We start from the raw sequence: 57,671 nt of genomic DNA on the forward strand, positions 1-57,671 counted from the left end.
AGGTCCTTCCACGTACCCGACACGCCCGGTACGCGTGCCTGGCCGCCGAGGATGCCGTCCGTACCCACCTCGCGAGCCACCTTCGTGACCTGGTCGGCGAACGAACTCAGCGTCTTCACCATGGTGTTGAAGGTGTCGGCGAGCTGCGCGACCTCGCCGCGCGCCTCGATCGTCACCGTCCGCGTCAGGTCGCCGTTGGCGACGGCCGCCGCGACCTGGGAGATGTTCCGCACCTGCACGGTCAGGTTGTTGGCCATCAGGTTGACGTTGTCGGTCAGGTCCTTCCAGATGCCCGTGACACCCGACGCGTGCGCCTGCCCGCCCAGGATGCCCTCGGTGCCCACCTCACGGGCCACCCGCGTGACCTGCTCGGCGAAGGACGACAGCTGGTCGACCATCGTGTTGACGGTGGTGACGAGTTCGAGGATCTCGCCCTTCGCGTCGACGGTGATCTTCTTCGACAGGTCGCCCTTGGCGACGGCGGTCGTGACCTCGGCGATGTTGCGCACCTGGATCGTCAGGTTGTTCGCCATGAAGTTCACGGACTGCGTGAGGTCCTTCCAGGTGCCGGAGACACCCTGCACCTCGGCCTGTCCGCCGAGGATGCCCTCCGTACCCACCTCACGGGCCACCCGCGTGACCTGCTCGGCGAAGTTCGACAGCTGGTCCACCATCGTGTTGAGGGTGTTCTTCAGCTCCAGGATCTCGCCGCGCGCGTCCACGTCGATCTTCTGCGACAGGTCACCGCGCGCCACCGCCGTCGCGACCTGCGCGATGTTGCGCACCTGCGCGGTGAGGTTGCCCGCCATGCCGTTCACCGAGTCGGTGAGGTCCCGCCACACCCCGGCCACGCCCGGCACCTGCGCCTGACCGCCCAGCCGGCCGTCGGTGCCCACCTCGCGGGCCACCCGGGTCACCTGCTCGGCGAAGGCGCTGAGCTGGTCGACCATGGTGTTGATGGTGTTCTTCAGTTCGAGGATCTCGCCGCGAGCGTCGACCTCGATCTTCTGCGAGAGGTCACCGCGCGCCACCGCCGTCGTCACCTGGGCGATCTGCCGCACCTGGGACGTGAGGTTGCCCGCCATGAAGTTGACGGAGTCGGTGAGGTCCTTCCACGTACCGGACACGCCGTCCACCCGCGCCTGGCCGCCGAGGCGGCCCTCCGTGCCCACGTCACGCGCCATCCGCGTCACCTGGTCGGCGAAGGACGACAGCTGGTCGACCATCGTGTTGACGGTGTTCTTCAGCGCGAGCATCTCGCCGGAGACGTCCACGGTGACCTTCTGCGACAGATCACCGTTGGCCACCGCCGTCGTCACCTGGGCGATGTTCCTCACCTGTCCGGTGAGATTCCGGAACGCCGTGTTGACGGAGTCCGTGAGGTCCTTCCACGTACCGGCCGCGCCGGGCACCTGGGCCTGACCGCCCAGCTCACCCTCGACGCCGACCTCCCGCGCCACGCGGGTGACCTCCGCGCCGAAGCTCGACAGCTGGTCGACCATCGTGTTGACGGTGTTCTTGAGCTCCAGCATCTCGCCGGCGACCTCGACGCTGACCTTCTGCGACAGATCACCGTTGGCCACCGCAGTAGTCACCGCGGCGATGTCCCGCACCTGGGTGGTGAGATTCCGGAAGACCGTGTTCACCGAATCGGTGAGGTCCTTCCACGTCCCCGCCGCGCCCGGCACATTCGCCTGCCCGCCGAGCCGCCCCTCGCCACCGACCTCGTTGGCGACGCGCGTGACCTCGTCCGCGAACGTCCGCAGCGTCTCGGTCATCTGGTTGATCGTCTCGGCGAGCTGCGCGACCTCGCCGCGCGCGGACACGGTCACCTTCTGCGACAGATCACCGTTGGCGACCGCCGTCGTGACCTGGGCGATACCGCGCACCTGCGCGGTCAGGTTGCCGGCCATGAGGTTCACCGAATCGGTGAGGTCCTTCCACACCCCGGCCACACCGGGCACCTGCGCCTGCCCGCCCAGCTCCCCCTCGGTGCCCACCTCACGCGCTACCCGCGTCACCTCGGAGGAGAACGAGGACAGCTGATCCACCATCGTGTTGACGGTGTTCTTCAGTTCGAGCATCTCGCCGGCCACGTGAACCGTGACCTTCCGGGACAGATCACCCTTGGCGACCGCCGTCGTCACCAGCGCGATGTCCCGCACCTGGGCCGTCAGCCGGTACGCCATCGTGTTGACCGAGTCCGTGAGGTCCTTCCACGAACCGGACATACCGCGCACCCGGGCCTGCCCGCCCAACTTGCCCTCGGTACCGACCTCGCTGGCCACCCGCGTCACCTCGTCGGTGAACGTGGACAGCTGATCGACCAGGTTGTTGACCGTGCGCCCGACCTTCAGGAACTCGCCACGCAGCGGATGCCCGTTGCCGTCCGCCGCCTGCGCCCGCAACTCCATACGCGGCGACAGATCGCCCTCCGCCACCGCGGACAGCACCCGGCCGACCTCGGAGACGGGCCGTACGAGATCGTCGACGAGCGCGTTGGACGCGTCGATCGCCGCGGCCCAGGAGCCCTCACAGGCACCCGTCTCCAGCCGTTCCGTGAGTTTTCCCTCACGTCCGACCATCCGCCGCACCCGCGACAATTCACCGGTCAGCTGCAGATTCCGGTCGCCCACCTCATTGAAGACAGCGGCGATCTCGGACATCACGCCATCGCCCGAGACCGTGAGCCTCTTGCGGAAATTGCCGTCCCGCATGGACACCAGAGCCGTCAGCAGCCTGTTCAGGGCCGCCGTGTCCACCTCGGTGGTGCCATTGCGCGGTTTACGCTGATTACTCAGGGACTGTCCGCCTTTCGCGCGCGTTTTTGTGCCCCGCGTCGCTGCGCCAGACTCCACTGTGTCCCTCCCGCAAGGGTCGACCGTTACTGCTCGGCGTACTCGGGTACCACTGCTCCGCGTACCGGAAGGCACTCAGCCTGCCCGGACCATCCCTTGAAGCCTGCCCAGTGTTTCACCATGGCTGAACCAGGCCATAACAGTTCGGCAGCTTCGCACACGGTCCGCACACCCTCTGGACGTAAACACTGACGACCGGCATCCGCATGGACGGCGAAGGTAAGTAACCTTGCATGCGGCTGTCCAGCCGCGCCGGTCCTTCCGGCCTGGGCGGTGGCACGAGCACGAGCGGGCAGGCATCGGAGGGCACCGCACCATGACCACCGGACTGCATCCTGGGGGAGCTCCCCAGGATCCCCGGCCGACCGAGAACCAGCTCCTGCCCCGGCAGGGGCGGGTCGGCCACGGAGCCCTGCCCGCCGACGACCGGACAAGGAGTTACGTGATCACCGCGCGCGCGGCTGCCAGCTTCGACCCTGTCGGGCGGTCCGTCGCGACCGCTCGCTCCTTCGTCCGTGACACCCTCCAGGGCTGGGGCTTCGCCGACATCGTCGACGACGCCGTGGTTCTCACCAGCGAGCTGGTCACCAACGCGGTGGTGCACGCCGGCACGTCCGCGGACGTCCTGTGCCTGCGCAGCGACGACGGCGTACGGATCGAGGTGGCGGACCACTACCCGGAACGCGAGATTCCACTCCAGGGGAACGCCCTGAACATGGGCAACCCCGACCGCGAGGGCGGACGCGGCCTCCAGCTCTGTGCCGCCCTGGCCGGCCGCTGGGGTGTCGAGTACACACCCACCCGCAAGCAGGTCTGGTTCCAGCTGAACCTGCCCGACCGCGCGGTGGGCACCCGCACGGCGGGCCCCGCGCTCCCCTCCCACCTGCTCCCCCTCGCCGACGGCCGCGTCCGCGTGGCGGTCGTCCAGATCGACCGCACCGGCGCGATCAACGCCTGGAACGAGGACGCGGAGGAACTCTTCGGCTACCCGGCGGAGCAGGTCATCGGCAAGCCGCTGACCGATCTCGCGGCCTGGCCGCAGACCCCCGGTACCAGCACCGGCATCGTCGAGGCCCTCAAGCTCTCCCGCTGGGAGGGCAGTTACGGCCTGAGAGGCGCCAACGGCCGCGTCACACCCGTATACGCCTCGCACCTGCGCGTGCGGGACACCGGCGGTGAGCCCTCGACCGTCTGTCTCCTGGTACGCGACCACGAACGAGCGGTCCTGCAGACCCCGTTGCGCGTCTCGGCCACGGACACGACCACCAGCTCCGAGGGCCACGCCTCGGACCCCTTCGAGGTCTTCATCGGCTCACCGGCCCCGGACGACCTGGACGGCCTCCTCCAGCGCACGGTGGAGCGCGCCCGCGACATGCTCGACGGCGACTCCGCCTTCCTGCTCCTGGCGACCGACGACGAGACGGAATTGGAGGTACGCGCCTCCACCGGTCTCCCCTCCGCCCGCCAGCGCTTCGCCCGCGTCCCTGTGGAGGCGGGCACCGGCCGCTACGGCTCGGCCCGCATGCCTGCCGTCCACGAGGACCTCACGGCCGTCCCAGGGGCCGTACCGCTCCTCAGTGGCACCGGCATGCGTTCGGTCGTCACCGTCCCTCTCAAGGTCGAGGGAAGACTCACCGGCTCGCTCGGTGTCGCGGCCGAATCACCTGGCCGCTACTCGAACGAGGAGGCCCTGCGTCTCCAGTTCGCCGCCGACCGCATCGCGCTCGCCGTGGAGTCGGCCCGCCTGGGCGAGCTGGAGCGGCTGCGCCGCGGCTCGCTGTCCTTCCTCGTCGAGGCCTCGGACCTCCTCGCGGGCACCCTGGACCGCGACCAGACGCTGGCCCTGATGGCCCAGATGACGGTCCCGACCCTGGCCACCTGGTGCGCCGTGTACACGATCGCGGACCAGTCCTCGGACCCCTACCTCTCGTACGTCCTGCACGAGGACGAGGAACGCATCGACGGCCTCAAGGCCCTCCTCTCCAAGATCGCCCCTCCGGACCCGGTCCCCACCCCGGGCGCCCGCGTCTGGGCCGCCCCCGCGGAGGCCGCACACCAGGCCGCCCTGCGCACCTCCATGCGCAGCCTCGGCCTCGGCGAACCGGCCACGGTCAGCTCCGGCATCGGTACGACGCTGGCGACGGCCGGAGCGGTCGGCGGCGAGACGGTCGTACTCCCCCTGGTGGCCCGCAACCGCGTCATCGGCATGCTGACGCTCGGCAAGCCGACGGACGAGCACTTCCGCCAGGAAATCCTGGAACTGGCCGAGGACCTGAGCCGCCGGGCCGCCCTGGCCCTGGACAACGCGCGCCTGTACTCGGAGCGCACGGCCATCAGCCAGTCGCTCCAGCGCAGCCTCCTGCCCCCGGAACTCCCCCACATCGAGGGCGTGGAGGTCGAGGTCATCTACCGCGCGGCAGGCGAGGGCAACGAAGTCGGCGGCGACTTCTACGACCTCTTCCCCATCCGCGACGGCGCCTACGGCTTCGCCATCGGAGACGTCTGCGGTACGGGACCGGAGGCGGCCGCGGTCACCGGCCTCGCCCGGCACGCGCTGCGCCTGCTGGCCCGCGAGGGGTACGGCGGCCCGGCGGTCCTGGAGCGCCTGAACTCCGCGATCCTCGACGAGGGCGCCCGCAGCCGCTTCCTGACCCTCCTGTACGGCGAGTTGTGGCCCCAGGAGGACGGCTCGGCGCTCCTGAAGGTGGTCTGCGCCGGCCACCCGCTCCCGCTGCGCCTGCGCCCCGACGGCACGGTGGAACCGGCCGCCGAACCGCAGCCGCTCCTCGGCGTGATGGACGACCTGGAGCTGTACGAGCAGGAGGTGACGCTCGATCCGGGAGACGTCCTGCTGTGCGTGACGGACGGCGTCACCGAGCGCCGCGAGGGCACCCGCATGCTGGGCGACGACGGCCTCGCCGATGTCCTCACCACCTGCACGGGTCTGACGGCCGGTGCGGTGGCCGCCCGCATCATGCGCGCGGTCGAGCGTTTCGCGAGCGACGCCCCGTCCGACGACATGGCCATTCTGGCGATGCGCGTCCCGGGTCTGCAGAAGGACTGACGGACCTGTCCCGGGGCCCGACCGGCCCCGGGATACACGAAAGGCCCCCGCCCACAAGGGCGGAGGCCTTTTCTGCTTGAGCCCCCAAACGGAATCGAACCGTTGACCTTCTCCTTACCATGGAGACGCTCTACCGACTGAGCTATAGGGGCCTGTTGCTTTAGAGGTCTCCCTCCTGGCAACGAAATAAAGCATACCCCGAACGCCGGTGTGCTCCCAACTGCGTTCGATACCGCCTCCGATAACCCTAGAAGGCAGGCTGGAGCAGTCCGCCGAGGGCATTGCACGCGGACACGATCCGCTGCATCTCCCGCTTCGTCAGCTTCGCGTCGACCGGCAGCGCCAGCGTCTCGTCGGCGGCCCGTTCGGTCTCCGGCAGACACACGTCCCGCCTGAACGCGGGCATCCGGTGCACCGGCGTCTTCACCGGCACCCTGCACTCGACGCCCTTGGCCCGCACGGCCCGCGCGAAGGCGTCCCGGTCCGGCCGCCCGTTCCCCAACACCCGCACGACGTACTGCTGGTAGGTGTGCCCGGTGCCGCGCTCCGGAGTCCGTACACCCCTCAACCGCCCGTCGAGGTAGGTCGCGTGCGCCCTGCGCTCCTCGATCTCGGCGTACGGCGCCTCGGACTCGCCTTGTTCGAGCACCAGCAGCCCGTGCCGCTGGCCGAGGTCCCACAGGCGCGGCATGTCTGCGAGCCGCCCGAAGCGGTGAACGGCGACCATGGCGGCCGTCCGCGGCCCGACAGCCGCCTCCACTTCGGCGGCGTCGAGGCAGTACGTACTCGGATCGATGTCCACGAAGACCGGCAGTGCGCCGGCCAGGATCACGGCCTCGGCGACCTCGACGTTTCCGAACGCCGGCACGATGACCTCGTCACCGGCTCCGACACCCGCGGCCCTGAGCATTGCAGCAGTACCCATGCCCGTGATGTTGGTCGCGCAACGTGAACTCCAAGTGACGCACAACAAAAAAGAGCTGGTCCCTGAACCTAAGTTCAGGGACCAGCTCTCTTAATAATAGTTCGGCGGCGTCCTACTCTCCCACAGGGTCCCCCCTGCAGTACCATCGGCGCTGTAAGGCTTAGCTTCCGGGTTCGGAATGTAACCGGGCGTTTCCCTCACGCTATGACCACCGAAACACTTTGAAAATCTGATTCAAATCAACCGCACCACACCCCCCGTGACCAAACAAGGGAGTGCGGGGTTGTTCGTGGTTTCAGAACCAACACAGTGGACGCGAGCAACTGAGGACAAGCCCTCGGCCTATTAGTACCGGTCAGCTCCACCCCTTACAGGGCTTCCACATCCGGCCTATCAACCCAGTCGTCTACTGGGAGCCTTAACCAATCTAGTTGGTGGGAATACTCATCTCGAAGCAGGCTTCCCGCTTAGATGCTTTCAGCGGTTATCCCTCCCGAACGTAGCCAACCAGCCATGCCCTTGGCAGGACAACTGGCACACCAGAGGTTCGTCCGTCCCGGTCCTCTCGTACTAGGGACAGCCCTTCTCAATATTCCTACGCGCACAGCGGATAGGGACCGAACTGTCTCACGACGTTCTAAACCCAGCTCGCGTACCGCTTTAATGGGCGAACAGCCCAACCCTTGGGACCGACTCCAGCCCCAGGATGCGACGAGCCGACATCGAGGTGCCAAACCATCCCGTCGATATGGACTCTTGGGGAAGATCAGCCTGTTATCCCCGGGGTACCTTTTATCCGTTGAGCGACGGCGCTTCCACAAGCCACCGCCGGATCACTAGTCCCGACTTTCGTCCCTGCTCGACCCGTCGGTCTCACAGTCAAGCTCCCTTGTGCACTTACACTCAACACCTGATTGCCAACCAGGCTGAGGGAACCTTTGGGCGCCTCCGTTACTCTTTAGGAGGCAACCGCCCCAGTTAAACTACCCATCAGACACTGTCCCTGATCCGGATCACGGACCCAGGTTAGACATCCAGCACGACCAGACTGGTATTTCAACGACGACTCCACACTGGCTGGCGCCAATGCTTCACAGTCTCCCAGCTATCCTACACAAGCCGAACCGAACACCAATATCAAACTATAGTAAAGGTCCCGGGGTCTTTCCGTCCTGCTGCGCGAAACGAGCATCTTTACTCGTAGTGCAATTTCACCGGGCCTATGGTTGAGACAGTCGAGAAGTCGTTACGCCATTCGTGCAGGTCGGAACTTACCCGACAAGGAATTTCGCTACCTTAGGATGGTTATAGTTACCACCGCCGTTTACTGGCGCTTAAGTTCTCAGCCTCGCACACCCGAAGGTGCACTAACCGGTCCCCTTAACGTTCCAGCACCGGGCAGGCGTCAGTCCGTATACATCGCCTTACGGCTTCGCACGGACCTGTGTTTTTAGTAAACAGTCGCTTCTCGCTGGTCTCTGCGGCCACCCCCAGCTCACCGAGTAAATCGGATCACCAAGAATGGCCCCCCTTCTCCCGAAGTTACGGGGGCATTTTGCCGAGTTCCTTAACCATAGTTCACCCGAACGCCTCGGTATTCTCTACCTGACCACCTGAGTCGGTTTAGGGTACGGGCCGCCATGAAACTCGCTAGAGGCTTTTCTCGACAGCATAGGATCATCCACTTCACCACAATCGGCTCGGCATCAGGTCTCACCCTTAACGTCATCCGGATTTACCTAGATAACGGGCTACACCCTTACCCCGGGACAACCACCGCCCGGGCTGGACTACCTTCCTGCGTCACCCCATCACTCACCTACTACAGGTCTGGTCCGTCGGCTCCACCACTTTCCATTCCCCGAAGGGTCCGGAACGGCTTCACGGACTTAGCATCGCCTGGTTCGATGTTTGACGCTTCACAGCGGGTACCGGAATATCAACCGGTTATCCATCGACTACGCCTGTCGGCCTCGCCTTAGGTCCCGACTTACCCTGGGCAGATCAGCTTGACCCAGGAACCCTTAGTCAATCGGCGCACACGTTTCTCACGTGTGTATCGCTACTCATGCCTGCATTCTCACTCGTGAACCGTCCACCACTGCCTTCCGGCGCGGCTTCACCCGGCACACGACGCTCCCCTACCCATCCATACAGGCGTTGGCCCTATTGCATGAATGACACGACTTCGGCGGTACGCTTGAGCCCCGCTACATTGTCGGCGCGGAATCACTAGACCAGTGAGCTATTACGCACTCTTTCAAGGGTGGCTGCTTCTAAGCCAACCTCCTGGTTGTCTGTGCGACTCCACATCCTTTCCCACTTAGCGTACGCTTAGGGGCCTTAGTCGATGCTCTGGGCTGTTTCCCTCTCGACCATGGAGCTTATCCCCCACAGTCTCACTGCCGCGCTCTCACTTACCGGCATTCGGAGTTTGGCTAAGGTCAGTAACCCGGTAGGGCCCATCGCCTATCCAGTGCTCTACCTCCGGCAAGAAACACACGACGCTGCACCTAAATGCATTTCGGGGAGAACCAGCTATCACGGAGTTTGATTGGCCTTTCACCCCTAACCACAGGTCATCCCCCAGGTTTTCAACCCTGGTGGGTTCGGTCCTCCACGACCTCTTACAGCCGCTTCAACCTGCCCATGGCTAGATCACTCCGCTTCGGGTCTTGAGCGCGCTACTATATCGCCCTATTCGGACTCGCTTTCGCTACGGCTTCCCCACACGGGTTAACCTCGCAACACACCGCAAACTCGCAGGCTCATTCTTCAAAAGGCACGCAGTCACGACCCACCAAGTAAACTTGATGAGCGACGCTCCCACGGCTTGTAGGCACACGGTTTCAGGTACTATTTCACTCCGCTCCCGCGGTACTTTTCACCATTCCCTCACGGTACTATCCGCTATCGGTCACCAGGGAATATTTAGGCTTAGCGGGTGGTCCCGCCAGATTCACACGGGATTTCTCGGGCCCCGTGCTACTTGGGTGTCTCTCAAACGAGCCGTTGATGTTTCGACTACGGGGGTCTTACCCTCTACGCCGGACCTTTCGCATGTCCTTCGCCTACACCAACGGTTTCTGACTCGTCTCACAGCCGGCAGACTGTGAAAGAGAGATCCCACAACCCCGCATGCGCAACCCCTGCCGGGTCTCACACACATACGGTTTGGCCTCATCCGGTTTCGCTCGCCACTACTCCCGGAATCACGGTTGTTTTCTCTTCCTGCGGGTACTGAGATGTTTCACTTCCCCGCGTTCCCTCCACACACCCTATGTGTTCAGATGTGGGTGACAGCCCATGACGACTGCCGGGTTTCCCCATTCGGAAACCCCCGGATCAAAGCCTGGTTGACGGCTCCCCGGGGACTATCGTGGCCTCCCACGTCCTTCATCGGTTCCTGGTACCAAGGCATCCACCGTGCGCCCTTAAAAACTTGGCCACAGATGCTCGCGTCCACTGTGCAGTTCTCAAACAACGACCAACCACCCATCACCCCACCCTTACCAGGTGAGTGCACTGGGGCCGGCACCGAAGGACGACCATGACGGCCGCACCTTCAGACACCCAACAGCGTGCCCGACCCTCTCGACCCCCCGGGTCTGCTTTCCACGCCCCGAAGGACAGTACTTGCAGCCCGAAGAAGACTGAGAGTGCCGAATAATCAACGTTCCACCCTTGAGCAACCAGCATCGAACATTCGCCGATGTACTGGCCTCTGACCAGGTTCCCGAAGGTTCCTGGTAAGAAATGCTCCTTAGAAAGGAGGTGATCCAGCCGCACCTTCCGGTACGGCTACCTTGTTACGACTTCGTCCCAATCGCCAGTCCCACCTTCGACAGCTCCCTCCCCACAAGGGGGTTGGGCCACCGGCTTCGGGTGTTACCGACTTTCGTGACGTGACGGGCGGTGTGTACAAGGCCCGGGAACGTATTCACCGCAGCAATGCTGATCTGCGATTACTAGCAACTCCGACTTCATGGGGTCGAGTTGCAGACCCCAATCCGAACTGAGACAGGCTTTTTGAGATTCGCTCCACCTTGCGGTATCGCAGCTCATTGTACCTGCCATTGTAGCACGTGTGCAGCCCAAGACATAAGGGGCATGATGACTTGACGTCGTCCCCACCTTCCTCCGAGTTGACCCCGGCAGTCTCCTGTGAGTCCCCATCACCCCGAAGGGCATGCTGGCAACACAGAACAAGGGTTGCGCTCGTTGCGGGACTTAACCCAACATCTCACGACACGAGCTGACGACAGCCATGCACCACCTGTCACCCGACCACAAGGGGGGCCGTATCTCTACGGCTTTCCGGGCGATGTCAAGCCTTGGTAAGGTTCTTCGCGTTGCGTCGAATTAAGCCACATGCTCCGCTGCTTGTGCGGGCCCCCGTCAATTCCTTTGAGTTTTAGCCTTGCGGCCGTACTCCCCAGGCGGGGAACTTAATGCGTTAGCTGCGGCACCGACGACGTGGAATGTCGCCAACACCTAGTTCCCACCGTTTACGGCGTGGACTACCAGGGTATCTAATCCTGTTCGCTCCCCACGCTTTCGCTCCTCAGCGTCAGTAATGGCCCAGAGATCCGCCTTCGCCACCGGTGTTCCTCCTGATATCTGCGCATTTCACCGCTACACCAGGAATTCCGATCTCCCCTACCACACTCTAGTCTGCCCGTATCGAATGCAGACCCGGGGTTAAGCCCCGGGCTTTCACATCCGACGCGACAGACCGCCTACGAGCTCTTTACGCCCAATAATTCCGGACAACGCTTGCGCCCTACGTATTACCGCGGCTGCTGGCACGTAGTTAGCCGGCGCTTCTTCTGCAGGTACCGTCACTTTCGCTTCTTCCCTGCTGAAAGAGGTTTACAACCCGAAGGCCGTCATCCCTCACGCGGCGTCGCTGCATCAGGCTTTCGCCCATTGTGCAATATTCCCCACTGCTGCCTCCCGTAGGAGTCTGGGCCGTGTCTCAGTCCCAGTGTGGCCGGTCGCCCTCTCAGGCCGGCTACCCGTCGTCGCCTTGGTGAGCTTCTACCTCACCAACAAGCTGATAGGCCGCGGGCTCATCCTTCACCGCCGGAGCTTTCAACCCCCACCCATGCGAGTAGAAGTATCATCCGGTATTAGACCCCGTTTCCAGGGCTTGTCCCAGAGTGAAGGGCAGATTGCCCACGTGTTACTCACCCGTTCGCCACTAATCCACCCCGAAGGGCTTCATCGTTCGACTTGCATGTGTTAAGCACGCCGCCAGCGTTCGTCCTGAGCCAGGATCAAACTCTCCGTGAATGTCTGCTCGGCCAGAGAATAAACTCAGCCGGCGAAACATCATGAGAGCGGAACGACCAACCGGAATAAGGAAGGCCGTTCACAGCGTCCTCGCTGATGCGCCTACCGTGCTTGCGCCCGGCAGGACTTTTTCAAAGGAACCTCGTCCCGACCGAACGGCCGGAGACGGGGTATCAACATATCTGGCGTTGATTTTTGGCACGCTGTTGAGTTCTCAAGGAACGGACGCTTCCTTTGTACTCACCCTCTCGGGCTTTCCTCCGGGCGCTTCCCTTCGGTCTTGCTCTTTTACTGTTGTGCTTGTCTCGCCTGTCTTGCGTTTCCGACTCTATCAGACCGTTTCCGGTTCCGATTTCCTCGGTGCTTTCCAGGTTTTCGCTTTCGCGTTTCCCTTTCCGGCGATCCCGACTTTATCAGAAGTTCTGAGTCGGAATTTCCAGCCCCTCCGGGATGGTCCTGACACCAAGTTGTGTCGGGTTCCCCCTCAGGCGGAGCCGTAAACGTACTGGAGCGGAGCGCCCCGATGCAAATCGAGGTGCCCCGCTCCGGGTGTACGTGCTACGAGGTGGCTCAGACCTCGACCACGACCGGCAGGATCATCGGCCGGCGGCGGTAGGTGTCCGAGACCCACTTGCCCAGCGTGCGGCGGATGAGCTGCTGCATCTGGTGGGCTTCGACGACGCCGTCCTGGGCCGACCTCTCCAGGACTTCGACGACCTTCGGCAGGACAGCGCTGAAGGCGGAGTCCTCGATGCCCGAGCCGCGGGCCTGGATGTGCGGCCCCCCGGTGATCTTGCCCGTGCTGGTGTCCAGCACCACGAAGACCGAGATGATGCCCTCGTCACCGAGGATCTTGCGGTCCTTGAGCGTGGGCTCGCCGACGTCACCGACCGAGAGACCGTCGACGTACACGTAACCCGCCTGGACCTTGCCGGAGATTCTGGCCTTGCCCTCGATGAGGTCGACGACCACGCCGTCCTCGGCGATCACGATGCGGTCGTGCGGGACGCCGGTGAGGGCGCCCAGCTCGGCGTTGGCGCGCAGGTGGCGCCATTCGCCGTGGACCGGCATCAGGTTGCGTGGCTTGCAGATGTTGTAGAAGTACAGGAGCTCGCCGGCCGAGGCGTGGCCCGAGACGTGCACCTTGGCGTTGCCCTTGTGGATGACGTTGGCACCCCAGCGGGTCAGGCCGTTGATGACGCGGTAGACCGCGTTCTCGTTGCCGGGGATGAGGGACGACGCCAGGATCACCGTGTCGCCCTGGACGATACGGATCTGGTGGTCCCTGTTGGCCATCCGCGACAGGGCCGCCATCGGCTCGCCCTGGGAGCCGGTGCAGACGAGGACGATCTCGTGGTCCGGGAGGTCGTCCAGTGTCTTGACGTCCACCACCAGGCCCGGCGGGACCTTCAGATAGCCGAGGTCGCGCGCGATACCCATGTTGCGGACCATCGAGCGTCCGACGAAGGCGACCCGGCGGCCGTACTCGTGGGCGGCGTCGAGGATCTGCTGGATGCGGTGCACATGGCTGGCGAAGCTGGCCACGATGATGCGCTTGCTGGCGCCTGCGAAGACCTGTCGGAGCACGTTCGAGATGTCACGCTCGGGCGGGACGAAGCCCGGGACCTCGGCGTTCGTGGAGTCCGAGAGGAGGAGGTCGATGCCTTCCTCGCTCAGCCGCGCGAAGGCGTGCAGGTCCGTGAGGCGGCCGTCCAGCGGGAGCTGGTCCATCTTGAAGTCGCCGGTGTGGACCACCATGCCCGCAGGGGTGCGGATGGCGACCGCGAGGGCGTCCGGGATGGAGTGGTTGACCGCCACGAACTCGCACTCGAAGGGGCCGATGCGCTCCGTGTGGCCCTCGGCGACCTCAAGCGTGTACGGCCGGATGCGGTGCTCCTGGAGCTTCGCCTCGATGAGGGCGAGGGTCAGCTTGGAGCCGATGAGCGGGATGTCCGGCTTCTCGCGGAGGAGAAAGGGGACGCCGCCGATGTGGTCCTCGTGGCCGTGCGTGAGGACGATGCCCTCGATGTCGTCGAGGCGATCCCTGATCGAACTGAAGTCCGGAAGGATCAGGTCGATCCCGGGCTGCTCCTCCTCCGGGAAGAGCACGCCACAGTCGACGATCAGCAGGCGGCCGTCGTACTCGAAGACCGTCATGTTTCGGCCGATCTCCCCGAGGCCACCGAGCGGGGTGACTCTGAGGGCCCCTTGGGGCAGCTTCGGCGGCAGACGGAGTTCCGGATGCGGATGACTCAAAAGACTCTCCTCACCACACGCGCCACGTACCTGGCAGGGCACGTGGCGCGCATGACGTTCGTGCATTAGCAGTTGTCTGGTGGAGCAGGCGCTCGGCCTGCGTGGTCGTACGTATTCAGTTGTGAAGTCTGTGGTTAGAGCTGTACCCCGCCGGCGGCAAGATCGATCTTGAGCTGTGCGGTCTCCTCGGGCGACAGGCCGACCATGGGCAGGCGCAGCGGTCCGGCGGGCAGGCCCTGCAGGGCGAGTGCGGCCTTGCTCGTCATGACGCCCTGGGTCCGGAACATGCCGGTGAAGACGGGGAGCAGCTTCTGGTGGATCTCGGTGGCCTTCTGGACGTCACCGCTCGTGTACGCGTCGATCATGGCTCGCAGCTCGGGGGTGACCACGTGACCGACCACGGAGACGAAGCCGATCGCGCCCACGGAGAGCAGCGGCAGGTTCAGCATGTCGTCGCCCGAGTACCAGGCCAGGTCGCAGCTGGCGATGGCCCAGCTGGCGCGGCCGAGGTCACCCTTGGCGTCCTTGTTGGCGACGATACGCGGGTGCTCGGCGAGGCGCACCAGGGTCTCTGTGTTGATCGGGACACCGCTGCGGCCGGGGATGTCGTAGAGCATGACCGGCAGGCCGGTGGCATCCGCGATCGCGGTGAAGTTCTGGTACAGGCCCTCTTGCGGGGGCTTGTTGTAGTACGGCGTCACGGTGAGCAGGCCGTGTGCGCCGGCCTTCTCGGCGTCGCGGGCCAGCTCGATGCTGTGGCGCGTGTCGTTCGTGCCGACGCCTGCGACGACGTGGGCGCGGTCGCCGACGGCCTCCAGTACGGCTCGTACGAGATCCGCTTTCTCCGCGTTGCTGGTGGTCGGAGACTCGCCCGTGGTGCCGTTGACGATCAGGCCGTCGTTGCCTGCGTCCACCAGGTGGGTGGCGAGCCGCTGCGCGCCGTCGAGGTCGAGTGCGCCGTCCGCCGCGAAGGGCGTGACCATGGCAGTGAGGACCCGCCCGAAGGGGGTCTGCGGAGTGGAGGTCGGAGCCATGGGTAACACGCTACTCGCTGCTCAACGTGCGGTCTGCCCTCGGGGCAGGCGACAAGTCAGGACAAAGATGGAACCCGGCACTGCCTGCTCGGGGGTTCAAGCAGTGCCGGGTCCGTTTGATCAGGCTAGATGAACTTCTCGAAATGCCGCAATACGGACACTTCACTCGGACGACCCGTACAGATGTGCCCGACGGGCCACCTGAAGGGGCGGCCGGGGCGCGCTACGGCGCGACGCGCCCGTTCGTGTTGAAGGCCGCGTACGTGAGGGGCATGAGCCGGGCCCACTCCGCTTCCATCTTCTCGCCGACCATCTCGATCTCCCGCTGCGGGAAGGACGGGACCCTGGCCAGCTCGTGCTGGGTGCGCAGACCGAGGAAGTGCATCAACGAGCGGGCGTTGCACGTCGCGTACATCGAGGAGAACAGGCCCACCGGGAGGACGGCCCGGGCGACCTCCCGGGCCACACCGGCTGCGAGCATCTCCTGGTACGCCTCGTACGCCCGGCGGTACGAGTCCTCCATGACGCGGCCCGTGAGCTCCTGCTGGGCCTGGGTGCCGTCCACGAAGACGTACTTGCCGGGGTGGCCCTCCTGGACCAGCTTGCGGGACTCGCCGGGGACGTAGAAGACCGGCTCCAGCTCCCTGTACCGGCCCGATTCCTCGTTGTACGACCAGCCCACGCGGTGCCGCATGAACTCGCGGAAGACGAAGATCGGGGCGCTGATGAAGAACGTCATCGAGTTGTGCTCGAAGGGGCTGCCGTGCCGGTCCCGCATCAGGTAGTTGATCAGGCCCTTCGAACGCTCCGGGTCCTTCTGCAGCTCTTCCAGCGACTGCTCGCCGAGAGTGGAGACACGGGCGGCGAACAGCACGTCGGAGTCGGAAGCGGTGTGCTTGACCAGCTCGACGGTGACATCGCTGCGGAAGCCGGGCTTGAGGTCGTCGGCGGGGGTGTCGGTCACGGTGTGGAGGGTCCTTCCCATCACTGGCTCGGGCGGCGACCACTCTACGGCCCGGCACTGACAACGGGGCGTTCGGTGCCGTGCCGCGACATTCGTCCACGAACTTCTGCGAAGTCGGTGAAACAGGGCACCATTTGGGGCATTCGCTCGTCTGTATTGGTGACAGTGATTCGTTCGAGTCCCAAGAGGATTCGAGTCCCAAGAGGAGAAGCGTTCCCCATGTTCCGTCGGCGCGAGCCCGTACCGTTCGCCTTCGTCGCGGAAGCCGACAAGTTCCGCAGCAATGTCGCTCCCCCGCCGCGTCTGCGCGCCTCCGCCGGTGAGCTGGCCGGCCGATGGCTCATAGGCCTCACCGTGGTCGCGGGCCTCGTGGGCTCCCTGCTCATCGGGCTGCCCGCCCTGTCGGCCGACACCTCACCCGCGCGTACGCAGCAGTCCGACGCGTCGCAGGGCCGCTGACCCTCCCCCACGGGCCTCCGCTCCACGGGCTCTCACGCGCCGATTGGCCTGGGGAGCACCCCCATGGACCCCCGCGAGTGGTGGGCGGAGATCGGGCTAGGTAGCCTCACCGGGCATAGTCCATGCGTGGATTGAGTGAGGATCAGTCGTGCCCCTGCCCTTTCTGACCGCCGATCGCGCTTTCGACGACACCGGCGAGGACCTCGCGCTGCCGTTCGACGACCGCGACCAGTGGCGGCGTCCCTACCGGCCCGGCCCGTGGCGGGTCGGCGCGGCCGCGCTTCTGCTGCTGCTCGCGTCGTACGTGCTGTTCGCGGCGGTCATCATCGCCGCGGCCGGTAACGGGTCCGGGGGCGCGGTGTGCCTGGGCCTCGCCGTGGTGGTCATCGCGTGTGCCCTGCGTCTGCTGCGGATGGGCGCGTGGGTGAGCGCCGCCGGGCTGCGCCGGGTGCGCTTCTTCCACACGAGTACGACGCCGTGGGCGCATGTCATGGTCGTGCGGACCGTGCAGCAGCCGGTGCGCTGGCTCGGTCTGCCGCGGACGGTTCAGGGGCAGGCCCTCGTCCTCGTCCGGGGCGGCCACTCCGGCAATGAGACGACTCCCCTGCTGACCACGCACAACGCGGACTTCCTGGGGCGCCCCGACGCCTTCGACCGGGCCGCGGACGGCGTCGAGGTGTGGGCGGACGAGTACCGACAGCACGCCTGAGCCGATACGGCCGACGCCACCGGCACGAAGGTTGCGACCGTCACGACGAAGGGGCCGGCCCGCTGATGCGGGTCGGCCCCTTCGTCGTGACACGAGCCGTTCAGGCCCGTACGGGCTTTCCCTCGTGCAGGGCGATCGCGTTCTGCATCGCCTTGCGGGCTCTCGGGGTGTCACGGGCGTCGTGGTAGGCGATCGCCAGGCGGAACCAGCTGCGCCAGTCGTCGGGAGCATCCTCCGTCTCGGCCTTGCGCCGGGCGAAGACCTCGTCGGCGGAGTCACGGTCGATACGCCCGCCCGGGGTGCGCGTCAGCTCGTCGACGGGCAGGCCGCCCTCCGCGTCGAGCTCGGCGGCGAGCCGGTTGGCCCGCTTCACGAACTGGGTGTTCTTCCAGAGGAACCAGACGCCGATCACCGGAAGGACGAGGACGGCGACACCGAAGGCGACCGTGAGCAGGGTGCCGTGCTGGATGAGCATCACACCGCGGCTGCCGACCAGGACGAAGTAGACGACGAGGACGGCGGCCGTGACGGCGTACGTGATCTTCGCTGCCATGGCGGTTACTTCAGATCCAGGAAGTGTTCCAGGCCGAAGGTGAGGCCCGGGGTGTCCACGACGCGGCGTACGCCGAGCAGGATGCCCGGCATGAAGCTGCTGTGATGGAGGGAGTCGTGGCGGATCGTGAGGGTCTCGCCCTCGCCGCCGAGCAGCACCTCCTGGTGGGCCAGGAGGCCGCGCAGCCGGACCGCGTGCACCGGGACGCCGTCGACGTCCGCGCCACGGGCGCCGTCCAGGCCCGTCGCCGTGGCGTCGGGCTGCGGGGCGCTGCCCGCCTTCTGCCGGGCGGCGGCGATGAGCTGGGCGGTGCGGGTGGCGGTGCCGCTGGGGGCGTCCACCTTGTTCGGGTGGTGCAGTTCGATGACCTCGACGGACTCGAAGTACGGCGCCGCCACCTCCGCGAACTTCATGGTGAGGACCGCGCCGATGGAGAAGTTCGGGGCGATGAGCACGCCCGTCCCCGGCGTGGCGGCCAGTGCGGTGTTCAGCTGTGCGAGGCGCTCGTCGGTCCAGCCCGTCGTACCGACCACCGCGTGGATGCCGTGGCGGACGCAGAAGTCGAGGTTGTCCATGACCGAGGCGGGTGTGGTCAGTTCGACGACGACCTGGGCGCCGGTGTCGGTCAGCGTCCGGAGTTCGTCGCCCCGGCCGAGGGCGGCCACCAGCTCCAGGTCGTCGGCGGCCTCGACGGCCCGTACCGCCTCTGATCCGATACGCCCCTTGGCACCCAGGACCGCCACGCGCAGCTTGCTCATGTTCTTGATTCCTTAGTCGGGGACCTGCCCCGGTCGAGGATGTGTGCGGTCTACGCGACGGCGTCGTTCAGGCGGGATGCCTGCTTGTCCTTCAGCGGGCCGATGACCGACAGCGACGGCCGCTGTCCCAGGATGTCGCGGGCGACCTCCCGGACGTCGTCCGGGGTGACCGACGCGATCCGGGACAGCATGTCGTCGACGGACATCTGCTCGCCCCAGCACAGCTCGCTCTTGCCGATACGGTTCATCAGCGCGCCCGTGTCCTCCAGGCCGAGGACCGTGGAGCCGCGGAGCTGGCCGATGGCGCGGTCGATCTCGTCGTCGGACAGGCCCTGCGCGGCGACCTGGTCGAGTTCGTCGCGGCAGATCTTCAGCACGTCGTGGACCTGGCTCGGACGGCAGCCCGCGTACACGCCGAAGAGACCGCAGTCGGCGAAGCCCGAGGTGTACGAGTACACGCTGTAGGCCAGGCCGCGCTTCTCCCGGACCTCCTGGAAGAGGCGGGAGGACATGCCGCCGCCCAGAGCGGTGTTCAGGACGCCAAGGGCCCAGCGGCGCTCGTCGGTTCGGGCCAGGCCCGGCATGCCGAGGACGACATGGGCCTGCTCGGTCTTGCGGCCGATGAGCTCGACGCGTCCGGCGGTGCGGATGGTGCGGGAGCCGTCGCGCGGGGCGATCGGGTCGACGGTCTGCTGCTTGAGCGCGCCGGACTTCTCGAACGCGGCGCGGACCTGGCGTACGACCTTGTTGTGGTCGACGTTGCCGGCGGCCGCGACCACGAGGTGGGTCGGGTCGTAGTGCTTCTTGTAGAAGCGCCGGATGCGGTCCGCGGTGAGGGCGTTGACCGTGTCGACCGTGCCCAGGACCGGACGGCCGAGCGGGGTGTCGCCGAGCATCGTGTGCGCGAACAGGTCGTGCACGCAGTCGCCCGGGTCGTCCTCGGTCATCGCGATCTCTTCGAGGATCGCGCCGCGCTCGACGTTCACGTCCTCCTCGCGGATCAGCGAGCCGGTGAGCATGTCGCAGACCACGTCGATGGCGAGCGGCAGGTCGGTGTCGAGCACGCGTGCGTAGTAGCACGTGTACTCCTTCGCCGTGAACGCGTTCATCTCGCCGCCGACCGCGTCGATCGCGGAGGAGATGTCCAGGGCGCTGCGTTGCCGCGTGCCCTTGAAGAGGAGGTGTTCCAGGTAGTGCGTGGCGCCGTTCAGAGTCGGCGTCTCGTCGCGCGAGCCGACGTGCGCCCAGATGCCGAAGGTGGCGGAGCGCACGGAGGGCAGGGTCTCGGTGACGACGCGCAGGCCCCCGGGAAGGGTGGTCTTGCGGACCGTACCGATGCCGTTCTCGCCCTTGATCAGGGTTTGGGTACGGGCGACGGCCCGCGCCTCCGAGGAGGTGCGGGCCGTCGCCGTAGAGCTACTCGACGTCACTTGTCGGTGTCGTCCTTCTTCTCATCGTCGTCGCCTTCGCCCTCGATCACGGGGATGAGGGAGAGCTTGCCGCGGGAGTCGATCTCGGCGATCTCGACCTGGACCTTGGAGCCCACGGCCACGACGTCCTCGACGTTCTCCACGCGCTTGCCGCCGGCGAGCTTGCGGATCTGCGAGATGTGCAGCAGTCCGTCCTTGCCCGGGAGCAGCGACACGAACGCACCGAAGGTCGTCGTCTTCACGACGGTGCCCAGGTAGCGCTCGCCGACCTCCGGCATGGTCGGGTTGGCGATCGAGTTGATCGTGGCGCGCGCGGCCTCGGCCTGCGAGCCCTGCTGGGCACCGATGTAGATGGTGCCGTCGTCCTCGATCGTGATGTCGGCGCCGGTGTCCTCCTGGATCTGGTTGATCATCTTGCCCTTCGGGCCGATGACCTCACCGATCTTGTCCACGGGGATCTTGACCGTGATGATCCGCGGGGCGTTCGGGGACATCTCGTCCGGCGTGTCGATCGCTTCCATCATCACGTCGAGGATGTGGAGGCGGGCGTCACGGGCCTGCTTGAGGGCCGCGGCCAGGACGGAGGCCGGGATGCCGTCCAGCTTGGTGTCCAGCTGGAGGGCGGTCACGAACTCCTTGGTGCCGGCGACCTTGAAGTCCATGTCGCCGAAGGCGTCCTCCGCACCGAGGATGTCGGTGAGGGCGACGTAGTGCGTCTCGCCGTTGATCTCCTGGGAGATCAGACCCATGGCGATACCGGCGACGGGGGCCTTGAGGGGCACACCGGCGTTCAGGAGCGACATGGTGGAGGCGCAGACCGAGCCCATGGACGTCGAGCCGTTGGAGCCGAGGGCCTCGGACACCTGACGGATCGCGTAGGGGAACTCCTCGCGCGTCGGCAGGACCGGCACGATGGCGCGCTCGGCGAGCGCTCCGTGGCCGATCTCGCGGCGCTTCGGGGAGCCGACGCGGCCGGTCTCGCCGACCGAGTACGGCGGGAAGTTGTAGTTGTGCATGTACCGCTTGCGAGTCACCGGGGAAAGGGTGTCCAGCTGCTGCTCCATCCGGAGCATGTTGAGGGTGGTGACGCCCAGGATCTGGGTCTCGCCACGCTCGAACAGCGCGGAACCGTGCACGCGCGGGATGGCCTCGACCTCGGCGGCGAGCGTACGGATGTCCGTGACGCCGCGGCCGTCGATGCGGACCTTGTCCTTGATGACGCGCTCACGCATCAGGGACTTGGTCAGCGAGCGGTACGCGCCGGAGATCTCCTTCTCGCGACCCTCGAACTGCGGGAGCAGCTTCTCGGCGGCGATCTCCTTGACGCGGTCCAGCTCGGCCTCGCGCTCCTGCTTGCCCGCGATGGTGAGCGCCTGGGAGAGCTCGCTCCTGACCGCGGCGGTCAGGGCCTCGAGCACGTCGTCCTGGTAGTCCAGGAAGACCGGGAACTCGCCGGTCGGCTTGGCGGCCTTCGCGGCGAGGTCGGCCTGGGCCTTGCAGAGGACCTTGATGAAGGGCTTCGCGGCGTCCAGACCGGCGGCCACGATCTCCTCGGTGGGCGCCTCGGCGCCGCCCGCGATCAGCGTGATCGTCTTGTCGGTGGCCTCGGCCTCGACCATCATGATCGCGACGTCGCCGTCCTCCAGGACGCGACCGGCGACGACCATGTCGAAGACGGCGTCCTCAAGCTCGGTGTGCGTCGGGAACGCGACCCACTGGCCGTTGATCAGCGCGACGCGGACGCCGCCGATCGGGCCGGAGAAGGGCAGACCGGCCAGCTGCGTGGACGCGGAGGCGGCGTTGATCGCCACGACGTCGTACAGGTGGTCGGGGTTGAGCGCCATGATGGTGGCGACGACCTGGATCTCGTTGCGCAGGCCCTTCTTGAAGGACGGGCGCAGCGGGCGGTCGATGAGGCGGCAGGTGAGGATCGCGTCCTCGGAGGGCCGGCCCTCACGGCGGAAGAAGCTGCCGGGGATCTTGCCGGCCGAGTACATCCGCTCCTCGACGTCCACCGTGAGGGGGAAGAAGTCGAGGTTCTCCTTGGGCTTCTTGGAGGCGGTGGTGGCCGACAGCACCATGGTGTCGTCGTCCAGGTACGCCACGGCGGAGCCGGCGGCCTGCTTGGCCAGGCGGCCCGTCTCGAAGCGGATGGTGCGGGTGCCGAAGGATCCGTTGTCGATAACGGCCTCGGCGTAGTGGGTCTCGTTCTCCACTAGCGTTTTCTCCGATACTTTTCGTCTTTCGTCCTCACCTGCCCGTGTGGCAGGGGGACGCTTCTGCGGAGAAGCGCGCCTTCTGGTGCGGGCCGGTCTTCGATCGAAGCTCCCGGGGTTCGCATTCTCCCGGGGGCCACTACCGAGGACCGGCGGCGGCGAGGTGCGCTTTTCCTCGTGTCGTGCGGTGTGGCGGCCGTACTTCGCTGTGCGCTGTCACGGTGCCACGCTGTGTCCTACGTATTGCGTTGTGCTACCACACTACAAAGGGGTGGTGACACTCCGCACGTACAGCAAAGGGAGCGGCCCCCTGTTCGTGGGAACCGCTCCCTTCACGATGTCCTACTTGGTGCCGCCGGCCGCACCGCGGCGGATGCCCAGGCGGTCGACCAGCGCACGGAAGCGCTGGATGTCCTTCTTCGCCAGGTACTGCAGCAGGCGACGACGCTGACCGACCAGGATCAGCAGACCACGACGGGAGTGGTGGTCGTGCTTGTGGGTCTTCAGGTGCTCGGTCAGGTCCGAGATACGGCGCGAAAGCATGGCGACCTGGACCTCGGGGGACCCGGTGTCGCCTTCCTTCTGACCGAACTCCGTGATGAGCTGCTTCTTCGTAGCGGCATCGAGCGGCACGCGTACTCCTCGTAGTCTTCTGATGGCCACCGAGTGCCCCTGGTCCACTTCTCAGGGGAGCTTCCGTAACTCGGGAGGCGGGGATCCGCTGGGCGCGTCCTCCGGAGCCCGCGAGGGCGGTCCGGGGGTGCGTACACATACGGCCGTAACACAGCGTACCAGGGGGTGGGAGCCGTTCCGACCGGGGTTCCCGGAGTCCGGGGAGGCCAGGGCCGGTCCCAGTAGGGTGACGCGACAGTCACTCGCATGCCGGGTTCGCTGTCGGATCGTATGTCGGGTTCGTATGTCGGGTTCGTTTGTCGGAAGGGGTCGCTTCGCCATGGCCGAGGCAGAGGACAAGGACGTCAAGGCGCGCAAGGAGCGGGAGAAGGACGAGCTCTACGCCCTCGACATCTCGGGGGTCGAATGGCAGAGCGCGCCGGGTACCGAGGAGCACGAGGAGCGGGTCGAGATCGCGTATCTCCCCGAGGGCGCGGTGGCCATGCGCTCGTCCCTCGATCCGGACACGGTCCTGCGGTACACGGAGGCCGAGTGGCGGGCCTTCGTGCTCGGCGCGCGTGACGGGGAGTTCGACCTGGAGCCGGCGCCGCGGGACGGCGGGGCTTCAGGTCCTTCCGCGGAGTAGTCGCGCCGGCGTACGGCAGGGCACGTACGCGCAGCGGAACGGAGCAGAGCGGAAGCACATCGGAGCGGAGCGAGAAGGGCCGACGGCACGGATGCCGCCGGCCCTTCTCGCTTTAGCGCTCTTTGTCCACTTTGCCTTCCGTACAAGGCCGTTCGTACGCCACTTCTGGGCAGGCTGTGACGTAGTGGGCGGGACCGGAGGGGTGGACGGGCCTGCCGTGGGGGTGGTTGTGGTGATTAGGCTGGGGTGGGCGCGGCAGTAGTACCCGTGGACGGGACCGCCGCGTCACAGGGGGATCCGGGGCGCGTCGAAAGGTCTCGGACGACGAGAACGGTCGCCCCAGCTCGTCATGAGGGTGCTCGACCACACCAGGAGGAATTGTGAACAGCGATCGGGACGGGAACCGCGGGGGCTGGGCCACACCCGGCGATGACCAGTCCGACGCCGAGTCCGCCGTCGAGACGACGGGCGAGTTCACCATCGACTACGCCCCTCCTGCCTGGTACACGCAGAACGCGTCAGGCAGTTCCGACGGAGCTCCGTCGGCCGTGACGGAGACGGACGAGACGGAGACGGACGAGACGGAGACGGACGAGACGGAAGAAGAAGGGGCGGACGCGGAGGCGGAGCGGGGCGCGGCCGGTACAACCGGTACGCCTGGTACGCCCGGTACGGCGCCGGGGGCCCAGCAGGCTCCGGCAGCGCCTTCGTTCGGCCCTCGGCTTCCGGGCATGCCTTCGTTCGCCTCCGGAGCTCCCTACGCTCCTCCGCCGCCTGCGGCTCCTGTTGTTCCTGTCGCTCCTCCCAGGGGGCCGGTCGGCGTTCCGAGGCTGCCCGTGGGCAGTGGGTACGAGCCGCAGGGCGGCGCTCCCGAGGCGCCGGGCGGTGGTACGGGAGGGCCCGCCGCCGTCCCGAACCTGCCGGACTTCCAGGGGTCGGGGCCGGGGCAAGGACAGGTAGAGGGACAGCAGGCGTGGTCTCCGCCGGTTCCGCCGGTTGCCGCTCCTCAGCCCGCGCAGCCTTCCGACGACACCGAGGACACCGAGGGCGACAGCGGGGACATCGAGAGCGGCGCCACCCTGCGGATCTCCCCCGGCGCCGTGCAGCGGGAAGTCGCGGAGCGGGCCGCCGCCGAGCCCCGGGGAGAGGCCGGGCGCGCACCCGATCCCGAGTCCGAGTCCAAGTCCGAGTCCGCCGGTCCGGACGAGGTCGCCGATGCCCCGACGAGCGCCGACGGGGAGGTCGTCCAGGTCGCGTTCGGGAGTCAGTCCGAGGACGACGACCAGGTGGACGAAGGGGCCGAGGACGAGGGCGGGGCCGAAGAGGCGTCCGAAGAGGCGTCTCCGGCCAACGCACCCGTCGTGTCCGTCACCACCGACGAGAACGAGGGTGAGGACGGGGACGGGGACGAGGTGCGGGACGACGAGACCGCCGCCGCCCCAGCCCCAGCCCCAGCGCCACCCGCGGCCCCGGCCGCACGGGCGTTCGCGGATGACGACGGGCCGCAACCGGTTGACGCCACCGCGCAGAAGTCCGACGGCCTCGGTGATTCCTCGCCCGCGGCCGGCTCCGAGCAGGAGGAGGACGTGCTGCCGACGGGCGAGGCCGAGCCTCTCGGCGCGAAGCCCGAGGACGTCGTCGCGGAGCCCGCCCCGAACCCGGCCGACCTCGTGCAGGACACGCCTCCCGCGTGGACTCCGCCGCCGCTGCCGCAGGGTGGACTGCCTCCCCTGCCGCCGTCGTACCAGCCTGCCGCGCCCGCTTCGGCGGGACAGTGGCCCGCGTCGACGGAGGGAGCGGGCGGGCAGCCGCAGGCGGAGGCCCCGGCTCAGCCGTCCGTGCCGCCGCAGGGGCAGCCGTTCCAGCCGCAGGCGCCGCAGCCCTCCCCGCCGGCCTGGCCCGCCACTCCCGGCACTCCCGGCACGCCTGCCGCGCCCAGCGGTCCGGCATCTCCGGGGCAGCCCGGCGGTTACGGATTCCCGCAGTTCAGCGCCCCGGGTACGACTCCGGGGGCGCAGGACAGCGTTCCCGGCACGCCCCCCGCCGCGCAGGCGGCCCCCGGCTTCCCCCAACCGCAGCAGCCACAGCAGCCACAGCCCGGGGTCCCGGCCGGACCTCCGGCCCAGGCTCCCGTGCCGGGCCCCGCACCGGTCGCGGGCACGGGACCGCAGAGTGGTTACGGCTTCCCGCAGTCCGGCCCGGTCGCCGCGCAGCCTCCCGCGGCCCCCGCGCCTCAGGACGGCTACGGCCTCCAGCAGCCGGCGCAGCCGGTGCCTTCGGCGGAGGACCTGATCAGCGCCTTGGAGGAGGCACGGAACACGCGTCGGCTGGCTGCTCAGGCCTCGCCCGCTCAGCCCGCTCCGGCGGCTGCGGACGCTCCTGCGCTGGCCCCCGGTTATGGGTTCCCGCAGCCGGGCGCTCAGGCTCAGCCGGGCGCCCCCGTCCAGCAGGGCACCCCCGCACCGAACACCCCCGGCGCTCCCGCCCCCCAGCCCGGCTACGGCTTTCCGCAGCCAGGCGTCCCCAACCAGCCCGCCCAGCCCGGGGGTTACGGGTTCCCGCAGGCTCCGGCCCACCAGGCGCCCGCACCCCAGCCCGCCGCTCCGCAGGCACACGCCCCGCAGCCGCACGCCTCGCAGGGCCAGGCACCGCAGGCTCCGGCTCCCCAGCCGGCCGCCGGGCAGCCGTTCCCCCAGCAGGGGCAGCCCTACCAGCAGCCTCAGCCCCAGCAGCCCGTACCGCCGCAGCCGAACGCCGAGGGCCGGAGCGCGCCCCTGCCCCCGGCACAGCCGCAGCCGCCTCATGGCCAGCAGGCACAGCCACAGCCGGAGCAGCAGGCCCCCGTCGACCCCCGCACCGGTACCGCCTGGCCGCAGCCCGTGCAGCACGATCAGCGGCAGCGCACCAACCCGGGGGCGCCGCTCGGTTACACGGCGGCCGTGGAACTGTCGTCCGACCGGCTGCTCAACAACAAGAAGCAGAAGGCGAAGAGCGGCCGGCCCACCGCCGGGGCCTCCCGGTTCAAGCTGGGCGGGAAGAAGGAGGAGGCCGAGCGGCAGCGCAAGCTCGACCTGATCCGTACCCCGGTGCTGTCGTGCTACCGGATCGCCGTCATCAGCCTCAAGGGCGGCGTGGGCAAGACGACCACGACCACCGCCCTCGGCGCCACGCTGGCCACCGAGCGGCAGGACAAGATCCTCGCCATCGACGCCAACCCGGACGCCGGCACGCTCGGCCGCCGCGTGCGCCGGGAGACCGGGGCCACCATTCGTGACCTCGTCCAGGCGATCCCGTACCTCAACTCGTACATGGACATCCGGCGGTTCACCTCGCAGGCGCCGTCGGGTCTGGAGATCATCGCCAACGACGTCGACCCGGCCGTGTCCACGACGTTCAACGACGAGGACTACCGGCGCGCGATCGACGTGCTCGGCAAGCAGTACCCGATCATCCTCACGGACTCCGGTACGGGTCTGCTGTACAGCGCCATGCGCGGCGTGCTCGACCTCGCCGACCAGCTCATCATCATCTCGACGCCGTCCGTCGACGGTGCCAGCAGCGCCAGTACGACCCTGGACTGGCTGTCGGCGCACGGGTACGCGGATCTGGTGTCGAGGTCCCTCACCGTCATCTCCGGGGTGCGCGAGACCGGCAAGATGATCAAGGTGGACGACATCGTCAGCCATTTCGAGACGCGCTGCCGTGGCGTCATCGTCGTGCCGTTCGACGAGCATCTGGCGGCGGGTGCCGAGGTCAATCTCGACATGATGCGGCCGAAGGTGCGCGAGGCGTACTTCAATCTGTCGGCGCTGGTCGCGGAGGACATCGCGCGGCACCAGCAGTCGCAGGGCCTGTGGACGTCGGACGGCAACCCGCCGCCGGTCGCCGCACCGCCGCTGCCCGGCCAGCCCGTACCTGGTCAGGTACCTGGTCAGCATGCGCCCGGCCAACCGGCGCCTGGCCTGCCGTACCCGGGGCAGCAGCCGTATCCGGGGCAGCAGTTCCCCCAGCAGGGGCAGCCTGCGCAGCCGTACCAGCAGCCCCCGTCCCAGCCGCAGGCTCAGCCCCAGCAGCCGCAGCCGCACCCCGGTCAGCCGTACCCGCCGCACGGGGCGTCGCCGCAGCAGCCCGGCGGTTACGCGCAGCCGCCTCAGCAGCAGCAACAGCCCGCGCCGCAGGACTATCCCGCGCCCCAGGGCTGGCCCTCCCAGCCCGCGCCCGCACCGGGGCAGCCCTTCAACCCCAACGCCCCCGCACCCGCTCCCTCACCCGCGCCGACACCCGCCCCGGGTCAGCCGTTCCAGCCGGGCGCGCCCTATCAGCCCCCGCAGGCCGACCAGGGCGGTCAAGGCGGTCAAGGCGGTCAGGACTCCCAGGGGCAGAATCCCCAGACCCCTCCGCCCCCGCCGCCCCACCAGTAACCGCTCGCACAGCTAATCCGTACGGTCTAATCCCCGGCCGTTGATCCAGCCTCAGGGCCCGCCCCGTCCACCCACGGCGCGGGCCCTCGGCGTACGCCGGTACGCGGCTCGCGCGAGTGGTGCCAAAACAGCGCCGTACCAGCCCCGTTCTGCGCCGCCAGCCTCCGAACAGGCACTCTTCACCGGTCTGGACCAATGACCGTGAAATCCGGGTCAACTCGTTATTTCCGCAGGCCACACGGGGTTCACGGGCCGTTGACGCATGCCGACCAGCGCTGATAGACACTCACATCGACCCGGCCGCGGTCACCGGATCGGCAGGGCAACAGCCCATCTCCGTGCGAGTGATGACGTGAGGTCAGCGAGCCATGGACACACACGACCAGTACGGCACGAAGCGCTCCGCTGTCGGGCCGGTGCGTAGTCCGCGGGTGCGTCGTGGCTGGTCGCGCCCACGCGGCGGAGCCGCACATGTCACAGCCCCGCGCCCCCTGAGGGGCGCTGTCCTCAGGCTGTTCGCTGTCGCCGGGGCCGGTGCGCTCACCCTCACCGCCGGTCAGGTGACTCCGCTCGGGCCGGCGACCCAGCGGGCCGAGGCCAAGGACGACAAGCAGGTCCTCACGGTCGCGGTGGCGCAGAGCGTCGACTCGCTGAGCCCGTTCCTGGCGGCGCGACTGGTCAGTACGAGCATCCACCGGCTCATGTACGAGTACCTGACCAACTACGACCCGAAGGACAACCACGCGGTCCCGGGCCTGGCCACCAAGTGGGAGCCCTCCGCCGACAAGCTCACCTGGACCTACACGATCCGCGACAACTCCACGTGGTCGGACGGGAAGCAGGCCACCGCCGAGGACGCGGCGTGGACGTTCAACACGATGATGACCGACGAGGGCGCGGCCACCGCGAACGGCAGTTTCGTCGCGAACTTCAAGAAGGTGACCGCGCCGAGCCCCACCGAGCTGGTCATCGAGCTGAAGAAGCCGCAGGCCACGATGGCCGCGCTGGACGTGCCGATCGTGCCGAAGCACGTCTGGGAGAAGGTCGACGACTTCTCCGAGTTCAACAACGACAAGAAGTTTCCGATCGTCGGCAACGGCCCCTTCGTCCTGACCGCGTACAAGGCCGACAGCTACGTACGGCTGAAGCCCAACAAGTCGTTCTGGCGGGGGGCTCCGAAGTTCGACGAGCTGGTCTTCAAGTACTACAAGGACGGTGACGCGGCGGTCGCGGCGCTGCAGAAGGGCGAGGTGTCGTTCGTCTCCGGGCTGACGCCCGCGCAGGCCGCGGCGCTGAAGAGCCAGCAGGACGTCACCGTCAACGACGCGCCGGGCCGCCGCTTCTACGCCCTCGCCACCAACCCGGGCGCGCGGGCGAAGGACGGCAAGAAGTTCGGCGACGGCCATGAGTCGCTGAAGAACCAGCGGGTCCGCCGGGCGCTGTTCGCGGCCGTGGACCGGAAGACCGTCATCGACAAGGTGTTCCAGGGCCACGCGGTGGAGGGCGAGGGCTACATCCCGCCGCGCTTCTCCCCGTACTTCTGGAAACCGGCGGACGGCCGGCGGATCCCGTACGACCCCGCCGAGGCGGCCCGGCTCCTCGACGAGGCGGGCTACAAGAAGAACGGCGACGGCAAGCGCGTCGGCAAGAACGGCAGGCCGATCACCTACCGCGTCCTCTGCCACGCGACGGACCCGCAAGACAAGGCGGTCGGAAAGTACCTGCAGGAGTGGTGGGGCAAGCTCGGCATCGGTGTCTCGCTCGACTGCCGGGACAACGTGAGCGACCCGTGGCTCGCGGGCGAGTACGACCTCGCCTTCGACGGCTGGTCGGTCAACCCCGACCCGGACTTCGTCCTGTCCATCCACACCTGTGCGGCGCTCCCGGCGACGCCCAAGGACATCGGCGCGACCGACAACTTCATCTGCGACAAGAAGTACGACGAGCTGTACGACCAGCAGCTCGCGGAATACGACGCCACCAAGAGGGCGGAAATCGTCAAGCGGATGGAGTCGCGCCTGTACGACACCGGGTACATGAACGTCATGGCGTACCCGAACGCGGTCGAGGCCTACCGCACCGACCAGATCGCGTCGATCACGAAGATGCCCGAGGCCGCGGGCAACATCTACGGCCAGGACGGCTACTGGAGCTGGTGGTCGGCCACTCCGGCCGCCGCCAGCGAGTCCTCCGACGAGTCGAGCCAGACAGGCGTCATCATCGGCATCGTCGCGGGCGTCGTGATCCTCGCGGGCCTCGGGGTGTTCTTCGCGATGCGCCGCCGCGCCACCGCGGAGGACCGCGAATAGCCCCTGGCAAGCCCTGGCAGGGCCGGACAACCGAGAGTGGCCTGGTAGTGAAAGCTAGTGAGAGCCGTTCATGACCGCTGAAGCGACACCTTCGCTGGTCGGCAGGACCGGCGGTCCGGCCGAGGCCGGCCCGCCGGCGGCGCGCGGACCACGGGTACGCGGCACCGCGTATCCGCGGTACGTGGCCGGGAAGCTGGGCGGCGCGGCCGTCTCGCTGCTCGCCGTCCTCGTCACCAGCTTCTTCCTCTTCCGGCTGATCCCCGGCGACCCGGTGAAGTTCATGACGGGCGGACGCCAGGTGTCGGCCGAGCAACTGACCTCGTACAGACGGGAGTTCGGGCTCGATCTGCCGTTGTGGCAACAGTTCACGGACTACTGCGGCAAGGCGCTCACCGGTGACCTCGGCACCTCGTACCAGTTCCGGGCGCCGGTCATGGACAAGATCGGCGAGGCTCTGCCGAACACCCTGCTGCTCACGGGCACGTCGTTCGTGCTCTACACGGCGATCGGCGTTTTCCTCGGCACCCGGGCCGCCTGGCGCAACGGCGGCCTCGGTGACCGCCTCAACACCGGTCTCGCACTGGTCCTCTACTCGATCCCGTCGTTCTGGCTCGGACTGCTGCTGATCATCGTCTTCTCGGTCGGGATCGGGCCGATCCCCGGACTCTTCCCGACGGGAGGCATGGAATCGGGCGGCGAGGAGGGCTTCGCGTACGTCCTCGACGTCGCCCACCATCTGATCCTCCCCGTCGTGACGCTGGTGGCGGTCGAGTACGGGCAGACGCTGCTGGTCACCCGCTCGGCGCTGCTCGACGAGATGGGCAGCGACTATTTGACGACCGCGCGGGCCAAGGGCCTGCGGGACGATCTCGTCCGCCGCCACCACGCGGTGCCCAACGCGCTGCTGCCGACGATGACGCTGGTCTTCATCAACCTCGGCCGGACCGTCGCGGGCGTGATCCTCGTCGAGACGGTCTTCTCCTGGCCCGGCCTCGGCGGGCTCTTCTACCAGGCGCTGAGCGTGCCCGATCTGCCGTTGGTGCAGGGACTGTTCTTCGTCTTCGCCGCCGCGGTGATCGTGATGAACACCCTGGCCGATCTGATCTATCCGCTGCTCGATCCCAGGGTGGGCCGATGACGACGACGGACCCGGACGAGCCGATGCCCGTCCCGGACGAGCCGATGACGTCCCGGCCGTCGCCGGCGAAGGCCGGGCCCCGCGCTCTCGCCCGGCAGCGGCGCCGCGCTTCCGCCGCCCGCTTCTGGGCGCGGTACCGCACCCACCGCTCCGGTCTCTTCGGGCTGACCGCGCTCACCCTCTTCGCCCTGATCGCGCTCACCGCGCCGCTGACCGTCGGCTCCGACGTGCAGAGCGTGACGGGCGCGCCGGGGCAGCCGATGGAGAGCCCGAGCCTCGAATTCCCCCTCGGAACCGACCAGTTCGGTCGCAGTCTGCTCGGCCTCGTGGTGTGGGGGTCACGGGTCTCGCTGCTCGTGGGCCTGCTCGCGGCCGTCCTGTCGGTCGCGATCGGCGCGCTCATCGGCATCACCGCCGGGCATTTCCGCGGCTGGTTCGCGACGGTGATGATGCGGATCACGGACTGGTTCCTGGTCATGCCGACGCTGGTGCTCGCGATCGCGCTGGCGACCGTGATGTCCCGCTCGCTCGGCACGATCATCCTGGCGATCGGTGTCACCACGTGGCCGACGACGGCCCGGCTGGTGCGCGCGCAGACCCTCGCCGTGGAGTCCAGGCCGTACATCGAACGCGCGAAGGCGCTGGGCGGCGGCCACTGGCACGTCATGTCCCGGCACGTGCTGCCCAATGTCATGCCGCTGGTACTGGCGCAGACGACCCTGATCATCTCCTCCGCGATCCTCGCCGAGGCGACGCTCGCCTTCCTCGGCCTCGGCGACCCCACGGTCGTCTCCTGGGGCGGCCTGCTCCAGGACGCGCGCGAGGCGGGTGCCGTGAGCGCCGGGAAGTGGTGGTATCTGGTGCCGCCGGGCATCGCGATCGCCGTCGTGGCCCTCGCCTTCACCCTGTGCGGGCGTGCCGTCGAGTCCGTCCTCAATCCCAGGCTGGGGGCGACCCGTTGAACACACCGACCGCCGAGAATCCGCGCTCCTCGGAGCACCTGCTGGAGGTACGGAACCTCGAAGTGACGTACGCCGGCGGGGTGGCCGCCGTACGCGGCGTGAACCTCACCGTCGACGCGGGGCAGAAGGTCGGCATCGCGGGCGAGTCCGGCTGCGGCAAGTCCACACTGGCGCTCGCGCTGCTGCGGCTGCTGCCGGCCGGCGCCCGGGTGAGCGGGGAGATCCTCCTCGACGGCGAGGACGTACTGACCATGAAGTGGGGCCGGGTACGGGCGGTCCGCTGGGCCGGGGCCTCGATCGTCTTCCAGGGCGCGATGCACTCGCTCAACGCCGTGCACCGCGTCGGGGACCAGATCGCCGAGCCGATCCTGCTGCACCGCAAGGCCACCGCGGCGGCGGCCCGGAAGCGGACCGGCGAGCTGCTGGAGCAGGTGGGTCTTCCGGCGGCGCGCGCGTCCGCGTACCCGCACGAGCTGTCCGGCGGGCAGCGGCAGCGCGTGATGATCGCCATGGCCCTGGCCTGCGATCCCCGGCTGGTCATCGCCGACGAGCCGACCACCGCGCTCGACGTGATGATCCAGGCGCAGATCCTGCGGCTCATCCAACAGCTCGTCTCGGAGAAGGAGTTGGGCCTCGTCATGATCAGCCACGATCTGGCGGTGCTGTCCGACACCTGCGACCGGCTCGCGGTGATGTACGCGGGACGGGTGGTCGAGGAGGGCCCCGCCCGGCAGGTGTACGAGGACGCCCGGCACCCGTACGGGCTGGCGCTGTCGGCTGCCTTCCCGCGGATCGGGGACGCGGGATCGCGGTTCGCGCCGCGCGGACTGCCCGGAGATCCGCCCGATCCGTCGGCGCTGCCGTCCGGCTGTGCGTTCCATCCGCGGTGCGCGGTGGCGCTGGACTCGTGCGCCGTGGAGGACCAGGTGCTGCGCCCGGCCGCCCCGGACCGGCGGGCGGCCTGCGTGCACGTGGGTCCCCCGGGCTGGACCGACCCGGCGGGCCCCGCGGCCGTCGCGGAACGAGCGAGGAGCACTCCATGACGACGGCCGAGCAGGTCCCGCCGGTACCGGCGGCCCCCTCCGCTCCCCTGCTGAGCGCCGAGGGTCTCCAGGTCACCTTCCCGGCCCGGCGGGGCGACACCGCCCGGGCCCGTGCCGTCGACGGGGTGGACCTCGACATCCGGCCCGGCGAGATCGTCGCGCTGGTCGGCGAGTCCGGGTGCGGCAAGACGACCCTGGCGCGCTCGCTGCTCGGTCTGGTCCGGCCGACGGCGGGCCGGGTCACCTTCGCGGGCCGGCCGCTCGACTACTCCTCGCGCGCCCTCAAGGCGTACCGCAAGCGGGTCCAGCTGGTCCTCCAGGACCCGAGCGGCTCGCTCAACCCCCGGCACACGGTGTACGACGCGGTGGCGGAGGGCCTGCGCATCCACGCGTACGGGGGCGACGAGCACGAGGCGGTCTCGACGGCCCTGTCGCGGGCCGGACTCCGACCGCCCGAGCGGTTCTTCCTGCGTTATCCGCACGAGCTGTCGGGCGGCCAGCGCCAGCGTGTGGTCATCGCGGGCGCGCTCGTCCTGGAGCCCGAACTCATCGTCGCGGACGAGCCGGTGGCCTCCCTGGACGCGTCGGTACGCGGCGAGATCCTGGCCCTGCTGCTGCGCCTGCGCGCCGAACTCGGCCTGTCCGCGCTGGTGGTGACCCATGACCTCGGCCTCGCGTGGAACATCGCGGACCGGGTCGCGGTGATGTACCTGGGCCGCATCATCGAGACGGGCGCGGTGGAGGACGTCCTGAGGGCGCCGCAACACCCGTACACGCAGGCCCTGTTGTCGGTCCTGCCCGAGGCGCCCGGCGATCCGGTCGTGCTGACCGGCGAGCCCCCGGACCCGTCCCGCATCCCCTCGGGCTGCCGCTTCCACGCCCGCTGCCACATCCTGGCGACCGGCGAGGCGGAGCGCGCGGGGGTGGCGGACGCGTGCCGCACGACGGACCTGCCGCTCCTGAACGGCACGGGCGAGGCCCAGGTGGCCTGCCACTGGGCGGCGCCCCGCCAGGGCGCCCCGTAAGGGGCACGGGGAACCGCGCGCCCGGCCACGACGCACCGTCACCCGAAGATTCACCGGCCGGCCCCGGCCGGGGTCAGGCCCCCGCGTCGTACTCGGCAACAAGCTCCCGAGACCGCTTCACATCATCCGAGATCGCTTCGAGCAACCCCTCGATGGAGTCGAACTTCGCCATCCCCCGCACGAAGGCCAGAAAATCAACGGCGACATGCAACCCGTACAGATCGAGCCCCACCCGGTCGATGGCGTAAGCCTCGACCGTCCGCTCGGTCCCGTCGAACTGCGGATTCGTCCCGACGGAGATCGCCGCCGGCATCGCCTCGCCCTGCGCGTGCAGCCACCCCGCGTACACCCCGTCGGCGGGGATCGCGGTGTGCGGCAGCGTCTCGACGTTGGCGGTGGGGAAGCCCAGTTCGCGGCCGCGCTGGGCGCCGCGGACGACGACGCCCTCGACGCGGTGCGGGCGGCCGAGGATCTCGCGGGCCCCTTCGACCTCGCCCTCTGCGACCAGCCGCCGGGTGAGGGTCGAGGAGAACGGCTCGCCGCCGCCCGCCTCACCGGTCACGTACAGATCGACCACGTCGACCTCGAAGTCGTACGTCTTGCCCTGCTCGGCGAGGAACGCGACATTGCCGGCGGCCTTGTGGCCGAAACGGAAGTTGGGGCCCTCGACGACGACCTTGGCGTGCAGCTTGTCGACGAGGACCTTCACCACGAAGTCGGCGGGCGACAGCTTCGAGAACTCGGTCGTGAACGGCAGGATGAGCAGCGCGTCCACGCCCAGTTCGGCCATCAGCTCGGCGCGGCGGTGGTGCGGGGCGAGCAGCGGCGGATGGCTGCCCGGCCGGACGACCTCGCTCGGGTGCGGATCGAACGTGACGACGACGGACGGGACGTCCAGTTCACGCGCCCGTTCGACCGCATGGCTGATGATCAACTGGTGTCCGCGGTGGACTCCGTCGTACGAGCCGATGGTGACGATGCTGCGCCCCCAGTCCTGGGGGATGTCCTCCAAGCCACGCCAGCGCTGCACTGTGACCGCTCCTCGTCGAACCTGTGTCCGTGTCTGCCTCATACGCAGCTCTAAGGGTGCCATGCCGCGTCCTGTGGACCCGCATCGGCATGGGCCCTGTGACCGGTGGCACGTGACGGCGGCCGTGGCGGGGGGTCACACCGGGACCCGTACCCCCGCGAGGTTCTCGATCATGCGGCCCGTGCTGGGTCCGACCACGGTGGACCAGTCCCCGGGCGCGGTGGTCAGCCAGCGGGCGACGAGCGGGGCGAAGCCGGGTACCCGGCGGCCCAGGTCGACGAGAGCGCGGTCGAAGCGGGTGGCGCCGTCCGGCGTGCGCACGAGCAGCAGGCCCACACCGTGGACCAGGGCCCGGGTGTGTTCCTCGCCGTTGGCGGCCGCGCCCTCCGCGGCGGCCCGTACGAGCGCGTACAGGACCGCCGGATCGTGTTCGCGCGTCAGCAGGAGGTCCAGGAACTCGCGCCGCAGCGGGCGGGACCCTGGTGTGCCGGGGGCCGCGAACACCTCGGCGAGCGCGGCCCGCAACGGCGGCCCGCCCCCGTCGAGCAGGCCTGCGACGAGGGGGTACAGCACCGCGCGGGCGTCGGGGCCGTGCTCCAGCCGCCGGTCGACGTACACCGCCACGTGCGCGGCCGTCTCCGGACGCCGCTCCACGACATCGCGTACGAGGGCGGCGACGCGGCGGGCGAGCGCCGGTGTCGTGATGTCGGCGAGCGTGCGCAGCGTCGTGCCGTCGTCCGGTGCGCGCAGGCGGTCGTGGAACGCGGCGAGCACCGGGTCGGGGTGCGTGGCCAGCGCGGCGACCAGCGCGCTCGCGGGCAGCCGGGGGTCGCGGGCTCTGAAGCGGGCCAGGGCCTGCGGCAGATGGCGGGCCCTGGTGTGCGGATCGCGGACCAGCAGGGCCAGGGCGCTGCCGTGCAGCGTGCAGTCGCCGGGGCGGGCGAGCAGGGCGAGCGCGGTCCGGCGCAGCAGTTCCCGGTCGGTCTCGGTGCGGACGTGCGGAGCGGTCCGCTGCGCGTAGGTCGCCGCCGTCGCCCGCCGGGCCGGGCGCACGTCGTGCACCCAGCGGTCGGCCGCGCGGCACAGCGCGGACGGCTCCTCCTCCGTGAGCACGTCCAGCAGCTCGTCCGCGCGCGGGTGCCCGCTGTCGGCCAGCGCCTCGGTCAGGTCGTCCGGGGCGCGGTGCCGGTGGGTGTGCAGGAGGGCCTGGGCGGCGGTCGCGACGGTGGCGTCGGGGGTGGCGGGCAGCGGTCGCTCGTCGTCGAACCAGTGGGTGAGGTGCGGCTGCACACCGGCCGGGTCGGCGACGAGCAGCTCGGACACGGCGTCCAGGTACCGCGGTTCGGTGGCGGGCGGCGCCTCGTCCGCCACGACGAGCCGCCTCAGCAGATCGAAGCGGTGTGCCCGCGGCAGCGGCAGCCCGCGCCAGAAGCCGGGGCCGAACTCCTCCGGCACGGCCCGCCCTTCGGCCCGCCACCTGACCACGTGCTCGGCGAGGTGGCGCAGCACTCCGAGGTACGGGGTCGCGTCGGGCACCCGGAGCAGTACGCCGGAAAGAAGCCGGGTGGCCCACCAGGCGTCGCCGTCCCCGCTGTCGAGCATGTGGAGCAGTTCGCGCAGGCGGAGGGTGAGCTGGTCGTCTCCCTGTTGACGCGGCAGGAGAAGCAGGGCCTGGAGTACGGGGGCGATGCGGTGGCGGGGGACGGTGCGGACCTCGGGCCCGTCCGGGCGCTCGGGGCCGTGGTGGGGCGTCAGTGTCCGCAGTGCCGCGTCCAGGTCGAGGTGCATGCCCTGGATCCAGTCGGCGAACTCCTCGTGGGCGAAGCGATAGCCGTCCCCGGCCGGCACGAGCAGGCCCTCGGTGAGCACGGCGGACGCCCATCCGGTGCATCCGCCGAGCCGCCGGTCAGGCACCGGGCCCCACGGGAACAGCGTTTCGAACGCGGCCCGGTCCAGTTCCCCCTCCCCCGGGCCCAGGCAGCGCCGCGCCGCCACGTGCACCTGCCCGGAGACCCGGGCCGCGAGGCGCCGCACCGCCGTCCCGCGCAGCCCGTTCGCCGCGGCGAGCCGCACGGCCACGCGCAGACACATCAGATCGAGGTACGCGGCGAAGACCTCGTCGCGTTTCGCCTTCCCCTGCGGGGCGCCGGACAGCGCGGCCCGCACCTCCGAGAGGAGCCGCAGCGTCAGCGGATGCCGTGCGTCGGCTCCGTCCAGGGCCCTCTCCGGGATGCCGTACCGGGCCCGGGCCTCGCGTGCCTCGTCCTCCGTCAGGTCCCCGAGGCGTACGCAGGCGGGAAGTCCCCCGGACGCCTCGTCCCCGCCCCGCCGGGGCCCGTACAGCAGCTCGGGCGGGAACTGGGCCCCCGCCCGCTCCCAGTACTCCTCCCGGCAGGCCACCACGAGACGCACCCCGTGCTCGCGCAGCCAGTCAGCCGTGCCCGCGGCCCACTCGGGCAGCCGGTGGGCGAGACCCGGCGGCATTTCCTCGGGGCTGTCGAGAAGGAGCAGCAGGGGCCGCCCGGCATCGCCGGCGAGACGGGCCAGCCGCTCGGGACGGATGTCTCCGAGCTCCGGCGGGGAGCCGAGGTGCGAGACCACGATCCGCCCCGCCCGCTCCAGCGCCCTTCGGGCCGCGTCGCCCACCGATGTGTCGGTGTCCCGCAGATCGGCTCCGCGCAGCCACAGGGTCGGGGCCGGTTCCGCGCCCCGGTTGCGCCGGGCGGCCAGACCGGCCAGTTCCGTCGTACGGCCGCTGCCCGGGGCGCCGACAAGCCCGAGCACCCCGTACGAGCCCGTACTGAACGCGGTGAACTCCCTGGCCACCGCGCGCCGTTCGACGGGCGGGGCCCCGTCGGAGCCCGGCGGGGACTCGACGGTGGCCGTCAGCTCCAGTACGCCCGCAGGGTTGAGGTCGTCCCCGTAGGCGGGCACTGTCGCGGCGTTACGGGCCAGCAGTTCGGCGAGCGGACCGTCGGGAGGCGTGCCGCCCGCGGACAGCGGTACGGCGAAACCGCCGACCCGCCGGTCGGAGTGGAGTGCCGTGCCCAGGACGGCGACCACGGCGCCGGTGGCCGCGTCGACCACGGGCCCCCCGGCCGCCCCGCCGCCGAGCCGCAGCGCATCGCTGCCGGCCGTGCCGATCGCCAGCTCCAGCGCGTCGTCGAGGAGGTGGAAGCGGTCGGTCGCCGTGTACGTCACGGCGGACGAGCCCAGCACGCGGGCTTCCCGCCAGCCGCCCGCGGCGATCCGGACGTACGTGCCGGTCTCCACGGAGTCGCGGACGGTGATCGGGAGGGGGTCGAGGCCGAGACCGGCGCAGTGGACGAGGGCGAGGCCGAGGTCCGGGAGGGCGGTGACGGCGTCGGCCTGGACCAGGCAGGTGCGGTCTCCGGCGGGCGCGTGGAGGACGAGGCGGGGGAGGCCGTCCACCGCCTCGTGACTGGTGACCACCGTGCCGTGGTGGTCCGCGACGAATCCGGTACCGCGCGGCCGTCCGGCCAGATCCCGGATCCGCACCAGGGCCCGGTCGGAGCCTGTCGGGATCCGGTCCGGCACGGTCGGAGTCAGGTCCGGCACGGCCGGAGTGCGGTCCGGCGCGGTCGGAGCCCGGTCCGGCGCCTTCAGTTCTTTCGGGGCGACGTCCCGGTGGATCCCGCCGTCCGCCTCAGCCGTCACCGAGGTCTCCCGGGTCATGCTCGAACCTCCCCGCCGCGCGCGCCGTCCGTGCTTTCGACGCTTCGATTTCCGACGGTAGGCGCGCGATGATCGGCCGCGACAGATCCCGATCCGAACAAGCCCCCTTCCGCTCCCCCGGTTCACTCCGAGCGCCTGGCCGGACGGGTGAATGAACGGGGGCGGATGGATACAACCTTGGATGGGGGAACCGAGGGGGACAGTGGAGCGGCGCCCACAGAAGACCCCGTGAACGCCGCTCCACGCCGAAGAAGAACAGGCAGAAGAAAAACAAGGAGAACGCGAAGAGGCACCCGAAGGGGCGCCCCTCGAAGGGAAACGCGCCAAGAACCCGAGCGGTCAGCCGAAGACCGCGAGGCTCTTGGCCTTGCCCTTCTGCTCCTCCACCAGCGCCAGGAACCGCCCCTCGGGATCGAACACCCCGACGGCCCCGGCCCCGGTGTACTCCTCGGGCATCTCCAGCCGCACGCCGTTCGTCAGCAGCTGCGCGCGCTTCGTGTCCACGTTCCACCGGGGGAACGCGCTGGTGGCGGCCTCCGCGACCGGCATCACGGTCAGCTCCTCCTGGAGCTGGTCGAGGGTCCTGGCGGAGTCGAGCTTGTACGGGCCCACGCGCGTGCGCCGCAGCGCCGTCAGATGGCCGCCGACACCCAGGTCGGCGCCCAGGTCACGGGCGAGCGCACGGATGTACGTACCGGACGAGCACACCACCGAGACGATCAGGTCGAGAACGGGTGTGCCGTCCTCGGCCACGGCGCCGCGGACGTCGTACACGGCGAAGGACGAGATCCGCACCGGGCGGGCCGGGATCTCGAATTCCTCGCCCTCGCGCGCCCGCTTGTACGAGCGCACGCCGTTGATCTTGATGGCGCTGACCTTGGACGGCACCTGCATGATGTCGCCGCTGAGCTTGGCGATCCCGGCGTCGATGGCGTCCCGGGTCACCTGGGAGGCGTCGGTCGACGAGGTGAGGTCGCCCTCGGCGTCGTCCGTCAGGGTGTCCTGCCCCAGCCGGATGGTGCCCAGGTACTCCTTCTCGGTCAGCGCGAGGTGCCCGAGGAGCTTGGTCGCCCGCTCGACACCGAGGACGAGCACGCCCGTCGCCATGGGGTCGAGGGTGCCCGCGTGTCCGACGCGGCGGGTCTTCGCGATCCCGCGCATCTTGGCGACCACGTCGTGCGAAGTGAAGCCCGACGGCTTGTCGACGATGACAAGGCCGTCGGGCGTCTGCTGCTTCTGCGTCATTTGGCGGCGTCGCCACCCGTCTCGTCGCCGACGGACTCGTCGTCGGACGCGTCGTCGTCCTCGTCCGGCTTCTTGTACGGGTCGGCGTCACCGGCGAAGGCCGCGCCGGCCGAGACCTCACGCACCTGCGCGTCCTTGGCCCGTGCCTTGTCGAGGAGGTCCTCGATGGTCTTGGCGGTGTCCGGCAGGGCGTCCGCCACGAAGGTGAGCGTCGGGGTGAACTTCACGCCCGCCGCCGCGCCGACCGCCGAGCGGAGCACGCCCTTGGCGCTCTCCAGGCCCGCGGCGGCTTCCGCGCGCTGCTCGTCGTCCCCGTACACCGTGTAGAAGACGGTCGCCTCGCGGAGGTCCCCGGTGACCCGGGTGTCCGTGATGGTCACATGCGAACCGAGCCGCGGGTCCTTGATCCCACGCTGCAGCTTCTTGGCAACGACCTCTCGGATGAGGTCCGCCAGCCTCTTCGCCCGCGCGTTGTCGGCCACTGGTCCGTCTCCCTTTTATCTGCTGATCCTTGTACGGCCGATCCTTGTCGCCGCACGCTCATTCGTCGTCTTCCCCGTGGAGGCGCCGTCGCACCGACAGCAGTTCCACCTCGGGACGCCCGGCGACCAGGCGTTCGCACCGGTCCAGTACGTCGGTCAGGTGCCCGGTGTCCCCGGAGACCACCGCGAGTCCGATGACGGCCCTGCGGTGGAGGTCCATGTGCTCCACCTCCGCCGCGCTCACCGCGTACTTGCGTTGGAGCTCGGCCACGATCGGGCGGACGACGGAGCGCTTCTCCTTCAGCGACCGTACGTCGCCGAGGAGGAGATCGAAGGACAGAGTCCCCACGTACATATGTGTGTCCGGATGTCCCGCCGGGTCGGGGTAGGTGGCCCGGCCAAGCTTCTTGCCGGGGCACTTGAACGGTACCTCGAACCTCCGGTGCCGCTCGACGGGGTTTTCCTCGCCCCCGCCGCCCCTACCCTCCCCGTCACTGCATGGGGGCTGCGCCCCCTCGCCCCCGTAATCGCGCTGACGCGCTCGTCCTCAAACGCCGGACGGGCTGAAAGGTATTCAGCCCGTCCGGCGTTTGAGGACCGGGGGTTCGGGGGCTGGCCCCCGAGAAAAACCCCGTGGGGGCCGGCTCACAGGAACTAGTTCCTGTGAGCCAACCCCACACGGTTGAGCCGAGCCGCAGGCGTTACGCGCGCGGCTTCTCGCGCATCTCGTACGTCGCGATGACGTCGTCGATCTTGATGTCGTTGAAGTTGCCGAGGTTGATACCGCCCTCGAACCCTTCGCGGATCTCGGTGACATCGTCCTTGAAGCGACGCAGACCGGAGATGTTGAGGCTCTCCGCGATGACCTTGCCATCACGCAGCAAGCGCGCCTTGGTGTTGCGCTTGACCTCGCCGGAGCGAACCAGCACACCGGCGATGTTGCCCAGCTTGGACGAGCGGAAGACCTCGCGGATCTCCGCCGTACCGAGCTCGACCTCTTCGTACTCCGGCTTGAGCATGCCCTTGAGGGCCGCTTCGATCTCCTCGATGGCCTGGTAGATCACCGAGTAGTAGCGGACGTCGACGCCCTCGCGCTCCGCCATCTGCGCCGCGCGGCCCGCAGCGCGGACGTTGAAGCCGATGACGATGGCGTCGGATCCGGTCGCCAGGTCGATGTCCGACTCGGTGACCGCACCCACACCGCGGTGCAGGACACGGATGTCGACCTCTTCACCGACGTCGAGCTGGAGCAGCGAGGACTCAAGAGCCTCCACCGAACCGGACGCGTCGCCCTTGATGATGAGGTTGAGTTCCTGCACCAGACCGGCCTTGAGGGCCTCGTCCAGGTTCTCCAGGGAGAACCGGACTCCGCGCCGGGCGAAGTTGGCGTTGCGCTCACGCGCCGCGCGCTTCTCGGCGATCTGGCGGGCCGTGCGGTCCTCGTCGACGACGAGGAAGTTGTCGCCGGCGCCCGGGACGTTGGTGAGACCGAGGACGAGGACCGGAGTCGAGGGACCCGCCTCTTCCACGTTCTCGCCCTTGTCGTCGAGCATCGCGCGGACACGGCCGTACGCGTCGCCGACCACCATGGTGTCGCCGACCCGCAGGGTGCCTCGCTGGACCAGGACGGTCGCGACGGCGCCGCGGCCACGGTCCAGGTGGGACTCGATCGCAATACCCTGCGCGTCCTGCTCCGGGTTGGCCCGCAGGTCGAGCGAGGCGTCCGCGGTGAGGACCACGGCCTCCAGCAGGCTCTCGATGTTGAGGCCCTGCTTGGCGGAGATGTCGACGAACATCGTGTCGCCGCCGTACTCCTCGGCCACCAGACCGAACTCGGTGAGCTGACCGCGCACCTTGGTCGGGTCCGCGCCCTCGACGTCGATCTTGTTGACCGCGACCACGATCGGCACACCGGCCGCCTTGGCGTGGTTCAGCGCCTCGATCGTCTGGGGCATCACACCGTCGTTGGCCGCCACCACGAGGATCGCGATGTCGGTCGACTTCGCACCACGAGCACGCATGGCGGTGAACGCCTCGTGACCCGGGGTGTCGATGAAGGTGATGCGACGCTCTTCTTCGTTGACGACGGTCGCGACCTGGTAGGCACCGATGTGCTGGGTGATGCCACCGGCCTCGCCCGCGACGACGTTCGTCTTGCGGATGGTGTCGAGAAGGCGGGTCTTACCGTGGTCGACGTGACCCATGACGGTCACGACCGGCGGACGCGCGACGAGGAACTCCTCGCCACCCTCGTCCTCACCGAACTCGATGTCGAAGGACTCAAGGAGCTCGCGGTCCTCCTCCTCCGGGCTGACGATCTCAAGGACGAAGTTCATCTCGTCCGCGAGGAGCTTCAGCGTCTCGTCGGAGACGGACTGCGTGGCAGTGACCATCTCGCCGAGGTTCATCATCACGCCGACCAGCGACGCCGGGTTGGCACCGATCTTCTCGGCGAAGTCGGTGAGCGAGGCACCGCGCGACAGGCGGACGGACTGTCCGTTGCCGCGAGGCAGCATGACGCCGCCGACCGACGGGGCCTGCATGGCCTCGTACTCCTGGCGCCTCTGCCGCTTCGACTTGCGACCGCGACGCGCGGGACCACCGGGACGGCCGAAGGCGCCCTGTGTTCCACCACGGCCACCGGGACCACCGGGACGACCGCCGAAGCCGGGACGGCCACCGCCGCCACCACCGGGACCACCCGGACGGCCTGCGAAACCGCCGCCACCGCCACCGGGGCCACCGGGACGGCCTGCGAAGCCACCACCGCCGCCACCGGGACCACCGGGACGGCCTGCGAAGCCACCGCCACCGGGACGGCCGCCACCTGCGCCGGCGCCACCGGGACGACCTCCGCCACCGGGACCGCGGCCACCGGGGCCACCGCCGCCGGGACGCGGGCCGGCAGCCGGACGCTGCGGCATCATGCCGGGGTTGGGACGGTTTCCGCCGGGACCGCCACCGGGACGCGGAGCGCCACCGGGACCACCCTGCGGACGAGGCATGCCGCCCGGAGTGGGACGGGCACCACCGGGACCGCCACCGGGACGCGGGGCGCCGCCGGGGCCGCCCTGCGGACGGGGGCCACGGTCCTGGCCCGCGCCCTGGGGACGCGGAGCGCCGCCCGGAGCACCGGAACCACCGGGTCCGCCGGGGCCGGGACGTGCGCCGCCCGGACGGGGCGTCTGCGGACGTGCCATGCCGGTGGAGCCACCGGAGGTGAACGGGTTGTTGCCGGGGCGCGGTCCTGCGGGACGACCGCCGGGACGCGTGCCCTGGCCGCCGGGACGCGGGGCGCCCTGACGGTCGCCACGGTCACCGCGGTTGTCGGGACGCTCGCTGCGGCCCTGACCGGGACCGGCCTGACCACCCTGACCGCCCTGTGCGGGACCGGCCGGACGGACACCGGGCTTCGGGGCGCCGGGACGGGCACCGCTGCCGCTCGGACGCGGGTTCGCGGCCGGGGCGGGGGTGACCGGAGCGGCGGGAGCCGCGGGCGGCGCCGTGAACTCGGGCGCGGCCGGAGCCGGGGACGCCGGGACGGGCTTCGGCGCGGGCTTGGGGCCCGGCGTCGGACGCGTACCGGAGGCCGGGGCGGCGGGAGCCGCCGGGGCCGTGGTGTCCGCGGGCTTCTCCGCGGCGGCCGGCTTCGGGGCCGGCGGGCGCGGGGCGGCCGGACCCGGACGGGCGGCCTGCGCCGGGGAAGGCGCGCCGGGCCTGGCGGGCGCGGCCTTGCGCGGGGCGGGCTTGCCGCCGCCGTTGCCCTGCTGCAGGGCGTCAGTCAGTTTGCGTACTACGGGCGCCTCGATCGTCGAGGACGCCGAACGGACGAATTCACCGAGTTCTTGGAGCTTGGCCATGACGACCTTGCTCTCCACCCCGAACTCCTTGGCGAGTTCGTATACCCGGACCTTAGCCACTTCGCTCCTTTTAGGTCCGGGTTGCGTCCGGACCGTCGCTACTTCATGGGCGTACTCATCGCGTGCTCATCGAGTGCTCATCGCAATCTCGACCTACTTCCAACTCGCGGGGTACCAGGGCCGCACGGGGATCCGTGCGACACGTCTTACGTTGTTGCCTGCTCAGCAACTGTCCGTCCGCTCGACGTACCGGCGCAACGCCTTTGTGTCGAGCTGACCCGGGGCACGCAGCGCCCGTGGGAACGCCCGGCGGCGGACCGCCAGGTCGAGACAGACCAGGGCGGGGTGTACATACGCACCCCGGCCGGGCAGCGTACCGCGAGGATCGGGGACACATTCACCCTCGACCACCACAGCACGCAGCAGATCGGTCTTGACCGCTCGCTCCCGACACCCCACACAGGTGCGTTCAGGGCATGCGCGGGCATGCGTCCGGTCAGACACTCTTAAGTCTACCTCCCTGCACCGACCTCACCCCTTTGGGGCAAGTATCGAACAGTTGCCGCGCATAAAACTGTCGTGAAACCGTCGTGATCTAAGCCACCCTCGGCCTGGATCTATTCCCCGGTCACTCCCCGCCCCGGTCGTCACGGCGGTCCTCGCGCCGGTATTCGCGCCGGTCGTCCGGACGGTCACCGCCGTCTTCCCCGGTCTGCTCGGTGTCCGGGCGGATGTCGATGCGCCAGCCGGTCAGCCGGGCGGCGAGGCGGGCGTTCTGCCCCTCCTTGCCGATCGCCAGCGACAGCTGGTAGTCGGGGACCGTCACCCGCGCGGAACGGGCCGCGAGGTCGACGACCTCGACCTTGGAGACCCGGGCCGGGGAGAGCGCGTTGCCCACCATGTCCGCGGGGTCGTCCGACCAGTCGACGATGTCGATCTTCTCGCCGTTCAGCTCGGCCATCACGTTGCGCACCCGGCCGCCCATCGGGCCGATACAGGCACCCTTGGCGTTCAGACCCGACCGGGTGGACCGGACGGCGATCTTCGTGCGGTGGCCGGCCTCGCGGGCGATGGCGGCGATCTCGACGGACCCGTCGGCGATCTCCGGAACCTCAAGCGCGAAGAGCTTCTTCACCAGGTTCGGGTGCGTGCGGGAGAGCGTCACGGACGGACCGCGGACACCCTTCGCCACCCGTACGACGTACGACCGCAGCCGCATGCCGTGCTGGTACGACTCGCCGGGGACCTGCTCCTGCACCGGCAGGATGGCCTCCAGCTTGCCGATGTCGACGAGCACGTTCTTCGGGTCGCGGCCCTGCTGGACGACACCGGTGACGATGTCGCCCTCCCGGCCCGCGTACTCGCCGAGCGTCGCGTCGTCCTCCGCGTCCCGCAGACGCTGCAGGATGACCTGCTTGGCGGTGGTGGCGGCGATCCGGCCGAAGTCCGACGGGGTGTCGTCGAACTCCCGGGCCTCCTGCCCCTCCTCCAGATCGTCGGGATCCTCCTTCGCCCACACGGTCACATGACCGGTTTCCCGGTCGAGCTTGACGCGCGCGTGACGGCGGCTTCCCTCGGTGCGGTGGTAGGCGATGAGGAGGGCCGACTCGATCGCCTCGACCAGCAGGTCGAAGGAGATCTCCTTCTCCCGCACCAGGCCCCGCAGGGCACTCATGTCGATGTCCACGGCTACGCCTCCTCCTCTTCCATGTCCTTCTCGTCCTTCTTGTCCTTGCGGTTGAACTCGACCTGGACGCGCGCCTTGGCGATGTCCTCGAAGGCGAGCCTCTTGGCGGTGGGCTTGCGCCCCTTCACGCCGGGCACCTCCACGTCCACGCCCGCGTCGTCGACCGTGATGATCCGGGCGACCAGCTCGTCGCCGTCGACCGGCTGGAACTTCACGAGCCGTCCGGTGGCGCGTACGTAGTGACGGTGTTCCCTCAGCTCGCGCTCGGCGCCGGGGGTTCCCACCTCAAGGGTGTACTCGCCCTGGCCCATGGCGTCGGTCTCGTCGAGCTTCGCCGAGAGCGCGCGGCTCACATCGGCGATGGCGTCGAGGTCGGCTCCTTCGTCGGAGTCGACGACGACACGCAGCACACGCTTACGGCCGACCGAGTCCACTTCGATCTCTTCGAGGTCGAGTCCCTGCGAGCTGACGAGCGGTTCCAGGAGCTCTCGCAGCCTCTCGCTCTGGGTGGTGCTCATCCGGGTGACTCCTCGGCCGCGTGTGCTGTTGTGGGTAGGTCGCGTGTCAGGTCAAAGGGTATCCGGTCCCAGGGGGTGTTGCCGTCCACCGCGTACGGCCCGACGGCGGGGCGGCGCCGCTGGTGGGCCCGGGGGCGGTACGCGGGTACCGTGATCAAGGGTCTGCCGCCCATTTCGTTCGTACGAGCCCTGACGAGGACGTCTGCCGTGCCGTTCACCCTGCCGTCGCGCACCCCCTCGGGACCGCGCCGAAGGAGCCTGCTCGCCGGGGCCGCCGGAGCGGGCGCCGTGCTGCTCGCCGGCTGCTCCGATCCCGACTCCGACTCCGGGAGCACCAGCGGGAGTTCGTCCGCCGCCGCGCGGGCACGCGCGCGTGCGGCCCGCGACAGCGAACAGCTCGCGCGGCGGTACGAGGCCGTGCTCGCCGCGCATCCCGCGCTGAGCGCGCGGCTGTCACCGCTGCTGGCCGAGGTCGTACGGCACGCCGAGGCGTTCGGGGGCGGCAAGCGGGCCTCCGACGCGGCATCCGCGTCGGCATCTGTATCGGCATCGGCTTCGGCGACTCCCGACGGGGATGCCGCCGCGGGCGCGTCCGTCTCGTCCGGCTCCTCCTCCCCCTCCCCCGAGGTGCCCGCCACGGAGAAGGAGGCCCGCGGTGAACTCGCCGCGGCCGAGCGCGCGCTGGCGGACCGGCGGACGAAGGAACTAGCGGACGTACCGGGAGAGCTGGCCAGGCTGCTGGCGTCGGTGGCCGCGGCCGGTGCGGCGCACGCGTTTTTGCTGACGGAGGACGAGAAGTGAGCGGTTCCGGCAGAACGACGGCACGGACGAAGGCGCCCGCGAAGGCGTCGGCGGAGCTGACGGCCGCGCAGGCCGCGCTCGCCGCCGAGCACGCCGCCGTGTACGGCTACGGGGTCGTGGGCGGTCTGATCCGTGAGGACCGGCGGACCGAGGCGCGGGCCGCCTACGACGCCCACCGGGCGCGCCGGGACGAACTGGCGCGCACCGTGCGTGATCTGGGCGGGAAGCCCGGGCCCGCGGCGGCGGCGTACGCGCTGCCCTTCGCGGTGACGGACTCGGGGTCGGCCCTGCGGCTCGCCGCCGAGCTGGAGGACCGGGTGGCCGGGGTGTACTCCGACCTCGTCCGGGCCGCCGGGGGCGACCGGCGGCGGGCCGCGGCGCAGGCCCTGCGGGACGCAGCGGTGCGGGCGGTGCGCTGGCGCGGCGAGAGCGTAGCCTTCCCTGGTCTCGCCGAGCGGTCGGCCACCGCCACCGCACCGGCGACACCGACCTCGTAACCCGTATAGGGAAGGGAACTACTCGCGCATGGCTTTCGAACCGCCGCGGCGTCTGGTCAAGGCGCTCGGCGAGACGGCACCGGGTGGTGACGACTGGCTGGCGAAGCTGCCCGAGGCGGCTCGGCAGGCGGTCGCGCTACGCGGGTCGACCCTGGAGCGTGTGCAGGTTCCCGGCGGGCGCAGCAGTCTCGTGATCCTCGTCCGGCTGCCGGACGACAGCCCCGCCGTGCTGAAGCTGGCGCCGGGCCGGGCCCGGCCGGAGAGCGAACGGGCCGCGCTGGCGCACTGGGACGGCCGGGGCGCGGTACGCCTCATGGACGAGCCGGTCGGTACCGAGGGCGTACTGCTGCTCGAACGGCTGCATCCCGATGTGTCGGTGCGGTCGCTGCCGGAGGCCAAGTCGATGCTGGAGGCGGCCGGGACGCTGCGCCGGCTGTGGGTCGAGCCGCCCGCGGACCATGTCTTCGAGACGGTGGCCGAGCGGACGGGACGGCAGGCCGGGGCCATGCGGGCGGGCGCCGACGCGGAGGCGGTGCCGCTGGTCGACGCGGCTCTCGCGGTGCGCGAGGAGCTGCTGGCGTCGCCGCCGCGGGCGCGTCTGCTGCACGGCACCTTCCGGCAGAGCAAGGTCCTGGCCGGTGAGCGCGGTCCCTGGCTGGCCGTCGGGCCCGACCCCGTGGTCGGCGAGTGTGCCTTCGACCTGGCCCGGCTGGTCCGTGACCGGGTCGAGGACCTGATCGCCTCGCCGTCCGGCGCGGCCACCACCCGCCGCCGGGTGAAGCGGCTCGCGGAGTCCCTGGACGTGGACCAGGAGCGGCTGCGCGGCTGGACCCTGTTCCGGGCCGTGGAATCGGGCGTACGGGCCCGGCGGGTGGGCCGGTCGCAGGACGCGGAGCTGCTGCTGGAGTTCGCCGCCTGGCTGTAGACCCGGGGACCGGCCGTTCAGGGACGGCCCCCGGTGTCCGGACTACTCGGCCGTGAGGCGGGCGATCGCCTCGTCCACGGTCAGTTCCTCGCGCTCACCGGTGCGGCGGTCCTTCAGCTCCAGGACGCCCTCGGCCGAACGCCGGCCGGCCACCAGGATCTTCGGTACGCCGATGAGTTCGGCGTCCGTGAACTTCACGCCGGGCGAGACACCGGCGCGGTCGTCCACGAGCACGCGCAGGCCCGCCGCGTTCAGCTTCTCCGAGACGTCGAGCGCCAGCTCGGTCTGGAGGGCCTTGCCCGCCGCGACGACATGGACGTCGGCCGGGGCGATCTCGGCGGGCCAGACCAGGCCCTGCTCGTCGGCGTGCTGCTCGGCGAGCGCCGCGACCGCGCGCGAGACCCCGATGCCGTACGAGCCCATGGTGACGCGGACCGGCTTGCCCTGCTTGCCGAGCACGTCGAGCTGGAGGGCGTCGGCGTACTTGCGGCCGAGCTGGAAGATGTGGCCGATCTCGATGGCGCGGTCCAGCTTGAGGCCGGTGCCGCAGACGGGGCAGGGGTCGCCCTCGCGCACGACCACGACGTCCACGTACTCGTCGACCTCGAAGTCGCGGCCCGCGACGACGTTCTTCGCGTGCACGCCGTCCTGGTTGGCGCCGGTGATCCAGGCGGTGCCGGGGGCGACGCGCGGGTCAGCGAGGTAGCGGACCTTCTCCAGGCCCTGCGGGCCGACGTAGCCGCGTACGAGGTCGCCGCGGCCCGTGAAGTCCTCGGCCGTGACGAGTTCGACGGGGGCGGGGGCGAAGTGCGCCTCCACCTTGTCCAGGTCGACCTCGCGGTCACCGGGCACGCCGACCGCGACGATCTCGCCGGCCACCTTGACCAGCAGGTTCTTCAGGGTGGCGGAGGCGGGGACGTCAAGGTACGCGGCGAGCGTCTCGATGGTGGGGGTCTCGGGGGTGGGGATCTCCTCCAGGGCGGGGACCCCGGCCGCGTCGACGGGCTTCAGCGCGTAGGTGACGGCCTCGGTGTTGGCCGCGTAGTCGCAGTTCGGGCAGTCGGCGAAGGTGTCCTCGCCGGCCGCGGCCGGGGCGAGGAACTCCTCCGACTTGGAGCCGCCCATGGCGCCCGCGGTGGCCGCGCAGATGCGGTAGTCCAGGCCGAGACGCGCGAAGATCTTCTGGTACGCCTCGCGGTGCAGGGCGTACGACTCGGCCAGACCCTCGTCCTCCGTGTCGAAGGAGTACGAGTCCTTCATCAGGAACTCGCGGCCGCGCAGGATGCCGGCGCGGGGGCGGGCCTCGTCGCGGTACTTGTTCTGGATCTGGTAGAGGATCACGGGCAGGTCCTTGTAGGACGAGCACTGGTCCTTGACCAGGAGGGTGAAGATCTCCTCGTGGGTCGGGCCGAGGAGGTAGTCGCCGCCCTTGCGGTCGTTGAGGCGGAACAGCTCGGGGCCGTACTCCTCCCAGCGGCCGGTCGCCTCGTAGGGCTCCTTGGGCAGCAGGGCGGGGAGGGTGACCTCCTGGGCGCCGATGGCGTCCATCTCCTCGCGGACGACCCGCTCGACGTTGGCCAGCACCTTCTTGCCCAGCGGCAGCCAGGACCACAGGCCGGCGGCGGTCCGGCGGACGTAGCCGGCGCGCACCAGGAGCTTGTGGCTGAGCACCTCGGCGTCCGCCGGGTCGTCACGCAGTGTCTTGACCATCAAACGGGACATGCGCTGGACCTGGGCCATGGTTCTCGACTCCTGCTGCGTATAGGTGATGGCTAGGAGGTTAGCCGGGTGTCCGCCGTCGCCGAAATCCGTTATCGGCGCAGGGGCGGGCAGAGGGCACCCTCAGCGGCGGCGCAGGGGCAGCGGGGCGCCCATCACCACGTACGGCTTCGGTGCGCTGGGGAACAGGACCCGGACGACCAGGTCCTCGTAACCGAGCGAGCGGTACAGGCCGCGGGCCGGGCTCTCCGTGTCGATGGCCGACAGGATCGAGCGCGGTTCGGCGGCACTGTCCGTGATGGTGGTGATCAGGGCGCGGCCGACTCCGCCGTTCTGGAAGTCCGGGTGGACGTGCAGTTCGGTGATCACGAAGGAGTCGTCCAGCCAGCCGTCCTGTCCCCGGCCGCGCAGATAGGGCTCGACGACGGTGGACCACCAGTGCGCGCGGTCGTTGGGCATGCCGTAGACGAAGCCGGCGAGGCGTCCGTCGGCGGTGGTCGCGCCGAGCGCGCGGGCGCCGGGGAAGGTGAGGTGGCGGAGCACGATCTGGCGTCGTACGGCGATCTCGTCCGTGCCGAGTCCGAAGGCCACGGCCTGGACGTTCAGCGCCTCGTCGATACGGGTGGCCAGGTCCAGGGGGCCGATGACGATGTCGTCGGGCGTGAGGGGGCCCTGACCGGGCTGACCGGGGAAGCGCAGCATGTGCGGAGACTACCTGGGGGTCTCCACCGCGTGGGGCGTGGCTGGGGTTGCTTCTCGGCCGCGGGCCGGATGTGGCTGGGCGCGCGGTTCCCCGCGCCCTGACGGCGCGCCCCTCCAGGGGCCGGGCGCCGCTCAGAACAGGACGCTCATGAAGGCGCCTATTTCCTGGAAACCGGTTCTGCGGTACGTGGCTCGGGCCGCTGTGTTGTAGTCGTTGACGTAGAGGCTGACGAGTGGGGCGACGTCCGCGAGGGCGTAGCGCAGGACCGCCGCCATGCCGGGGGCCGCGTAGCCCTGGCCGCGGTACTCGGGGGCGACCCAGACGCCCTGGATCTGGCAGGCCTGGGTGGTCGCGGCGCCGATCTCCGCCTTGAAGACGACCCGGCCGTCGCGGTCCACGCGGGCGAACGAGCGCCCGGAGCCGACGAGTTCGGCGACCCTCGCCTGGTAGAGCAGGCCTCCGTCGCCCGCGAGCGGGGAGACGCCGACCTCCTCCGTGAACATCGCCACGCACGCCGGCATGATCGTCTCCATCTCGTCCTTGCGGATGCGACGGACGTACGGGTCCGGGGCGATGTCGGCGGGGAGCCGGTCGGCGACCATCAGGGGCTGGTGCGGCCTGACCTCACGGGCGGGGCCCCAGTTCGGTTCCAGGAGGCGCCAGAGCTGGGACGTGGCCTCGGAGGGGCCGACGATGGAGGAGCAGCGGCGGCCGGCTCTGCGGGCGCGGTCCGCGAAGGCGCGTACGGCGCGGGGGGTGGCGCAGATCGGGACGAGGTTGGCGCCGGCGTAGCAGAGGGACGTCAGCATGCCGTCCTCGTACCAGCCCCACATCTCGCCGCCCAGGCGCCAGGGGTCGAGGCCTGCCACCTGTACGCGGGAGGTCACGAAGGCGTTCGCCACCGGCTCGCGGTCGAGGACGGCGAGCGCGGCGTCCAGGTCGCTCGGTTCGAGGACCCTGGTGGTCGTCTGCGTCAACACGTGCGGGGCCTTCACCATCAGGTCTGCTGATCTCCGCACTGTACCTGGCGAAACGCGCCCTCGCTGGGGGTGTGCCCCCAGACCCCCCTGTCGCGCTTGCGCGCTCGTCCTCAAGCGCCGGACGGGCTGAAAGATTCGCGGACGGGCCGCGATCTTTCAGCCTCTCCGGCGTTTGAGGAGCGGGGGTTCGGGGGCGGAGCCCCCAGGTAGTGACGGGACGGGTGGGGGCGGTGGGGGCGGAAGAAGCCCTGGTCAGCCCGCGACCGATACCGACGGCTCCCCGGAGGGGATCCCGTCGGCCTCCATCTGCTCGGCGATCTTCATCGCCTCTTCGATCAGCGTCTCGACGATCTTCGACTCGGGAACCGTCTTGATGACCTCGCCCTTGACGAAGATCTGCCCCTTGCCGTTGCCGGAGGCGACTCCGAGGTCGGCCTCGCGGGCCTCGCCCGGCCCGTTCACCACGCAGCCCATGACCGCGACCCGCAGCGGCACCTCCATGCCGTCCAGACCGGCGGTGACCTCCTCGGCCAGCTTGTAGACGTCGACCTGGGCGCGGCCGCAGGAGGGGCAGGAGACGATCTCCAGGCGGCGCTGCTTGAGGTTCAGCGACTCCAGGATCTGCATCCCGACCTTGATCTCCTCGACCGGCGGGGCCGAGAGGGAGACCCGGATGGTGTCGCCGATGCCCTCGCTGAGCAGCGCCCCGAAGGCGACCGCCGACTTGATCGTGCCCTGGAAGGCCGGGCCCGCCTCGGTCACACCGAGGTGCAGGGGGTAGTCGCAGGCGGCGGCGAGCTGGCGGTAGGCGTTGACCATGACCACCGGGTCGTTGTGCTTGACCGAGATCTTGATGTCACGGAAGTCGTGCTCCTCGAAGAGCGACGCCTCCCACAGCGCGGACTCGACGAGCGCCTCGGGCGTCGCCTTGCCGTACTTCTGGAGCAGGCGCTTGTCGAGGGAGCCGGCGTTGACCCCGATGCGGATCGGGGTGCCGGTCTCCTTCGCGGCCCGCGCGATCTCCTTGACCTGGTCGTCGAACTGCTTGATGTTCCCGGGGTTCACGCGCACCGCGGCACAGCCGGCGTCGATCGCGGCGAACACGTACTTCGGCTGGAAATGGATGTCGGCGATGACCGGGATCTGCGACTTCTTGGCGATGGTGGCGAGCGCGTCGGCGTCGTCCTGCGTGGGGCAGGCGACGCGGACGATCTGGCAGCCGGACGCGGTCAGCTCGGCGATCTGCTGAAGCGTGGCACCGATGTCGGACGTACGCGTCGTCGTCATCGACTGCACCGAGACGGGTGCGTCTCCACCCACGGCCACGGTGCCGACCTGGATCTTCCGGCTCTTGCGGCGCTCGGCGAGCCTGGTCGGAACGTCCGGAATGCCGAGTGAAATCGCGGTCATCTGCTGTGCAACCCCAAAGTAAGGATTCGGTCGGTCCCGAAAGCTGACGGGCTCCAGTCATCGAGATTACGGCACCCCCGAAGGCGAAAGCACATTCCCCGAGCAGGACCACCCAATGGAGGACGGCCGGACACCCATGGTGTCCGGCCGTCGCAAACAGCGAGTGGCTACGAGATTCTGACCGGGTTAACCACGTCCGCGATCAGGACCAGGATCGTGAAGCAGATGAAGATTCCGGCCACCACGTACGCGACGGGCATCAGCTTCGCCACGTCGAAGGGGCCGGGGTCCGGGCGGCGCAGCACCTTCGCGCTGTTGCGCCGCAGCGACTCCCACAGGGCGCCCGCGATGTGCCCGCCGTCGAGCGGCAGCAGCGGGAGCATGTTGAACAGGAACAGGGAGAGGTTGAAGCCCGCGACGAGGAACAGCATCATCGCGATCTGGTTCTCCGGCGGGATGTCCAGGGTGAAGACCTCGCCGCCGACGCGTGCCGCGCCGACCACGCCCATCGGGGAGTCCGCCTCGCGCGGGCCGTCGCCGAAGGCCGCGTCCCACAGGGCGGGCACCTTGGACGGCAGGTTGATCAGCGACTCGACGCCGTTCTGCATCATGTCGCCCATGCGGTCCACGGACTGGCCGAACGACTGCTGGACGATGCCGGAGGCGGGCGTGAAGCCGAGGAAGCCGGCGTACACGTACTTGCCCTCGACGTAGCCGCCGTCGCCGTCGGTCGCGCTGACCTGGTTGCGGATGAGGTGGGCCGAGAGGTCGAGCTGCTTGCCGTCGCGCTCGACGGTCAGCGTGACGTCCTTGCCGGGGTTGGAGCGGATGTCGGCCTGCAGGGCGGACCAGTCGGTGACCTTCTCGCCGTTGAACGCGAGGATCTTGTCACCGCCCTTGAGCCCGGCGGCCCTGGCGGGCGCGGCCGTGTCGCTCTTCTGGCACTGGGAGCGGGACTCGCTCTGCTCGATGACGCAGTCGGAGACCTTGCCGACCGTGGTGGTCTGGGTCTGGACGCCGAAGGTCATCATCACGCCGAGGAAGATCGCGACGGCCAGGATCAGGTTCATGAAGGGGCCGGCGAACATCACGATCACGCGCTTCCACGGCTTGCGCGTGTAGAAGAGGCGGTTCTCGTCGCCCGGCTGGAGCTCCTCGAAGGACTGCGCCCTGGCGTCCTCGATCATGCCGCGCCACGGCGAGGTGGACCGGGCCTCTATGCGGCCGTCGGGGCCGGGCGGGAACATCCCGATCATGCGGATGTAGCCGCCGAGGGGGATCGCCTTGACCCCGTACTCCGTGTCGCCCTTCTTGCGGGAGAAGATCGTCGGGCCGAAGCCGACCATGTACTGCGGCACGCGGATGCCGAACAGCTTGGCGGTGGAGAGATGTCCCAGCTCGTGCCAGGCGATCGAGAAGAGCAGGCCGACCGCGAAGACGACTATGCCGAGGATCATCATCAGGGTCGTCATGCACGAGCCTCCGCCGTTGTCTTGGCTGTCGTCTGAGCTGTCTTCTGTGCCGGTGTGCGGGCTGTCGCCCGCGCTGTGAGTTCGCGGGCCCTGGCGCGTGCCCAGGTCTCCGCTTCGAGGACGTCCGCGACGGTGAGCGAGGTTCCCGTCCGGGGGGTGCCGTGCTCGGCGACGACCTCCGTGACAGTCTCCATGATCCCGTTGAACGGCAGAGTGCCGTTCAGGAAGGCGTCCACGCATTCCTCGTTGGCCGCATTGAACACCGCGGGGGCCGTGCCCGCGAGCTCCCCGACGTGCCGGGCGAGCCCCACCGACGGAAACGCGTCGTTGTCGAGCGGGAAGAACTCCCAGCTCGACGCCTTCGACCAGTCGAAGGCGGGCGCGGCGTCGGGGACGCGCTGGGGCCAGCCCAGACCGATGGCGATCGGCCCCCGCATGTCGGGGGGCGTCGCCTGGGCCATCGTCGATCCGTCCGTGAACTCCACCATCGAGTGGACATACGACTGCGGATGCACGACCACCTCAATGCGTTCGAAGGGAATGTCGTAGAGGAGGTGCGCCTCGATGACTTCGAGCCCCTTGTTGACGAGGGTCGCGGAGTTGACGGTGATGACCGGGCCCATGGCCCAGGTGGGGTGCGCGAGGGCGTCCTCGGGCGCGACATCGGCCAGCTCGGCCTTCGTACGTCCTCTGAAGGGGCCGCCGGAGGCGGTGACGACGAGCTTGCGTACGTCGGCCCTGGTCCCCGAGGCGAGCGCCTGGAACAGGGCGGCGTGCTCGGAGTCGACAGGGATGATCTGGCCCGGCGCGGCCAGTGCCTTCACGAGGGGGCCGCCGACGATGAGCGACTCCTTGTTGGCGAGCGCGAGGGTGCGGCCCGCCTCCAGGGCGGCGAGGGTGGGGGCGAGGCCGATCGAGCCGGTGATGCCGTTCAGGACGGTGTGGGCCGGGGAGGCGGCGAGCTCGGTCGCCGCGTCCGCTCCGGCGAGCAGCTCGGGGAGGGGCTCCCCGGGCCCGTACCGTGCGGAAAGGGCCTCGCGCAGTGCCGGTACGGCGTCCTCGCGGGCCACGGCGACGGCCTCGACGCTGAGCCGGTGCGCCTGCTCCGCGAGCAGCTCCACCCTCCCGCCGGCCGCGGAGAGCCCGGTCACCCGGAACCGGTCGGGGTTGCGCAGCACGAGGTCGATGGCCTGGGTGCCGATCGATCCGGTGGAGCCGAGGATCACGACATCCCGACTCCCGTCCACAGGATCGAAGACGAGATGCGGATCGGCGAGGGGGGCTGGACTGTCGCTCATCCCTCCATTGTTGCCGTAACGCGACAGCGACGGGGACAGGGGCGCCCCACGAGTGTCCCGGGTGGGTGCCGGGTGCCTCTTCAGGGGCGCGGGGAAGTGCGTGACAAGCCCCCGCCGGCCCGCAGCCGCTCCCACACCCGCGGGCCCCTACCTCCTGCGCTTCCGCCGGTTCCGGGGCTTCGCGGCCCGCTGCGGTCGCGGCTTCGCGTCGCTCACGCCCTTCGCCGGAGGCGCGGGCACGGCGTCGGAGGGCTCGAAGTCCCCTTCGACGACCCCTTCCGCCGTGTCCAGCGTGGGCGCGCTGAAGTGCAGCCCGTCCGTACGACGACCGGCCTCCAGGGCGTCCTGGCCCGCCGCCTTCCCGGAGGCGTCCAGGTTGAAGACGTATCCGACGGACTCCTCCTTGATGGCGTCGTTCATCGCGACGAACATGTCGTAGCCCTCGCGCTCGTACTCGATGATCGGTTCGCGGCCGAGGGTCCAGCGCAGGCCGATCCCGTCGCGGAGGTAGTCCATCTCGTACAGGTGCTCGCGCCATTTGCGGTCCAGGACGGACAGCACGACGAGGCGTTCCAGGTCGCGCAGGGTGTCCGCGCCGAGCTCGGCCTCGCGCTCCTCGTAGCGGGCGTGGATGTCGTCGATGACGGCGTCGGCGAGCCCGTCGGCGGTGA

Annotated in this window: 39 protein-coding genes, 1 tRNA gene and 3 rRNA genes (2 of these 43 running past the window's edge); 13 read left to right on the top strand and 30 right to left on the bottom strand. The window is 69.4% G+C overall.

Annotation, left to right across the window (positions count from 1 at the left end; all coding sequences use genetic code 11):
* Window positions 1–2,858 carry the 5' portion of a HAMP domain-containing protein gene (locus OHS59_RS13220; protein WP_328493611.1) on the bottom strand. Its footprint begins 2,629 nt before the window's first position, so only the first 2,858 of its 5,487 coding nucleotides appear in the window; the start codon lies at window positions 2,856–2,858; its stop codon lies off the left edge, out of view.
* 316 nt (window positions 2,859–3,174) lie between these two features.
* Between OHS59_RS13220 and OHS59_RS13225 the strand changes: the two genes are divergently transcribed.
* The gene (locus tag OHS59_RS13225) at window positions 3,175–5,922 is read left to right on the top strand and encodes a SpoIIE family protein phosphatase (protein WP_328493612.1); all 2,748 of its coding nucleotides are present in this window, start codon (window positions 3,175–3,177) and stop codon (window positions 5,920–5,922) included.
* A 79-nt stretch (window positions 5,923–6,001) separates the two neighbouring features.
* Here the strand turns inward: OHS59_RS13225 and OHS59_RS13230 are convergent.
* From OHS59_RS13230 to thyX, 8 genes are all read right to left on the bottom strand, one after another.
* Window positions 6,002–6,074, bottom strand: a tRNA-Thr gene (locus tag OHS59_RS13230).
* Window positions 6,075–6,169: 95 nt separating this feature from the next.
* Complete coding sequence (locus tag OHS59_RS13235; protein ID WP_328499185.1) at window positions 6,170–6,832, bottom strand: DegT/DnrJ/EryC1/StrS family aminotransferase; 663 nt, start codon at window positions 6,830–6,832, stop codon at window positions 6,170–6,172.
* 114 nt (window positions 6,833–6,946) lie between these two features.
* A 5S ribosomal RNA gene (rrf, locus tag OHS59_RS13240) occupies window positions 6,947–7,063 on the bottom strand.
* 109 nt (window positions 7,064–7,172) lie between these two features.
* Window positions 7,173–10,295: ribosomal RNA gene (locus tag OHS59_RS13245) — 23S ribosomal RNA — on the bottom strand.
* Window positions 10,296–10,614: 319 nt separating this feature from the next.
* Window positions 10,615–12,142, bottom strand: a 16S ribosomal RNA gene (locus OHS59_RS13250).
* Together the 16S, 23S and 5S rRNA genes form the textbook arrangement of a ribosomal RNA operon.
* Before the next feature lie 570 nt (window positions 12,143–12,712).
* On the bottom strand, window positions 12,713–14,398 hold the full coding sequence (locus OHS59_RS13255; RefSeq protein ID WP_328493613.1) for a ribonuclease J: 1,686 nt from the start codon (window positions 14,396–14,398) through the stop codon (window positions 12,713–12,715).
* Between the two features lie 134 nt (window positions 14,399–14,532).
* Window positions 14,533–15,432: a 4-hydroxy-tetrahydrodipicolinate synthase gene (dapA, locus tag OHS59_RS13260; protein ID WP_328493614.1), complete on the bottom strand. Its 900-nt coding sequence runs from the start codon at window positions 15,430–15,432 to the stop codon at window positions 14,533–14,535.
* 223 nt (window positions 15,433–15,655) lie between these two features.
* Complete coding sequence (gene thyX / locus OHS59_RS13265) at window positions 15,656–16,396, bottom strand: FAD-dependent thymidylate synthase (RefSeq protein ID WP_328493615.1); 741 nt, start codon at window positions 16,394–16,396, stop codon at window positions 15,656–15,658.
* Between the two features lie 219 nt (window positions 16,397–16,615).
* Between thyX and OHS59_RS13270 the strand changes: the two genes are divergently transcribed.
* Window positions 16,616–16,855 carry a hypothetical protein gene (locus tag OHS59_RS13270; RefSeq protein ID WP_328493616.1) on the top strand — a complete coding sequence of 80 codons (240 nt, stop codon included), beginning with the start codon at window positions 16,616–16,618 and terminating at the stop codon, window positions 16,853–16,855.
* Window positions 16,856–17,003: 148 nt separating this feature from the next.
* Window positions 17,004–17,564, top strand: a complete 561-nt coding sequence (locus OHS59_RS13275) for a hypothetical protein (protein ID WP_328493617.1) — start codon at window positions 17,004–17,006, stop codon at window positions 17,562–17,564.
* Window positions 17,565–17,664: 100 nt separating this feature from the next.
* Here the strand turns inward: OHS59_RS13275 and OHS59_RS13280 are convergent, their stop codons facing one another.
* The 5 genes from OHS59_RS13280 to rpsO all read right to left on the bottom strand — a co-directional run bounded on the left by OHS59_RS13280 (window position 17,665) and on the right by rpsO (window position 23,154).
* Window positions 17,665–18,117: a hypothetical protein gene (locus OHS59_RS13280; RefSeq protein WP_328493618.1), complete on the bottom strand. Its 453-nt coding sequence runs from the start codon at window positions 18,115–18,117 to the stop codon at window positions 17,665–17,667.
* Window positions 18,118–18,122: 5 nt separating this feature from the next.
* Entirely contained in the window at window positions 18,123–18,875 is a 753-nt protein-coding gene (gene dapB / locus OHS59_RS13285) for a 4-hydroxy-tetrahydrodipicolinate reductase (RefSeq protein ID WP_328493619.1), read from the bottom strand.
* A 50-nt stretch (window positions 18,876–18,925) separates the two neighbouring features.
* Entirely contained in the window at window positions 18,926–20,305 is a 1,380-nt protein-coding gene (locus tag OHS59_RS13290) for a M16 family metallopeptidase (protein WP_328493620.1), read from the bottom strand.
* A complete protein-coding gene (locus tag OHS59_RS13295; protein ID WP_328493621.1) occupies window positions 20,302–22,521 on the bottom strand; it encodes a polyribonucleotide nucleotidyltransferase in 2,220 nt (739 codons plus the stop codon). Before OHS59_RS13295 ends, OHS59_RS13290 begins: the two co-directional genes overlap by 4 nt.
* Before the next feature lie 342 nt (window positions 22,522–22,863).
* Window positions 22,864–23,154 (bottom strand): 30S ribosomal protein S15, encoded by a 291-nt coding sequence (gene rpsO, locus OHS59_RS13300; protein WP_189779868.1) that lies wholly within the window; start codon window positions 23,152–23,154, stop codon window positions 22,864–22,866.
* A 319-nt stretch (window positions 23,155–23,473) separates the two neighbouring features.
* Here rpsO and OHS59_RS13305 point away from each other — a divergent pair, with 319 nt between their 5' ends.
* From OHS59_RS13305 to OHS59_RS13335, 7 genes are all read left to right on the top strand, one after another.
* Entirely contained in the window at window positions 23,474–23,779 is a 306-nt protein-coding gene (locus tag OHS59_RS13305; RefSeq protein ID WP_328493622.1) for a DUF397 domain-containing protein, read from the top strand.
* A gap of 380 nt (window positions 23,780–24,159) precedes the next feature.
* Window positions 24,160–28,200 (top strand): SCO5717 family growth-regulating ATPase, encoded by a 4,041-nt coding sequence (locus tag OHS59_RS13310; protein ID WP_328493623.1) that lies wholly within the window; start codon window positions 24,160–24,162, stop codon window positions 28,198–28,200.
* 368 nt (window positions 28,201–28,568) lie between these two features.
* Entirely contained in the window at window positions 28,569–30,509 is a 1,941-nt protein-coding gene (locus tag OHS59_RS13315; protein WP_328493624.1) for an ABC transporter substrate-binding protein, read from the top strand.
* Window positions 30,510–30,579: 70 nt separating this feature from the next.
* Window positions 30,580–31,647, top strand: coding sequence for an ABC transporter permease (locus OHS59_RS13320; RefSeq protein ID WP_328493625.1), 1,068 nt, complete (start codon window positions 30,580–30,582; stop codon window positions 31,645–31,647).
* A 23-nt stretch (window positions 31,648–31,670) separates the two neighbouring features.
* A complete protein-coding gene (locus OHS59_RS13325; RefSeq protein WP_443061629.1) occupies window positions 31,671–32,609 on the top strand; it encodes an ABC transporter permease in 939 nt (312 codons plus the stop codon).
* On the top strand, window positions 32,606–33,652 hold the full coding sequence (locus OHS59_RS13330; protein ID WP_328493626.1) for an ABC transporter ATP-binding protein: 1,047 nt from the start codon (window positions 32,606–32,608) through the stop codon (window positions 33,650–33,652). The genes OHS59_RS13325 and OHS59_RS13330 overlap by 4 nt, the downstream gene beginning before the upstream one ends.
* Window positions 33,649–34,677: an ABC transporter ATP-binding protein gene (locus OHS59_RS13335; protein WP_328493627.1), complete on the top strand. Its 1,029-nt coding sequence runs from the start codon at window positions 33,649–33,651 to the stop codon at window positions 34,675–34,677. The genes OHS59_RS13330 and OHS59_RS13335 overlap by 4 nt, the downstream gene beginning before the upstream one ends.
* A gap of 73 nt (window positions 34,678–34,750) precedes the next feature.
* Here the strand turns inward: OHS59_RS13335 and OHS59_RS13340 are convergent, their stop codons facing one another.
* The 9 genes from OHS59_RS13340 to rimP form a co-directional block, all read right to left on the bottom strand.
* Window positions 34,751–35,707, bottom strand: a complete 957-nt coding sequence (locus OHS59_RS13340; protein WP_328493628.1) for a bifunctional riboflavin kinase/FAD synthetase — start codon at window positions 35,705–35,707, stop codon at window positions 34,751–34,753.
* Window positions 35,708–35,842: 135 nt separating this feature from the next.
* A complete protein-coding gene (locus tag OHS59_RS13345) occupies window positions 35,843–39,403 on the bottom strand; it encodes a trypsin-like peptidase domain-containing protein (protein WP_328493629.1) in 3,561 nt (1,186 codons plus the stop codon).
* Window positions 39,404–39,742: 339 nt separating this feature from the next.
* Entirely contained in the window at window positions 39,743–40,648 is a 906-nt protein-coding gene (gene truB, locus OHS59_RS13350; RefSeq protein WP_328493630.1) for a tRNA pseudouridine(55) synthase TruB, read from the bottom strand.
* Window positions 40,645–41,130, bottom strand: a complete 486-nt coding sequence (rbfA, locus tag OHS59_RS13355) for a 30S ribosome-binding factor RbfA (protein ID WP_328493631.1) — start codon at window positions 41,128–41,130, stop codon at window positions 40,645–40,647. The genes truB and rbfA overlap by 4 nt, the downstream gene beginning before the upstream one ends.
* A 58-nt stretch (window positions 41,131–41,188) precedes the next feature.
* The gene (locus tag OHS59_RS13360; protein WP_328493632.1) at window positions 41,189–41,485 is read right to left on the bottom strand and encodes a DUF503 domain-containing protein; all 297 of its coding nucleotides are present in this window, start codon (window positions 41,483–41,485) and stop codon (window positions 41,189–41,191) included.
* 346 nt (window positions 41,486–41,831) lie between these two features.
* Window positions 41,832–45,050 carry a translation initiation factor IF-2 gene (infB, locus tag OHS59_RS13365; protein ID WP_328493633.1) on the bottom strand — a complete coding sequence of 1,073 codons (3,219 nt, stop codon included), beginning with the start codon at window positions 45,048–45,050 and terminating at the stop codon, window positions 41,832–41,834.
* Between the two features lie 162 nt (window positions 45,051–45,212).
* A complete protein-coding gene (locus tag OHS59_RS13370; RefSeq protein WP_328493634.1) occupies window positions 45,213–45,494 on the bottom strand; it encodes a YlxR family protein in 282 nt (93 codons plus the stop codon).
* 124 nt (window positions 45,495–45,618) lie between these two features.
* Entirely contained in the window at window positions 45,619–46,677 is a 1,059-nt protein-coding gene (gene nusA / locus OHS59_RS13375; protein ID WP_328493635.1) for a transcription termination factor NusA, read from the bottom strand.
* 2 nt (window positions 46,678–46,679) lie between these two features.
* Complete coding sequence (gene rimP / locus OHS59_RS13380; RefSeq protein WP_328493636.1) at window positions 46,680–47,195, bottom strand: ribosome maturation factor RimP; 516 nt, start codon at window positions 47,193–47,195, stop codon at window positions 46,680–46,682.
* Between the two features lie 207 nt (window positions 47,196–47,402).
* Between rimP and OHS59_RS13385 the strand changes: the two genes are divergently transcribed.
* Genes OHS59_RS13385 through OHS59_RS13395 form a run of 3 tightly spaced genes read left to right on the top strand, consistent with a single transcriptional unit; the run spans window position 47,403 to window position 49,418 of the window.
* Window positions 47,403–47,996 (top strand): hypothetical protein, encoded by a 594-nt coding sequence (locus OHS59_RS13385; protein ID WP_328493637.1) that lies wholly within the window; start codon window positions 47,403–47,405, stop codon window positions 47,994–47,996.
* Window positions 47,993–48,493 (top strand): ferritin-like domain-containing protein, encoded by a 501-nt coding sequence (locus OHS59_RS13390; RefSeq protein WP_328493638.1) that lies wholly within the window; start codon window positions 47,993–47,995, stop codon window positions 48,491–48,493. Before OHS59_RS13385 ends, OHS59_RS13390 begins: the two co-directional genes overlap by 4 nt.
* A gap of 28 nt (window positions 48,494–48,521) precedes the next feature.
* Complete coding sequence (locus OHS59_RS13395) at window positions 48,522–49,418, top strand: aminoglycoside phosphotransferase family protein (RefSeq protein WP_328493639.1); 897 nt, start codon at window positions 48,522–48,524, stop codon at window positions 49,416–49,418.
* Window positions 49,419–49,460: 42 nt separating this feature from the next.
* Here the strand turns inward: OHS59_RS13395 and OHS59_RS13400 are convergent, their stop codons facing one another.
* The 7 genes from OHS59_RS13400 to secA all read right to left on the bottom strand — a co-directional run.
* On the bottom strand, window positions 49,461–51,158 hold the full coding sequence (locus OHS59_RS13400; RefSeq protein WP_328493640.1) for a proline--tRNA ligase: 1,698 nt from the start codon (window positions 51,156–51,158) through the stop codon (window positions 49,461–49,463).
* Window positions 51,159–51,260: 102 nt separating this feature from the next.
* Window positions 51,261–51,839 carry a GNAT family N-acetyltransferase gene (locus OHS59_RS13405; RefSeq protein ID WP_328493641.1) on the bottom strand — a complete coding sequence of 193 codons (579 nt, stop codon included), beginning with the start codon at window positions 51,837–51,839 and terminating at the stop codon, window positions 51,261–51,263.
* Window positions 51,840–51,971: 132 nt separating this feature from the next.
* Window positions 51,972–52,820, bottom strand: a complete 849-nt coding sequence (locus OHS59_RS13410; protein ID WP_328493642.1) for a GNAT family N-acetyltransferase — start codon at window positions 52,818–52,820, stop codon at window positions 51,972–51,974.
* A 252-nt stretch (window positions 52,821–53,072) separates the two neighbouring features.
* Window positions 53,073–54,230, bottom strand: a complete 1,158-nt coding sequence (gene ispG, locus OHS59_RS13415) for a flavodoxin-dependent (E)-4-hydroxy-3-methylbut-2-enyl-diphosphate synthase (protein WP_328493643.1) — start codon at window positions 54,228–54,230, stop codon at window positions 53,073–53,075.
* Between the two features lie 167 nt (window positions 54,231–54,397).
* Window positions 54,398–55,702, bottom strand: a complete 1,305-nt coding sequence (locus tag OHS59_RS13420; RefSeq protein ID WP_328493644.1) for a M50 family metallopeptidase — start codon at window positions 55,700–55,702, stop codon at window positions 54,398–54,400.
* Window positions 55,699–57,000 (bottom strand): 1-deoxy-D-xylulose-5-phosphate reductoisomerase, encoded by a 1,302-nt coding sequence (dxr, locus tag OHS59_RS13425; protein ID WP_328493645.1) that lies wholly within the window; start codon window positions 56,998–57,000, stop codon window positions 55,699–55,701. The genes OHS59_RS13420 and dxr overlap by 4 nt, the downstream gene beginning before the upstream one ends.
* Before the next feature lie 147 nt (window positions 57,001–57,147).
* Window positions 57,148–57,671, bottom strand: partial view of a preprotein translocase subunit SecA gene (gene secA / locus OHS59_RS13430; protein ID WP_328499187.1) — the final stretch only. Its footprint extends 2,224 nt past the window's final position; 524 of the gene's 2,748 nt are visible here — the last part of the coding sequence; its start codon lies beyond the right edge, outside the window; the stop codon is at window positions 57,148–57,150.

Source organism: Streptomyces sp. NBC_00414 (assembly GCF_036038375.1).
Taxonomy (GTDB): domain Bacteria; phylum Actinomycetota; class Actinomycetes; order Streptomycetales; family Streptomycetaceae; genus Streptomyces.

What these genes read in the sequence shown, in the direction of transcription:
- OHS59_RS13225 (WP_328493612.1), top strand. Translation starts at nt 3,175, where the DNA reads ATGACCACCGGACTGCATCCTGGGGGAGCTCCCCAGGATCCCCGGCCG.
- OHS59_RS13235 (WP_328499185.1), bottom strand. Translation starts at nt 6,832, where the DNA reads ATGCTCAGGGCCGCGGGTGTCGGAGCCGGTGACGAGGTCATCGTGCCG.
- dapA (WP_328493614.1), bottom strand. Translation starts at nt 15,432, where the DNA reads ATGGCTCCGACCTCCACTCCGCAGACCCCCTTCGGGCGGGTCCTCACT.
- OHS59_RS13270 (WP_328493616.1), top strand. Translation starts at nt 16,616, where the DNA reads ATGTTCCGTCGGCGCGAGCCCGTACCGTTCGCCTTCGTCGCGGAAGCC.
- OHS59_RS13280 (WP_328493618.1), bottom strand. Translation starts at nt 18,117, where the DNA reads ATGGCAGCGAAGATCACGTACGCCGTCACGGCCGCCGTCCTCGTCGTC.
- dapB (WP_328493619.1), bottom strand. Translation starts at nt 18,875, where the DNA reads ATGAGCAAGCTGCGCGTGGCGGTCCTGGGTGCCAAGGGGCGTATCGGA.
- OHS59_RS13305 (WP_328493622.1), top strand. Translation starts at nt 23,474, where the DNA reads ATGGCCGAGGCAGAGGACAAGGACGTCAAGGCGCGCAAGGAGCGGGAG.
- OHS59_RS13315 (WP_328493624.1), top strand. Translation starts at nt 28,569, where the DNA reads ATGGACACACACGACCAGTACGGCACGAAGCGCTCCGCTGTCGGGCCG.
- OHS59_RS13320 (WP_328493625.1), top strand. Translation starts at nt 30,580, where the DNA reads ATGACCGCTGAAGCGACACCTTCGCTGGTCGGCAGGACCGGCGGTCCG.
- OHS59_RS13325 (WP_443061629.1), top strand. Translation starts at nt 31,671, where the DNA reads ATGCCCGTCCCGGACGAGCCGATGACGTCCCGGCCGTCGCCGGCGAAG.
- OHS59_RS13335 (WP_328493627.1), top strand. Translation starts at nt 33,649, where the DNA reads ATGACGACGGCCGAGCAGGTCCCGCCGGTACCGGCGGCCCCCTCCGCT.
- OHS59_RS13345 (WP_328493629.1), bottom strand. Translation starts at nt 39,403, where the DNA reads ATGACCCGGGAGACCTCGGTGACGGCTGAGGCGGACGGCGGGATCCAC.
- truB (WP_328493630.1), bottom strand. Translation starts at nt 40,648, where the DNA reads ATGACGCAGAAGCAGCAGACGCCCGACGGCCTTGTCATCGTCGACAAG.
- OHS59_RS13360 (WP_328493632.1), bottom strand. Translation starts at nt 41,485, where the DNA reads ATGTACGTGGGGACTCTGTCCTTCGATCTCCTCCTCGGCGACGTACGG.
- rimP (WP_328493636.1), bottom strand. Translation starts at nt 47,195, where the DNA reads ATGAGCACCACCCAGAGCGAGAGGCTGCGAGAGCTCCTGGAACCGCTC.
- OHS59_RS13395 (WP_328493639.1), top strand. Translation starts at nt 48,522, where the DNA reads ATGGCTTTCGAACCGCCGCGGCGTCTGGTCAAGGCGCTCGGCGAGACG.
- OHS59_RS13400 (WP_328493640.1), bottom strand. Translation starts at nt 51,158, where the DNA reads ATGGCCCAGGTCCAGCGCATGTCCCGTTTGATGGTCAAGACACTGCGT.
- OHS59_RS13405 (WP_328493641.1), bottom strand. Translation starts at nt 51,839, where the DNA reads ATGCTGCGCTTCCCCGGTCAGCCCGGTCAGGGCCCCCTCACGCCCGAC.
- ispG (WP_328493643.1), bottom strand. Translation starts at nt 54,230, where the DNA reads ATGACCGCGATTTCACTCGGCATTCCGGACGTTCCGACCAGGCTCGCC.
- OHS59_RS13420 (WP_328493644.1), bottom strand. Translation starts at nt 55,702, where the DNA reads ATGACGACCCTGATGATGATCCTCGGCATAGTCGTCTTCGCGGTCGGC.
- dxr (WP_328493645.1), bottom strand. Translation starts at nt 57,000, where the DNA reads ATGAGCGACAGTCCAGCCCCCCTCGCCGATCCGCATCTCGTCTTCGAT.